General features: G+C 71.6%; 30 protein-coding genes, 1 tRNA gene and 1 pseudogene. 17 read left to right on the forward strand and 15 right to left on the reverse strand.

What is annotated here, in order from left to right:
• The 3 genes from ACWDX9_RS19155 to ACWDX9_RS19165 all read right to left on the reverse strand — a co-directional run.
• A partial coding sequence (locus tag ACWDX9_RS19155; protein ID WP_449955492.1) for a beta-ketoacyl synthase N-terminal-like domain-containing protein occupies nucleotides 1-617 on the reverse strand: 617 nt, incomplete at its 3' end.
• A gap of 31 nt (nucleotides 618-648) precedes the next feature.
• A complete protein-coding gene (locus ACWDX9_RS19160) occupies nucleotides 649-26103 on the reverse strand; it encodes an SDR family NAD(P)-dependent oxidoreductase (protein WP_449955495.1) in 25455 nt (8484 codons plus the stop codon).
• A 37-nt stretch (nucleotides 26104-26140) separates the two neighbouring features.
• Nucleotides 26141-26890: a thioesterase II family protein gene (locus ACWDX9_RS19165; protein WP_449955498.1), complete on the reverse strand. Its 750-nt coding sequence runs from the start codon at nucleotides 26888-26890 to the stop codon at nucleotides 26141-26143.
• Nucleotides 26891-27226: 336 nt separating this feature from the next.
• Between ACWDX9_RS19165 and ACWDX9_RS19170 the strand changes: the two genes are divergently transcribed.
• Together ACWDX9_RS19170 and ACWDX9_RS19175 are read left to right on the forward strand one after the other, a co-directional pair.
• Entirely contained in the window at nucleotides 27227-28267 is a 1041-nt protein-coding gene (locus ACWDX9_RS19170; protein ID WP_355199603.1) for a MupA/Atu3671 family FMN-dependent luciferase-like monooxygenase, read from the forward strand.
• Entirely contained in the window at nucleotides 28264-28782 is a 519-nt protein-coding gene (locus ACWDX9_RS19175) for a flavin reductase family protein (protein WP_364266269.1), read from the forward strand. The genes ACWDX9_RS19170 and ACWDX9_RS19175 overlap by 4 nt, the downstream gene beginning before the upstream one ends.
• A gap of 43 nt (nucleotides 28783-28825) precedes the next feature.
• On the opposite strand, the gene ACWDX9_RS19180 is transcribed toward ACWDX9_RS19175, so the two are convergent.
• The 3 genes from ACWDX9_RS19180 to ACWDX9_RS19190 all read right to left on the reverse strand — a co-directional run bounded on the left by ACWDX9_RS19180 (nucleotide 28826) and on the right by ACWDX9_RS19190 (nucleotide 30494).
• A tRNA-Lys gene (locus ACWDX9_RS19180) sits at nucleotides 28826-28899 on the reverse strand.
• Nucleotides 28900-28940: 41 nt separating this feature from the next.
• The gene (locus tag ACWDX9_RS19185) at nucleotides 28941-29864 is read right to left on the reverse strand and encodes a nucleoside hydrolase (protein ID WP_449955503.1); all 924 of its coding nucleotides are present in this window, start codon (nucleotides 29862-29864) and stop codon (nucleotides 28941-28943) included.
• 237 nt (nucleotides 29865-30101) lie between these two features.
• Nucleotides 30102-30494: an OsmC family protein gene (locus ACWDX9_RS19190; protein WP_185068009.1), complete on the reverse strand. Its 393-nt coding sequence runs from the start codon at nucleotides 30492-30494 to the stop codon at nucleotides 30102-30104.
• 52 nt (nucleotides 30495-30546) lie between these two features.
• Between ACWDX9_RS19190 and ACWDX9_RS19195 the strand changes: the two genes are divergently transcribed.
• Nucleotides 30547-31248, forward strand: a complete 702-nt coding sequence (locus ACWDX9_RS19195) for a hypothetical protein (protein WP_449955506.1) — start codon at nucleotides 30547-30549, stop codon at nucleotides 31246-31248.
• A gap of 50 nt (nucleotides 31249-31298) precedes the next feature.
• Nucleotides 31299-32072 carry an FAD:protein FMN transferase gene (locus ACWDX9_RS19200; protein WP_449955509.1) on the forward strand — a complete coding sequence of 258 codons (774 nt, stop codon included), beginning with the start codon at nucleotides 31299-31301 and terminating at the stop codon, nucleotides 32070-32072.
• 73 nt (nucleotides 32073-32145) lie between these two features.
• On the opposite strand, the gene ACWDX9_RS19205 is transcribed toward ACWDX9_RS19200, so the two are convergent.
• Nucleotides 32146-32421: a hypothetical protein gene (locus tag ACWDX9_RS19205; protein ID WP_185068012.1), complete on the reverse strand. Its 276-nt coding sequence runs from the start codon at nucleotides 32419-32421 to the stop codon at nucleotides 32146-32148.
• A 133-nt stretch (nucleotides 32422-32554) separates the two neighbouring features.
• Between ACWDX9_RS19205 and ACWDX9_RS19210 the strand changes: the two genes are divergently transcribed.
• Nucleotides 32555-32935, forward strand: coding sequence for a phage holin family protein (locus tag ACWDX9_RS19210; protein WP_185068013.1), 381 nt, complete (start codon nucleotides 32555-32557; stop codon nucleotides 32933-32935).
• A gap of 7 nt (nucleotides 32936-32942) precedes the next feature.
• Entirely contained in the window at nucleotides 32943-34301 is a 1359-nt protein-coding gene (locus tag ACWDX9_RS19215; protein WP_449955512.1) for an aromatic amino acid lyase, read from the forward strand.
• 56 nt (nucleotides 34302-34357) lie between these two features.
• On the opposite strand, the gene ACWDX9_RS19220 is transcribed toward ACWDX9_RS19215, so the two are convergent.
• On the reverse strand, nucleotides 34358-35317 hold the full coding sequence (locus ACWDX9_RS19220) for a LacI family DNA-binding transcriptional regulator (protein WP_449955515.1): 960 nt from the start codon (nucleotides 35315-35317) through the stop codon (nucleotides 34358-34360).
• Between the two features lie 273 nt (nucleotides 35318-35590).
• On the opposite strand from ACWDX9_RS19220, the gene ACWDX9_RS19225 reads away from it, so the two are divergent.
• Nucleotides 35591-36451, forward strand: a complete 861-nt coding sequence (locus ACWDX9_RS19225) for an amidohydrolase family protein (RefSeq protein ID WP_449955518.1) — start codon at nucleotides 35591-35593, stop codon at nucleotides 36449-36451.
• Nucleotides 36448-36981: a cysteine dioxygenase gene (locus ACWDX9_RS19230; protein WP_449955521.1), complete on the forward strand. Its 534-nt coding sequence runs from the start codon at nucleotides 36448-36450 to the stop codon at nucleotides 36979-36981. The genes ACWDX9_RS19225 and ACWDX9_RS19230 overlap by 4 nt, the downstream gene beginning before the upstream one ends.
• On the opposite strand, the gene ACWDX9_RS19235 is transcribed toward ACWDX9_RS19230, so the two are convergent.
• Both ACWDX9_RS19235 and ACWDX9_RS19240 read right to left on the reverse strand, forming a co-directional pair.
• Entirely contained in the window at nucleotides 36950-37618 is a 669-nt protein-coding gene (locus ACWDX9_RS19235) for a hypothetical protein (RefSeq protein ID WP_449955523.1), read from the reverse strand. The two genes, ACWDX9_RS19230 and ACWDX9_RS19235, sit on opposite strands and share 32 nt — an antisense overlap.
• 10 nt (nucleotides 37619-37628) lie before the next feature.
• Nucleotides 37629-38801, reverse strand: a complete 1173-nt coding sequence (locus ACWDX9_RS19240) for a CynX/NimT family MFS transporter (protein ID WP_449955526.1) — start codon at nucleotides 38799-38801, stop codon at nucleotides 37629-37631.
• A gap of 67 nt (nucleotides 38802-38868) precedes the next feature.
• Here ACWDX9_RS19240 and ACWDX9_RS19245 point away from each other — a divergent pair, with 67 nt between their 5' ends.
• The gene (locus tag ACWDX9_RS19245; protein ID WP_449955529.1) at nucleotides 38869-39855 is read left to right on the forward strand and encodes a LacI family DNA-binding transcriptional regulator; all 987 of its coding nucleotides are present in this window, start codon (nucleotides 38869-38871) and stop codon (nucleotides 39853-39855) included.
• Between the two features lie 4 nt (nucleotides 39856-39859).
• Here ACWDX9_RS19245 and ACWDX9_RS19250 read toward each other — a convergent pair whose 3' ends face one another.
• Nucleotides 39860-40180 (reverse strand): hypothetical protein, encoded by a 321-nt coding sequence (locus tag ACWDX9_RS19250; protein WP_350741616.1) that lies wholly within the window; start codon nucleotides 40178-40180, stop codon nucleotides 39860-39862.
• A 185-nt stretch (nucleotides 40181-40365) separates the two neighbouring features.
• On the opposite strand from ACWDX9_RS19250, the gene ACWDX9_RS19255 reads away from it, so the two are divergent.
• The 8 genes from ACWDX9_RS19255 (at nucleotide 40366) to ACWDX9_RS19290 (ending at nucleotide 49175) form a co-directional block, all read left to right on the forward strand.
• Nucleotides 40366-41331 carry a sugar-binding transcriptional regulator gene (locus ACWDX9_RS19255; RefSeq protein WP_350741618.1) on the forward strand — a complete coding sequence of 322 codons (966 nt, stop codon included), beginning with the start codon at nucleotides 40366-40368 and terminating at the stop codon, nucleotides 41329-41331.
• 137 nt (nucleotides 41332-41468) lie between these two features.
• Nucleotides 41469-42563, forward strand: coding sequence for an ABC transporter substrate-binding protein (locus ACWDX9_RS19260; RefSeq protein WP_449955532.1), 1095 nt, complete (start codon nucleotides 41469-41471; stop codon nucleotides 42561-42563).
• Nucleotides 42563-43435, forward strand: a complete 873-nt coding sequence (locus ACWDX9_RS19265; protein ID WP_449955535.1) for an ATP-binding cassette domain-containing protein — start codon at nucleotides 42563-42565, stop codon at nucleotides 43433-43435. The genes ACWDX9_RS19260 and ACWDX9_RS19265 overlap by 1 nt, the downstream gene beginning before the upstream one ends.
• Complete coding sequence (locus ACWDX9_RS19270; RefSeq protein WP_449955537.1) at nucleotides 43432-44664, forward strand: sugar ABC transporter permease; 1233 nt, start codon at nucleotides 43432-43434, stop codon at nucleotides 44662-44664. Before ACWDX9_RS19265 ends, ACWDX9_RS19270 begins: the two co-directional genes overlap by 4 nt.
• Entirely contained in the window at nucleotides 44664-46139 is a 1476-nt protein-coding gene (locus tag ACWDX9_RS19275) for an FGGY family carbohydrate kinase (protein ID WP_449955540.1), read from the forward strand. Before ACWDX9_RS19270 ends, ACWDX9_RS19275 begins: the two co-directional genes overlap by 1 nt.
• Nucleotides 46136-47560, forward strand: coding sequence for an FGGY-family carbohydrate kinase (locus ACWDX9_RS19280; RefSeq protein ID WP_449955543.1), 1425 nt, complete (start codon nucleotides 46136-46138; stop codon nucleotides 47558-47560). Before ACWDX9_RS19275 ends, ACWDX9_RS19280 begins: the two co-directional genes overlap by 4 nt.
• Nucleotides 47557-48174, forward strand: coding sequence for a histidine phosphatase family protein (locus ACWDX9_RS19285; protein ID WP_449955546.1), 618 nt, complete (start codon nucleotides 47557-47559; stop codon nucleotides 48172-48174). Before ACWDX9_RS19280 ends, ACWDX9_RS19285 begins: the two co-directional genes overlap by 4 nt.
• Nucleotides 48171-49175: a 2-hydroxyacid dehydrogenase gene (locus ACWDX9_RS19290; protein ID WP_350741632.1), complete on the forward strand. Its 1005-nt coding sequence runs from the start codon at nucleotides 48171-48173 to the stop codon at nucleotides 49173-49175. Before ACWDX9_RS19285 ends, ACWDX9_RS19290 begins: the two co-directional genes overlap by 4 nt.
• Here ACWDX9_RS19290 and ACWDX9_RS19295 read toward each other — a convergent pair.
• The 4 genes and pseudogenes from ACWDX9_RS19295 to ACWDX9_RS19310 all read right to left on the reverse strand — a co-directional run.
• The gene (locus tag ACWDX9_RS19295) at nucleotides 49165-50022 is read right to left on the reverse strand and encodes a carbohydrate ABC transporter permease (RefSeq protein ID WP_449955550.1); all 858 of its coding nucleotides are present in this window, start codon (nucleotides 50020-50022) and stop codon (nucleotides 49165-49167) included. The two genes, ACWDX9_RS19290 and ACWDX9_RS19295, sit on opposite strands and share 11 nt — an antisense overlap.
• Complete coding sequence (locus tag ACWDX9_RS19300) at nucleotides 50019-50906, reverse strand: carbohydrate ABC transporter permease (protein WP_449955553.1); 888 nt, start codon at nucleotides 50904-50906, stop codon at nucleotides 50019-50021. Before ACWDX9_RS19300 ends, ACWDX9_RS19295 begins: the two co-directional genes overlap by 4 nt.
• 48 nt (nucleotides 50907-50954) lie before the next feature.
• Nucleotides 50955-52256: an ABC transporter substrate-binding protein gene (locus ACWDX9_RS19305; protein ID WP_364266323.1), complete on the reverse strand. Its 1302-nt coding sequence runs from the start codon at nucleotides 52254-52256 to the stop codon at nucleotides 50955-50957.
• Nucleotides 52257-52376: 120 nt separating this feature from the next.
• Nucleotides 52377-52881, reverse strand: a pseudogene (locus ACWDX9_RS19310) (hypothetical protein); the annotation flags it as partial.

Consider the following 52881-nt stretch of genomic DNA (forward strand, 5'->3'; position numbering starts at 1 on the left):
CGCAGCGCCTGCGCCGCCAGGTGCAGCGCCACCAGCGACGACGAGCAGGCCGTGTCGACCGAGATCGCCGGGCCCTCGAGGCCGAGCGCGTACGCCACGCGGCCGGAGACCACGCTGCCGAGCGCCTCGGCGCGGAAGTAGTCGTGGTACATGACGCCGGCGTAGACGCCGGTCCGGCTTCCGCGCACGGAGTTCGCGTCGATGCCGGCGCGCTCGAACGCCTCCCAGCACGACTCCAGGAACATCCGCTGCTGCGGGTCGGTCCCGAACGCCTCACGTGGCGAGATCGCGAAGAAGCCGGCGTCGAAGTCGGCCGCGTCGTAGACGAAGCCGCCCGTCCGGGCCGTGGTCGTGCCCGGGTTGTCCGGGTCGGGGTGGTAGAGGTTCTCGTCCCAGCCGCGGTCGGTGGGGAACTCGGAGATCGCGTCGACGCCGTCGGCGACGAGCCGCCACAGCTCCTCGGGCGAGGTGACCCCGCCCGGGTAGCGGCAGGCCATGCCGACGATCGCGATCGGCTCGTGCTCCCGGCCCTGGATCTCCCGCAGTTGCTGCCTGGTTTGGTGCAGGTCGGCCGTGACCCGCTTCAGGTAGCCCCGGAGCTTGTCTTCGTTTGCCATCGAACGTAGCCCTTCTGAGCCGCTGCAACTGTCAAGAGATCTCGAGCTCGTTGTCGATGAAGGCGAACATCTCGTCGTCGCTGGCGGACTCGAGCTGGTCCGCGACGTCCGACTCGCCCGTGCCGTTCAGGCCCGACAGGAGCTCTTTGAGGCGTGCGGTGAGCCTGGCGCGCACCGTGCTGTCCTCGGCGAGTGTGGTCAGTGAATCCTGGATCTGGTCCAGCTCCGCGAAGATCCGCAGGATGCCGGCCTCCTCGTTCTCCGCCCCGGCTTCGCCGAAGTACCCCATGAGGTGGTCGGTCAGGGCCACCGGGGTGGGGTAGTCGAAGACGAGGGTGGCGGGCAGCCGCAGGCCCGTGGCCCGGCCGAGCTGGTTGCGGAACTCGACCGCGGTCAGGGAGTCGAACCCGAGGTCCTGGAACGGGCGCTGCGGGTCGATGGCGGATCCGTCGGAGAACCCGAGGACGGCCGCCACCTGGCCGCGGACGGTGTCCGACAGCGCCGACCGGCGCTCGGCCGGCTCCATCGCGGACAGCCGCTCGGCGAGCCCGTCGGTGGCGCCGGCCCGCCGCATGGAGGTCCGCGCGCTGGCGCGGGCCTGGACGAATCGGGCCGGGATGAGCAGCGACCGGCCGGACGTGACCGCGGTGTCGAACAGCTCCAGCCCGTCGGCCGCGGACAGCGGCGCCACGCCCATGCGAGCCAGGCGGCGCAGGTCGGCCTCGGTCAGCTCGCCGGACATGCCGCCCTGCTCCCACAGCCCCCAAGCCAGGGACGTGCCCGCCAGCCCTTCGGCGGCCCGCAGCTGGGCCAGCGCGTCGAGGAACGCGTTCGCCGCGGCGTAGTTGCCCTGGCCCGCTCCTCCCAGCGCTCCCGACATCGAGGAGAACAGCACGAACGCCCGCAGGTCGAGCCCTCGCGTCAGCTCGTGCAGGTGCCAGGCGGCATCGGCCTTGGGCCGCAGGACCGTGTCAAGACGCTCGGACGTCAGGGACGTGATCACCCCGTCGTCCAGCACGCCGGCCGTGTGCACGACAGCGGTGAGCGAGTCCGCCACCCAGGCGACCGTCGCCGCCAGCGACTCACGGTCGGCCACGTCGCAGGCCGCCACCTCCACCTCGGCGCCCAGCTCCGAGAGCTCGGCCACCAGCTCGGCCGCGCCCGGCGCCCCCAGGCCGCGACGGCTCACCAGCACCAACCGCCTGACCTCGTGCTCGGTGACCAGATGGCGGGCCACCAATGCGCCCAGCCCACCCGTGCCACCGGTGACCAGCACCGTGCCCTCCGGCCCGAACACCGGACCCTGATCCTCCAGATCCGTGGCCCGGCCCAGGCGCGGCACCCACAGCTCGCCCGCCCGCACCGCGAGCTGCGACTCGCCCGACGCCAGCGCCCGGCCGATCACGTCCTCGGACGTGTCGCCGTCCAGGTCAAGCAGCACGAACCTGCCGGGCTGCTCGGCCTGCGCGGCCCGCACGAGGCCGCCGACCGCCGCCTGGGCGAGGTCCGGGCTCTCGCCGTCGGTGGTGGCGAGGGCGCCGCGCGTGAGGATGACGAGCCGGGACGACGCGAGGTGCTCCTCCGCCAGCCAGCTCTGCAGCAGTTCGAGGACGCCGTGCGTCGCCGCGTGATGGTCCTGCCCGGCGGAGGGGCCGGTCAGGACCGCCTCCGGGAGATCGGCCGGGTCGTGCAGCGAGACCAGAGTGGCCAGGTCCGGATAGGTGACGCGGCCGGTGCCGAGGTCGTCGGCACCGAGCAGCGCCCAGCGCGGCGTCTCGGACGCGGGCGCGTCTGCGAGCCGGGTCCACTCGATCTGGTGCAGGGTGCCCTGGTTCCCGCCGCCTTGCCGGCCGCCGGCCATCGGGCGCAGGGTGAGGGTCTCGACGGCGGCGACCGGCGCGCCGAGCTCGTCGGCGATGCTCAGCGTGATGGCCGCGCCACCGACGTTGGCGATCCTGACGCGCAGGCTGGTCGCTCCCGCCGCGAGCAGGGACACGCCCGACCACGCGAACGGCAGGTACGGCCGCCCCCGCTCGGGCCGCGGCAGCAGACCGCCCAGGGCGGTGGCGTGCAGCGCGGCGTCCAGCAGGGCGGGGTGCAGCACGAACCGGCCGGCGTCCGCGTGCGCCTCCTCGGGCAGGACGATCTCGGCGAACACCTCGCCGCCCCGCTCCCAGGCGCTTGTCAGCCCCTGGAACGTCGGCCCGTAGTCCAGTCCGATCGCGAGCATGTCGTCGTAGAGGTCCTGGACCGGGACCGGCTCCGCGCCTGCGGGCGGCCACTGCCGCAGGTCGATGTCCGGCTCGGGCACGGTCGCGGTGAGCGTGGCCTGGGCGTGCTGGGTCCACTCGGTCGCGTCCTGCGTACGGGAGTGGATCGCCAGCGACCTGCGGCCCGGCTCCTCGGTGGCGGTGGACACCAGCTGGAGCTGGACGCCGCCGCCCTCGGGCAGGACCAGGGGGGCCTGCAGGGTGAGCTCCTGCAGGTGCGGGCAGCCGCTCTCGTCCCCGGCCCGGACGGCCAGCTCGACGAGCGCGGTGCCCGGCACGATCACGCTGCCGCCCACGACGTGGTCGGCCAGCCAGGGGTGCGTGGCGACCGACAGCCGCCCGCTGAAGATCACCGTCTCGCCGCCGGCCACCTCGGTCGCCGCGCTGAGCAGCGGGTGCTCGACGGCGCCCAGGCCCGCGATGGTGACGTCGCCGGTGTCCGGGCCGGGCAGGAGCCAGTAGCGCTCGTGCTGGAAGGCGTACGTGGGCAGGTCCACCCGGGACGGGCGGGCCGGCGCGAAGAACGCCTCCCAGTCGACGGCGACGCCGTTCGCGTGCATCCGGCCCAGGGCCTCGACGAACGTACGGGTCTCGTCGCGGTCCTTGCGCGCGGCGGGTACGAAGGCGCCGTCCTCCAGGCTCTGCTGGGCCAGCGCGGTCAGAGTGGTGTCCGGACCGACCTCCACCCACACCTTCGCCCCGGCGGCACGAGCAGCCGCGACCCCGTCGGCGAACCGCACGGCCTGGCGCACGTGCTCCACCCAGTAACCGGGGTTGGTCAGCTGACCCGGCTCGGCCAGCCGGCCGGTGAGGTTGGAGACGATCGCGACCGTCGGCTCGTGGTAGGTCAGACCGGAGATGGCCTGCTCGAAGTCGGCCAGCATCGGCTCCATCAGCGGGGAATGGAAGGCGTGCGAGACCCGCAACCTGCGTGTCCGAACGCTGACCCGCTCCTCGATCTCCGCGATCTTTTGGGCGTCTCCGGAGATCACCACGGCTGCGGGGCCGTTGACCGCCGCAATCCCGACCTGGCCCTCCAGCAGGGGCAGGACCTCTGCCTCGGGCGCGGCGATCGCGAGCATCGCGCCGCCGGTCGGCAGAGCCTGCATCAGCCGGGCCCGGGCCGCGACCAGGGCGCACGCATCGGCCAGCGAGAAGACCCCGGCCACGTGCGCGGCGGCGATCTCTCCGATCGAGTGACCGACCAGCACATCCGCGCGGATGCCGAAGGACTCCAGCAGCCGGTACAAGGCGACCTCGAAGGCGAACAGCGCGGGCTGGGTCATCCCGGTCTCGTTCAACACCCCGTCGGGGTCGTCGAACATGACTTCACGGATCGGCAGGAGCTGGTTGATCTCCTCCAGCGCCTCGGCGAAGACCGGGAACGCCTCGGCCAACTGTCGGCCCATCCCGACCCGCTGGCTGCCTTGACCGGCGAACAGCAGTGCCAGTTTGGCCCGCGAGCGCACCAGCCCCGTCTGGATCCTCGGCTCGTCCGGGCTGCCGTCGGCCAGCGCCGCCAGCGCTTCGAGCAGTTCGGCGCGGTCCGCGCCGGTGATCACCGTGCGGTGCTCCAGCACCGACCGGCCCGCCGCCAGCGACCAGCCGACGTCGGCCACGTCCAGCTCCGGCCGCGACTCGATCCAGGAGCGGAGCCGTCCGGCCTGCGCCGACAGCGCCTGCTCGCTGCGTCCCGACAGCACCCACGGAACCATCGGCAGCTCGCCGGCGGGCTCCGGCTCGGGCGCGACCGGGGACTCCTCCAGGACGACGTGGGCGTTCGTGCCGCTGATGCCGAAGGAGGAGATGCCGGCGCGGCGCGCGTGCCCGTTCCGCTGCCACGGCTGCGCGTCGGTGAGCAGCCGCACCGCGCCCGCCGTCCAGTCCACGTGCGTGGACGGCTCGTCCGCGTGCAGGGTCTGCGGCAGCGTCTCGTTCCGCAGCGCCATCACCATCTTGATCACGCCCGCGACGCCCGCGGCGGCCTGGGAGTGGCCGATGTTCGACTTGATCGAGCCGAGCCACAGGGGCTGGTCCCGCTCCTGGCCGTAGGTCGCGATCAGCGCCTGGGCCTCGATCGGGTCGCCGAGCACCGTGCCCGTGCCGTGCGCCTCGACCGCGTCCACGTCCGCGGCCGACAGTCCGGCGTTGGCGAGGGCCTGGCGGATCACCCGCTGCTGCGAGGGGCCGTTCGGGGCGGTCAGGCCGTTGCTGGCGCCGTCCTGGTTGACCGCGGATCCGCGGACGACCGCCAGCACCTGGTGGCCGTTGCGCCGCGCGTCCGACAGCCGCTCCACCAGCAGCATGCCCGCGCCCTCCGACAGCCCGACGCCGCCCTCGGCCTCGCCGAACGCCCTGCACCGGCCGTCCACGGAGAGGTTGCGCTGCCGGGCGAACTCGATGAACGTCCACGGGGTGGCCATCACGGTCACGCCGCCGGCCAGCGCCAGGTCGCAGTCGCCCGACCGCAGCGCCTGCACCGCCAGGTGCAGCGCGACCAGGGACGACGAGCACGCGGTGTCCACGGTCATCGCGGGGCCCTCGAAGCCGAAGGTGTACGACACCCGGCCGGAGGCGACGCTGCCCGAGTTGCCGGTGCCGATCAGGCCTTCCAGCTCTTCCGGCACCGAGGACAGCTGGGACGCGTAGTCGTGGTACATCACACCGGCGAACACACCCGTCCGGCTGCCCCGCAGCCCGTGGGGGTCGATTCCGGCGCGTTCGAGCGCTTCCCACGAGGTTTCGAGCAGCAGCCGCTGCTGCGGGTCCATCGCCAGCGCCTCACGCGGCGAGATCCCGAAGAAGCCGGGGTCGAACTCGGCGGCGTCGTACAGGAAGCCGCCGTGCCGGGCGTACGAGGTGCCCCGGTTGCCGGGGTCCGGGTCGTACAGCCTGTCCAGATCCCAGCCGCGGTCCGCCGGGAACTCGCCCACGGCGTCCCCGGCCTGCGCCACCAGCCGCCACAGGTCCTCGGGCGAGGCGACCCCGCCGGGGAAGCGGCAGGCCATGCCGACGATCGCGATGGGCTCGTCGTCGGCCGCCGACGTCCGTGCCGTGACGGCGACCTCATGCGTACCCAGCAGCTCGCCGGACAGGAACCTGACGAGCGCCGCCTGGGTGGGATAGTCGAAGACCAGCGTCGCCGGCAGCCGGATGCCCGTGACCTCGCTGAGCCGGTTGCGGAACTCCACCGCCATCAGCGAGTCGAAGCCCAGCTCCTGGAACGACATGCCCTCGTCGAGGGCCGACCGGTCGGCGAAGCCGAGCACCACGGCCAGCTGATCGCGTACCAGGTCTTCCAGCACGGACTGCTGTCCGGCCGGCGGCAGGCTCGCCAGCTGCTGCTTCAGCGTGGCGGCGGCCTCCGACGCGGCCGTCACCACGCGCCTGGCGGGACCGGACACGAGCCCGCGCAGCAGCGGGGGCAGCATGTCCGCGTGGGCGCCGAGGACCTTGAGGTTCAGCTGGGCGGGGACCAGCGTGGCCCGGTCGGTGCCGAGCGCGGCATCGAGGAGGGCCAGCCCGTCCTCGGCCGACAACGGGTCGACGCCGGAGCGCGCGAGCCGCCGCAGGGCGGCGTCGTCGAGCTCCGCGAGGCCGCCTTCCCTCCACAGGCCCCAGGCCAGCGAGATCGCGGGCAGCCCGTGTGCTCTGCGGTGCTCCGCCAGGGCGTCCAGGTACGCGTTCGCCGCCGCGTAGTTGCCCTGGCCCGCGCCTCCCATGACGCCTGCCAGGGAGGAGAACAGGACGAACGCGGACAGGTTCAGATCGCGGGTGAGCTCGTGCAGGTGCCAGGCGGCGTCGGCCTTGGGCCGCATGACCGTGTGGAGCCGTTCGGACGTGAGGGAGGTGATCACGCCGTCGTCCAGGACGCCGGCCGCGTGCACGACGCCGGTCAGCGAGCCCGCCACCGAGGTCACCACCGCCGCCAAGGCCGCACGGTCGGCCACGTCGCAGGCGGCGACGCTCACCTCCGCGCCCAGCGCGGACAGCTCGGCCACCAGGTCCGCGGCCCCCGGAGCATCCGGCCCGCGCCTGCTGACCAGCACCAGACGACCCACCTGGTACGCCGTGACCAGGTGCCGGGCCACCAGCGCGCCCAGACCGCTCGTACCGCCGGTGACCAGCACCGTCGACTCCGGCCCGAACGCCGGCTCCCGGCCTTCCGGCACCGCCGCCCGCGCCAGGCGCGGGACCCGCGCCTCACCGGCCCGCACGGCCACCTGGGCCTCGTCGCCGGCCAGTGCCCGGCCGATCACGTCCTCGGGCGTGTCGTCGTCCAGGTCGAGCAGGACGAACCGGCCGGGCTGCTCGGCCTGCGCGGCCCGTACCAGACCCCAGATCGCCGCCTGTGCCGGATCCGGCACATCCGCCGGACCGGCCGCCACCGCGCCACGCGTGACGACCGCCAGCCGCGACGACGTGAACCGCTCGTCCGCCAGCCACTCCTGCAGCAGGTCCAGCGTCTCGTGCACACCGGCCGGAGCCGCCACCGGCACGCATTCCGGAACCGTCCCGGCCTCGGGGAGCCCTGCCAGGATCTCTCGCGCGTCGCCCGTCGGGCTCAACTCCACCGGCACCCAGTCGACCTGGAACAGCTTGTTCCTGCTCCTGGCCGCCGGGGTGGTCTCCAGTTGACCGGTGGACACCGGACGTACCGCCAGCGAGGCGACCGTGGCCACGGGCAGGCCACCCGTATCCGTCAATGTCACGGAAACCGCGCCCTGTGCCCGCAAGGAGATCCGTACGCGGAGCTTCGTGGCACCGGAGGCGTGCAGCGCCACGCCGCTCCAGGCGAACGGCAGGGACGGGCGGCCGGGCTCCGCGTCCGGCGCGAACCCGCCGAGCGCGGTGGCGTGCAGCGCCACGTCGAACAGCGCCGGGTGCAGCCCGAACCGGGCCGCGTCGCGCGCCATCTCCTCCGGCAACGCCAGCTCGGCGAAGACCTCGTCGCCCTTGCGCCATGCGGCCCGGAGCCCGCGGAAGGCGGGGCCGTAGCCGAGGCCCATGGCGGCGAACTGGTCGTACAGGCCGTCCAGCGCCACCGCCTCTGCTCGTTCCGGCGGCCAGACGCTCTCGGGCTCCGGCGCCGTCACGCCGGCTCGCGTCAGCGTTCCGGCGGCGTGCTGGGTCCAGGGCTCGTCCTGCGCGCCGTGGAGGCGGGAGTAGATCCCCAGCCGCCGTCGGCCGTCCTCGTCCGGGGCACTGACGGCCACCTGGAGCTGGACCGCGCCGCGCTCGGGCACGACGAGCGGCGCCTGCAGGGTCAGCTCTTCGAGCAGGTCGCAGCCGGCCTCGTCGCCGGCCCTGATGGCCAGCTCCACGAAGCCCGTCCCGGGGAGGAACACCTGCCCGTTGACGGCGTGGTCGGCCAGCCACGGGTGGGTGGCGATCGACACGCGGCCGGTGAGGACCACTGCTCCGCCGTCGGCGAGGCCCGTGACCGCGCCGAGCAGCGGGTGTCCCGTGGCCCACAGGCCGAGGCTCTCCGCGTCGCCGGCACCGGCCGACTCCAGCAGCCAGAAGCGCTGGTGCTGGAAGGCGTAGGTGGGCAGTTCGACCTGGTTCGGGCGGGCGGGCTCGTACACACCGGCCCAGTCGATCTCCGCGCCGCGTACCCACAGCTCGGCGGCGCTGGTCCACAACCTGCGTAGACCGCCGTCGTCGCGGCGCAGCGTACCCACGACGACCGCCTCGGCGCCGGCCTCCTCGACCGCCTCGCGCATCCCGATCTGCACCACCGGATGCGCGCTGACCTCGACGAAGAACCGGAAGCCCGAACCCGCCAGCTCACTCACCGCGGGGGTGAACCACACCGTCTGGCGCAGGTTCTCGTACCAGTACGCGGCGTCCACCTCGGTCCCGGTCAGCCAGCACTGCCGGACGGTCGAGTACCACGGCACCTCGCTCGTTTGCGGGGTGACCGGGGCCAGCAGCCTTGCCAACTCGTCCTCGATCGCCTCGACATGGGCCGAATGCGAGGCGTAGTCCACCTCGATCCGCCGCGCCCGCACCCCCTGGGCCTCATAGCCGGCGATCAATTCGTCAATGGCGTCCGCGTCTCCTGACACCACCGTCGAGGAAGGTCCGTTGACGGCCGCGATGGAGATCCGGTCGTCCGCGGTCACTTCTGCGGCCGGTAGCGGGATCGATGCCATGCCGCCTTGTCCGGCCAGTGCCACGATGGCCTGGCTCCGCAGCGCGACCACCCGGGCGCCGTCCTGAAGCGACAGCGCGCCCGCCACCACGGCGGCGGCGATCTCCCCTTGGGAGTGACCGACCACGGCGGATGGTGTCACTCCGAGCGAGCGCCAAACCTCGGCGAGGGACACCATCACGGCCCACAGGACCGGCTGCACCACATCGACCCGGTCCAGGCCTTCCCCGCTACGCAGCACATCGGTGAGGGACCAGTCCACGAACTCCGACAGCGCCGCCTCGCACTCCGCCATCCGCGCGGCGAACACCGGGGAGTCGTCCAGCAGCTCGACGCCCATGCCGAGCCACTGCGACCCCTGACCGGGGAAGACGAACGCCGTCTTGCCACCCGGCCCGGCCACGCCCCGCACCGCGCCTTCATCCAGCCTTTCGAGCCGGGCCAGCAGTTCCTCCTGGTCGGCGCCGATCACCACCGCGCGGTGGTCGAACGCCGAGCGGCCGAGCAACGACCAGCCCACATCTGCCGGTCGGATCCCGGACACCGCATCGGCCAGCCGGCCCGCCTGCGCCCGCAACGCCTCCGCGCTGCGGCCCGACAGCACCCACGGCACCACCGGCGGCTCGTCAACGGGCTCGGGCTCCACCGGGGCCTCGATCGGCGGCTCCTCCAGCACCACGTGCGCGTTCGTGCCGCTGACGCCGAAGGAGGAGACCGCTGCCCGGCGCGGGCGGTCCTGCCGGTCCCACGGCTGGCGCTCGTTCAGCAGTTCCAGCGCGCCCGCCGACCAGTCCACGTGCGGGCTGGGCTCGTCCGCGTGCAAGGTCCTGGGAAGTACGCCGTTCCGCATCGCCATGACCATCTTGATGACGCCCGCCGCGCCGGCGGCGGCCTGCGTGTGGCCGATGTTCGACTTGATCGAGCCGAGCCACACCGGCTGGTCCCGCTCCTGGCCATAGGTGGCGAGCAGCGCCTGGGCCTCGATCGGGTCACCCAGCGGGGTCCCCGTGCCGTGCGCCTCGACCACGTCCACGTCGTTGGCCGACAGCCCGGCGTTGGCCAGGGCCTGGCGGATCACGCGCTGCTGCGAGGGACCGTTCGGCGCCGTCAGGCCGTTGCTGGCGCCGTCCTGGTTGACCGCCGTACCGCGAACGACCGCCAGCACCTGGTGGCCGTTGCGCCGCGCGTCCGACAGGCGCTCCACCAGCAGCACCCCGATGCCTTCGCTCCAGCCGGCGCCGTCCGCCTCGGCCGAGAACGCCTTGCAGCGGCCGTCGGTGGACAGTCCGCGCTGCCGGCAGAACTCGATGAACGTGCCCGGCGTCGCCATCACGGTCACGCCGCCGGCGAGGGCCAGGTCGCACTCACCGGACCGCAGCGCCTGCACCGCCAGGTGCAGCGCCACCAGCGACGACGAGCACGCCGTGTCCACGGTCACCGCGGGGCCCTCGAAGCCGAAGGTGTACGAGACCCGGCCGGAGGCGACGCTGCCCGAGTTGCCGGTGCCGATCAGGCCTTCCAGCTCTTCCGGCACCGAAGTGAGCTGAGAGGCGTAGTCGTGGTACATGACGCCGGAGAACACGCCGGTCCTGCTGCCGCGCAGCCCGTGCGGGTCCATTCCGGCCCGCTCCAGGGCCTCCCACGAGGTTTCGAGGAGCAGCCGCTGCTGCGGGTCCATCGCCAGCGCCTCACGCGGCGAGATCCCGAAGAAGCCGGGGTCGAACTCCCCCGCGTCGTACAGGAACCCGCCGTGGCGTACGTAGGAGGTGCCCCTGGTGTCGGGGTCGGGATCGTATAGCTTGTCCAGGTCCCAGCCGCGGTCGGTGGGGAACTCCCCGATCGCGTCCGTGCCGGAGAGCACGAGCTCCCACAGACCCTCGGGAGACACCACGCCACCGGGATACCGGCAGGCCATCCCCACGATCGCGATCGGCTCGTCGTCGATCACCGTCCGGGCCACGGTGACGGACGCCGCGGACGCGGCTCCCGTCAGCTCCGAGTCCAGGTAATCGGCGACCGCGGCGGCGGTCGGGTAGTCGAAGACGAGGGTGGCGGGCAGGCGCAGCCCGGAAACGGCGTTCAGCCGGTTACGCAGCTCCACCGCGGTCAGCGAGTCGAAGCCCAGCTCCTGGAAGGCGCGATCGGGCTGCACCGCGTCCCCTGAGGCGTGGCCCAGGACGGTCGCCACTTCCTGGCGTACCAGCTCCAGCAGCACCTGCCGGCGCTCCGCCGGCTCCAGACCCGCCAGCCGCCGCCCCAGCGCCGACGCGTCCGAGCGCGCCACCCGCCGGGCCGAGCCGCGTACCAGCCCGCGCAGCAGGGCCGGAAGGCCGTCACCCCGCGAACGCAGCGCCTGCGCGTCGACCCGCAACGGCACCAGCACCGCCGCCTCCGCGGCCACGCCCGCGTCGAACGACGCCAGGCCCTCGTCCACCGACAGCGCCGGCAGCCCCTGACGCCGCATCCGCTCCAGGTCGGCCTCGCTCAGCCAGGCGCTCAGCCCGGTCTCGGCGTCCCAGAGCCCGTACGCCAGGGACGTCGCCGGCAGCCCCAGCGAGCGACGGTGCACCGCCAGCGCGTCCAGGAACACGTTGGCCGACGCGTACGCCCCCTGCCCCGCCGCCAGCACCAACCCGCCGGCCGACGAGAACAGCACGAACGCCGACAGGTCCAGTTCGCGGGTCAGCTCGTGCAGGTGCCAGGCTCCGTCGGCCTTCGCCCCCAACACTCCGTCGATCCGCTCGGCCGACAGCGAACCCACCAGCCCGTTGTCGGCCACGCCCGCCGCGTGCACCACGCCGACCAGCGGATGCTGCTGAGGGACGGAAGCGATCGTCTCGGCCAGCGCGTCCCGGTCGGCGACATCGCAGGCCGCCACCGACACCTCGGCCCCGAGCTCGCCCAGCTCGGCCACCAGATCGGCCGCGCCCGCGGCCGCCGGCCCGCTGCGGCTGGCCAGAAGCAGGTGCCGCACTCCGTGGGTGACCACCAGGTGCCGGGCGACCAGCGCGCCGAGCCCGCCGGTGCCACCGGTCACCAGCACGGTGCCGTCCGGCCCGAACGCCGGTGACCCGCCTTCCGCGCTCGCGGCCCGCGCGAGCCGCGGCACCCACACCTCGCCCTCGCGCACAGCGGCCTCGGGCTCCCCGGAGGCGACCACTGCGCCCAGAGCGCGCCAGGACTCCTCGCCGCCGTCCACGTCCACCAGGACGAACCGGCCCGGGTTCTCGGCCTCGGCCGCCCGCACCAGCCCCCATACCGGGGCCAACCCGACGTCCACGGACTCGTCGGGCCGCACCGCCGCCGCGCCACGCGTGACGATGACCAGCCGCGACGACGCGAACCGCTCGTCCGCCAGCCACTCCCGCACCGACTCCAGGACGGGACGGATGGCCTGCCGTACGGCGGTGGGGACGTCCGTCGCGGGGTCGGTGGCCGGGCACTCCAGGAACGCCCACTCCGGCACCGCGTCCCCCAGAGCCGCCAGGTCCGGGTATTCACCCACTTCGACGGGCGCTGCCGGAACCTCGGCCGGCTTCGTCCAGGTCACCTGGTAGAGGGGGTTCTGACCCGTTTGCAGCTGGCCGGTGGACAGCGGCCGGACGGTGAGCGCGTCGATGTCGGCCACCGGAGCGCCGGTGCCGTCCGCGATGGCCAGCGAGACGGAGGTGCTGCCGGCGGCGGTGTTCTTGGTGGCCTTTACGCGCAGGCCGGTCGCTCCGGTCGCGTGCAGCGACACTCCCGACCAGGCGAAGGGCAGGAACGGCTGACCCGGCTCGGGCGTCGGCAGCAGATCGCCCAGTGCGCTGGCGTGCAGCGCGGCGTCCAGCAGGGCCGGATGCATCCCGAACCGCGCCGCCTCGGCGTGCGCCTGGTCCGGCAGCGTGATCTCGGCGAACACCTCGCCCGGCCGGGTCCACGCGCTCGTCAGGCCCTGGAAGAGCGGGCCGTACTCCAGGCCGATCCCCGCCAGGTTCTCGTACAGGTCCTCGACATCGACCGGCACCGCGTCCGCCGGCGGCCACTGCGCCACGTCGAAGCCCGGCTCCGCGGCCGTGGCCGCCAGCACGCCGTCGGCGTGCCGGACCCACTCGTCCCCGTCACCGGACCGGGAATGAATGCTCACCGACCGCTGGCCGGACTCCTCCGCCGCGCCGACCACCACCTGCAGCTGTACGCCGCCCTCGGCGGAGACCACCAGCGGGGCCTGCAGGGTCAGCTCCTGCAGGCACGAGCAGCCCACCTCGTCACCGACACGAACCGCCAGCTCCACCAGGCCCGCGCCGGGAAGCAGAACCATGCCGTTGACCAGGTGATCGGCCAGCCAGGGCTGCGTGGCCAGCGACAACCGGCCGCTGAAGACCACCGACTCGCCACCGGCCACCTCGGTCACCGCGCTCAGCAACGGATGATCGACGGCGCCCAGCCCGGCCGCGTCCACATCGCCGGTGCCCTGAGCGGCGGGCACCCAGTACCGCTCCCGCTGGAAGGCGTAGGTGGGCAGGTCCGCCCGCTGCGTCCCCACGGGGGCGAAGAACGCCTCCCAATCGACGGTCAGACCACAGGCGTGCATCCGTCCCAGGGCTTCGACCAGGGTACGGACCTCGTCGCGGTCCTTGCGGGCAGCGGGGATGAACACGCCGTCGGCGATGCTCTGCTGAGCCAGCCCGGTCAGCACTCCGTCCGGGCCGACCTCCAGGAAGTGGCTCGCCCCGGCGGCCGTCACTCCGTCGGCGAACCGCACGGCCTGGCGCACGTGCTCCACCCAGTAGCTCGGGGTGGTCAGCTGGCCTGGCTCGGCCAGTTGGCCGGTGAGGTTGGAGACGATCGCGACCGTCGGCTCGTGGTAGGTCAGACCGGAGATGGCCTCCTCGAAGGACGCCAGCATCGGCTCCATCAATGGCGAGTGGAAAGCATGGGAGACTCGCAGCCTGCGTGTCCGAGCGCTGACCCGCTCCTCGATCTCCGCGATCTTTTGGGCGTCTCCGGAGATCACCACCGCAGTCGGGCCGTTGACCGCCGCAATCCCGACCTGGCCCTCCAGCAGCGGTACAACCTCCGCCTCGGGTGCCGCGATCGCGAGCATCGCGCCGCCGGTCGGGAGTGCCTGCATCAGCCGGGCTCGGGCCGCCACCAGGGCGCATGCGTCGGCCAGCGAGAACACCCCGGCCACGTGCGCGGCGGCGATCTCCCCGATCGAGTGACCGACCAGCACATCGGCGCGGACCCCGAAGGACTCCAGCAGCCGGTACAAGGCGACCTCGAAGGCGAACAGTGCGGGCTGGGTCATGCCGGTCTCGTTCAACACCCCGTCCGGGTCGTTGAACATGACCTCGCGGATCGGCAGGAGCTGGTTGATCTCCTCCAGCGTCTCGGCGAACACCGGGAACGCCTCGGCGAGTTGCCGGCCCATCCCGACCCGCTGGCTTCCCTGACCGGCGAACAGCAACGCCAGCCTGCCACCAGAGCCACTCTCGGAAACCACGTCCGAGGCCAGCGCCCGCAACCCGGCCAGCAGCTCCTCACGGTCGGCGCCCACCACGACCGCACGCTGCTCCAGCACCGCCCGGTTCAACGCCAGCGCCGCGCCCGTACCGGCGATCGAGGTCTCCTCCGAGACCCACGACTCCAGACGCCGGGCCTGGGCCTGCAGCGCTTCGGTGGTCCTGGCCGAGATCAGCCACGGCACCATGGGCAGAACCGCGTCATCACTCGCGACCTCGGCGTCAACCTGCTCGATGATCACGTGAGCGTTCGTGCCGCTGATGCCGAACGAGGAGACCGCCGCCCGCCGCGGCCGGTCCTGCCGCTCCCACGGGCGGGCCTCGGTCAGCAGCTCAACGGCACCCGCAGACCAGTCCACGTGCGGCGACGGCTCGTCCACGTGCAAGGTCCGGGGCATGAGGCCACGGCGCATGGCCATCACCATCTTGATGACCCCGGCGACACCGGCCGCGGCCTGCGTGTGGCCGAAGTTCGACTTCAGCGACCCCAGCCACAGCGGCTGCTCCCGGTCCTGGCCGTAGGTCGCGAGGAGCGCCTGGGCCTCGATCGGGTCGCCGAGCTTGGTGCCCGTGCCGTGCGCCTCGACCACATCCACGTCCCCGGCCGACAGACCAGCGTTGGCCAGCGCCTGCCGGATCACCCGCTGCTGGGAAGGACCGTTCGGAGCCGTGATCCCGTTGCTCGCACCGTCCTGGTTGATCGCCGAGCCCTTGACGACCGCCAGCACCTGGTGCCCGTTGCGGCGGGCGTCCGACAGCCGCTCCACCAGCAGCACGCCGGCGCCTTCGCCCCAACCGGTACCGTCCGCCGCGGCGGCGAAGGACTTGCACCTGCCGTCCGTGGCCAGGCCGCGCTGGCGGGAGAACTCGATGAACGTGCCCGGCGTCGACATCACCGTCACACCACCGGCCAGCGCGAGGTCGCACTCACCGGACCGCAGCGCCTGCGCCGCCAGGTGCAGCGCGACCAGGGACGACGAGCAGGCGGTGTCCACGGTCACGGCCGGGCCCTCGAACCCGAACGTGTACGACACCCGCCCGGACACCAGGCTGCCGCCGCTGGTCGACGCCGGAGTGCCCAGCCCGTAGTCGTGATACATCACACCGGCGAACACCCCGGTCCGGCTGCCGCGCAGCGCGACGGGGCTGACACCGGCGCGCTCAAGCGCCTCCCACGAGGTCTCCAGCAGCAGCCGCTGCTGCGGATCCATGGTCAACGCCTCGCGCGGCGAGATCCCGAAGAACCCGGGGTCGAACTCGGCGGCCTCGTACAAGAACCCGCCGTGGCGTACGTAGGAGGTGCCCTTGCTCTCCGGGTCGGGGTCGTACACCCTGCCGAGGTCCCAGCCACGGTCGGTGGGGAACTCCCCGATCGCGTCCGTGCCGGAGGAGACGAGCTCCCACAGACCTTCCGGAGACACCACGCCACCCGGGTAACGGCAGGCCATCCCCACGATCGCGATCGGCTCGTCGTCGATCGCCGTCCGGGCCACGGCGACGGACGCCGCGGACGCGTCCCCCGTCAGCTCCGAGTCCACGTAATCGGCGACCGCGGCGGCGGTCGGGTAGTCGAAGATCAGCGTGGCCGGCAGGCGCAGCCCGGTGACCGTGGCGAGCCGGTTGCGGAACTCGACCGCGGTGAGGGAGTCGAAGCCGAGATCCTGGAACGTCCGATCGGGCTGTACCGCGTCGGCCGAGGCGTGGCCCAGGACGGTCGCCACCTCCTGGCGCACCAGGTTCGACAGTGCCGACTGCCGTTCGGCCGGCTCCATGGCGGCCAGCCGGTCCGCGAGCCCGTTGACCGCGGCGGCCCGCCGCGGCTGGGTGCGAGCGCTCCTGGCCTGCGCGAACCGCGCCGCGACCAGCACCGGCCGGTCGGAGCACAGCGCGGCGTCGAAGAGCGTCAGGCCCTCTGCCTCCGACAGCGGCTTCAGCCCCACGCGCTCCATGCGGCGCAGGTCGGCCTCGGTCAGCTCCTCGGTCATGCCGCCCGTGTTCCACAGGCCCCAGGCCAGCGAGATCGCGGGCAGCCCCTGTGCTTTGCGGTGCTCCGCCAGGGCGTCCAGGTACGCGTTCGCCGCCGCGTAGTTGCCCTGGCCAGGGCCACCCAGCACCCCGGCGATCGAGGAGAACAGGACGAACGCCGACAGATCCAGATCCCGGGTCAGCTCGTGCAGGTGCCAGGCGGCGTCGGCCTTGGGCCGCATGACCGTGTCGAGCCGTTCGGACGTCAGGGAAGTGATCACGCCGTCGTCCAGGACACCGGCCGCGTGCACGACACCGGCCAGCGGGCGCTGCATGGAGGCGATCAGCTCGGCAACGGCGTCACGGTCGCTCACGTCGCAGGCGGCCACACTCACCTCGGCGCCCAGCGCGGACAGCTCCGCCACCAGCTCTGCGGCCCCCGGAGCGTCCGCGCCCCGCCTGCTGACCAGGACCAGATGCCCCACCTGGTACGCCGTGACCAGGTGCCGGGCCACCAGCGCGCCCAGGCCACTCGTACCACCGGTGACCAGCACGGTCGACTCCGGCTCGAACACCGGCCTCAGGCCCTCGGGCACCGCCGCCCGGGCCAGGCGCGGCGCCCGCACCTCACCGGCCCGCACCGCCACCTGGGCCTCGCCACAGGCCAGCGCCCGGCCGATCATGTCCTCAGGTGTGTCGTCATCCAGATCGAGCAGCACGAACCGGCCCGGCTGCTCGCCTTGCGCGGCCCGTACCAGACCCCACACCGCCGCCTGCGCCGGATCCGGCACATCCGCCGGACCCGCCGCCACCGCGCCGCGCGTGACGACGACCAGCCGCGACGACGTGAACCGCTCGTCCGCCAGCCACTCCTGCAGCAGGCCCAGCACCTCATGCACTGCTCCCCGTCCTACCGGGGCCGCCACCAGCACGCACTCCGGAACCGTCCCGGTTTCGGCGAGTCCCTCAAGCAATGCCCATGTGGGCGCCTGCGCCGCGGGATCGGCCGGAACCGTGCTCCAATCGAGGTGGTGCAGCGACTCGAGGCTGTTCCTCTTGGCCGCGGCGAGCTGGTCAGCCGAGATCGGGCGTACGGCGAGCGACTCCACCGACAGGACCGGAGCCCCGGTGGGATCGGCGATGGTCAGAGCGATGGCGTTGTCGCGCAAGGGGGAGATCCGCACCCGTACGCCGGTCGCGCCGGCCGCGTGCAGATCCACTCCGGCCCAGGAGAACGGGAGGACCGTCGGCCCGTCCCCGGCGACCAGTTGCGCGTGCAGCGTGGCGTCCAGCAGAGCCGGGTGGATCCCGAAGCGTCCCGCGTCGCCGAAGGCCTGCTCCGGCAGCGCGACCTCGGCGAACATCTCTTCGCCGCGCCGCCAGGCCGCCTGCAGCCCCTGGAAGACCGGCCCGTACTCGTAACCGCGGTCCAGCAGCATGTCGTAGGCGTCTGCCACGTCGATCCCGACGGCATCGGACGGCGGCCACTGCTCCAGCCTGGACGCCGACACCGACACCGGCGGAGCCGTGGTCAGCGCGCCTTCGGCATGCCCCGTCCACGCGCCCGCGGCGTCGGTCTCGACACGGGAGTGGATCGAGACCGGCCTCGTCCCGGACTCGTCGCTCGCGCCCACCACGACCTGCAGCTGACAGCTGGCGTCCGCAGGCAGCAGCAGCGGCGCCTGAAGAGTGAGCTCCTGCAGGCGCGAGCAGCCCACTTCGTTCCCGGCGTGCAGCGCCAGCTCCAGGAACGCCGTGCCGGGGAGCAGGATCGTGTCGCTGACCATGTGATCGGCCAGCCAGGGCTGCGTGTCCACCGACAACCGGCCGCTGAAGACCACGGACTCTCCGGCGGCCACTTCGGTCATGGCGCCCAGCAGCGGATGGTCCACGTCCGCCAGCCCGACAGAACTCATCTCACGGGCCTCGACCTGCGCATTGACCCAGTACCGCTCCCGCTGGAAGGCGTAGGTGGGCAGGTCTACGTGCCTGGCCGGGGTCAGCACCGCTGTCCAGTCCACGGTGATGCCGTGGGTGTGCAGCCGGCCGAGCGCCTCCACCAGCGCGCGGACCTCATCCCGGTCCTTGCGGGTGGCAGGGATGAACACCCCGTCGGCGATGCTCTGCTGGGCCAGCCCCGTCAGAACCCCGTCCGGGCCGACCTCCAGGAAGCAACCGGCCTCCGCAGCCGTCACCCCGTCGGCGAACCGCACGGCCTGGCGCACGTGCTCCACCCAATAGCTCGGGCTGGTCAGCTGCCCCGGCTCGGCCAACTGGCCGGTGAGGTTGGAAACGATCGCGACCGTCGGCTCGTGGTAGGTCAGACCGGAGATGGCCTCCTCGAAGTCGGCCAGCATCGGCTCCATCAACGGCGAATGGAAAGCATGCGAGACCCGCAACCTGCGCGTCCGAACACTCACCCGCCCCTCGATCTCCGCGATCGCCTCGGCATCTCCGGAGACCACCACCGCAGCCGGGCCGTTGACCGCCGCGATCCCGACCCGGTCCCCCAGCAGCGGCAGAACCTCCGCCTCGGGTGCCGCAATCGCGAGCATCGCGCCGCCGGTCGGCAGAGCCTGCATCAACCGCGCCCGAGCCGCCACCAAGGCGCACGCATCGGCCAGCGAGAAGACTCCGGCCACGTGCGCGGCGGCGATCTCCCCAATCGAATGCCCGACCAGCACATCCGCGCGGATGCCGAAGGATTCCAGCAGCCGATAAAGCGCGACCTCGAAGGCGAACAGCGCCGGCTGGGTCATCCCGGTCTCGTTCAACACCCCATCCGGGTCGTCGAACATCACCTCACGAATCGGCAGAAGCTGGTCGATCTCCTCCAGCGCCTCAGCGAACACCGGGAACGCCTCGGCCAACTGCCGGCCCATCCCGACCCGCTGACTCCCCTGACCGGCGAACAGCAACGCCAGCCGACCACCAGCCGCCACCTCCGGGGAACCCTCGGCCACCGCCCGCAACCCGGCCAGCAGCTCGTCACGGTCAGCGCCCACCACGACCGCACGCTGCTCCAACACGGCCCGCCCCGTGGCCAACGACCAAGCAGCATCGGCCGTCTTCAGCTCCGGCCGCTCCTCCAGCCACGACGCCAGTCGAGACGCCTGAGCCCTGAGCGCCTGCGGATCCTTGGCCGAGACCACCCACGGCACCACCGGCGGCTCGTCAACAGGCTCCGACTGCTCGTCTGCCCCCGGCCCCTGCTCGATGATCACATGCGCATTGGTGCCGCTGATCCCGAACGAGGAGACCGCCGCACGACGGGCGTGCCCGTTCTGCTCCCACGGCTGCGCCTCGGTCAGCAGCTCAACGGCACCGGCCGACCAGTCCACATGCGGCGACGGCTCGTCCACGTGCAAGGTCCGGGGCATGAAGCCGTTCTGCATCGCCATGACCATCTTGATCACGCCACCGACACCGGAGGCGGCCTGCGTGTGACCGAAGTTGGACTTCAGCGACCCCAGCCACAGCGGCTGGTCCCGCTCCTGGCCATACGTCGCGATCAAAGCCTGCGCCTCGATCGGGTCACCCAGCGTCGTACCAGTCCCGTGCGCCTCGACCACATCCACATCAGCGGCCGACAAACCAGCGTTCGCCAGGGCCTGGCGGATCACCCGCTGCTGGGAAGGACCGTTCGGAGCTGTGATCCCGTTGCTCGCGCCGTCCTGGTTGATCGCCGAGCCCTTGAGGACCGCCAGCACCTGGTGACCGTTGCGCTGAGCGTCCGACAGCCGCTCCACCAGCAGCACACCGACACCCTCACCCCAACCCGTCCCATCCGCCGAGGCCGAGAACGCCTTGCACCGCCCATCCGCCGCCAGCCCCCGCTGCCGCGAAAACTCGATGAACATCCCCGGCGTCGACATCACCGTCACACCACCGGCCAGCGCCAGATCGCACTCACCGGACCGCAACGCCTGAGCAGCCCAATGCAAAGCCACCAACGACGACGAACACGCCGTGTCCACGGTCACCGCCGGGCCCTCCAGCCCCAACGTGTAGGAGACCCGACCCGACACCAAACTCCCACCACTGGTGTTCGCCGGAGTCCCCAACCCGTAGTCGTGATACATCACACCGGCGAACACACCCGTCCGACTGCCACGCAACCCGTGAGGATCGATCCCCGCCCGCTCAACCGCCTCCCACGACGTTTCGAGCAGCAACCGCTGCTGCGGATCCATCGCCAACGCCTCACGCGGCGAAATCCCGAAAAACCCCGAATCAAACTCCGCCGCGTCATACAAGAACCCGCCATGCCGCGCATACGACGTCCCACGGCTGTCCGGGTCCGGGTCGTACAGCTTCTCGAGGTCCCAGCCGCGATCGGCGGGGAACTCCCCCACCGCATCCCGACCCGAGAACACCAACTCCCACAAACCCTCCGGCGAAACCACACCCCCCGGATACCGGCACGCCATCCCGACAATCGCGATCGGCTCGTCCGTCGCCATCGTGGTGGCCACCACGGCCTCCGACGACCGCCCACCGGCCAGCTCACCCGCCAGATACCCGGCCACCGCCTCAGCCGTCGGAAAATCGAACACCAACGTCGCCGGCAACCGCAGCCCGGTGGCGGCGATCAGCTGGTTGCGGAACTCCACGGCGGTCAGCGAGTCGAAGCCCAGCTCCTGGAAGGCGCGATCCGGCTGGACCGCGTCCATCGAAGCGTGTCCGAGCACCTTGGCGACCTGCTGCCGGACCAGCTCCAGCAGCATCCGGTCCCGCTGGTCGGCCTCCAACCCCGCCAGCCGCCGTGCCAGCCCCGTTCCCGCCGCACGCGCCACCTGCCGCGCGGGACCGCGTACGAGCCCGCGCAACAGCGCCGGAAGCCCTTCGCCGCGGCTCCGCAGGGCCGTCGCGTCCACCCGCAACGGCACCAGCACCGCCGTGTCACCGGCCGACCCGGCGTCGAACAGCGCCAGCCCCTCCTCCACCGACAGCGCCGGCAGGCCCTGACGCCGCATGCGCTCGAAGTCGGCCTCGCTCAGCGCGCCGCCCATGCCCGCGTCGGTGTCCCACAGGCCGAACGCCAGCGACGTCGCCACCAACCCCATCGACCGCCGGTACGACGCCAGGGCATCCAGGAACACGTTCGCCGCCGCGTAGTTGGCCTGCCCCGCCGCCAGCACCAGACCCCCGGCCGACGAGAACAGCACGAACGCCGACAGGTCCAGACCCGCCGTCAGATCATGCAGATGCCACGCAGCTGCCGCCTTGGCCCCCAGCACCCGCGCGAGCCGCTCCACCGACAGCGACCCCACCAGGCCGTTGTCACTCACCCCGGCCGCGTGCACCACCCCGGTCAACGAGTCCGCCACCGAAGCGACAACGCGGGCCAGCGCCTCCCGGTCGGCCACGTCGCAGGCCTCGACCGCGACCTCGGCTCCCAGCTCGGCCAGCTCCGCCACGAGGTCGGCGGCGCCGGGCGCCTCCAGGCCACGCCGGCTCACCAGCACCAGCCTGCGCACTCCATGCGCCGTCACCAGGTGCCGCGCCACCAGGGCACCCAGTCCACCCGTGCCACCGGTCACCAGCACCGTGCCGTCCGGGCCGAACACCGGCTCGCCCGCGGACACCGCTGCCTTCACCAGCCGGGGAACCCTCACCTGCCCGTCGCGAACAGCCGCCTCCGGCTCTCCCGAAGCGACCACCGAACCCAGGGCACGCCACGACTCCGCGCTGCCGTCCACGTCCACCAGTACGAACCGGCCCGGATTCTCCGCCTCGGCCGCCCGTACCAGGCCCCACACCGGGGCCGTGCCGACGTCCAGGCCCTCGGCGGCCTGTACGGCCACCGCACCACGCGTCACCACGACCAGCCGCGACGACGTGAACCGCTCGTCGGCGAGCCACTCCTGGATCACGCCCAGGGCCTCGGCGGTGATCTCGTGGACGGCGTCGAGGACCTCGCCCTCCGGCGCGGACACCACGTACGTCACGGCCTCGGGCACGGCGGCATCCTCGGCGACGGCCGTCAGCTCGGGCAGCTCCTCGACCCCGGCGGGGGCGAGCGAGAGCGGTGTCCAGTCCACGCGGAACAGCGCGTCGGCGTGGTCGCCGCGAGCGGCGGTGAGCTGACCGGCCGAGACGGGCCGCACGGCCAGCGACTCGACCGACAGCACCGGCGCGCCGTCGGCGTCGGCGATGGTCAGGGCGATGGAGGTGTCCCGGATGCGGGAGATCCGCACCCGGACGCTGCTCGCGCCTGCCGCGTGCAGCCGCGCTCCGCCCCAGGAGAACGGCAGGACGGTCTGCCCGTCCCCGGCGATCAGCTGCGCGTGCATGGCGGCGTCCAGCAGGGCGGGGTGCAGTCCCGACCTGGCCGCGTCGGCGTGCGCCTGCTCGGGCAGCGCGACCTCGGCGAACACGTCGCGATCTCGGGACCAGGCCGCCTGCAGACCCTGGAAGACGGGCCCGTACTCGTATCCCATGTCCAGGAGGAGGTCGTAGGCGTCGGACACGTCGATCACGGCGGCGCCGGACGGCGGCCACTGCTCCAGCCCTTCCACGGGCGCGGGCGCGGCATCGGCCAGCGTGCCATCGGCGTGCAGCACCCAGGGGGCGTCGCCGTCGGCGCGGGAGTGGATCGAGACCGGCCGCACTCCGGCGTCGTCACCGCTGCCGACCAGCACCTGCAGCTGGCGCCCGCCGTCGGCGGGCAGCAGCAGCGGTGCCTGAAGAGTGAGCTCCTGTACGACCGGGCAACCGACCTCGTCCCCGGCCTGCAACGCCAGCTCCAGGAACGCCGTTCCGGGCAGGAGAATCGTGCCGTTGACGGCGTGGTCGGCCAGCCACGGCTGCGCGGCCACGGAGAGCCGGCCGCTGAAGATCACGGACTCGCCGCCGGCGATCTCGGTCACCGCGCTCAGCAGCGGGTGATCGATTGCCGCGAGCCCGGCCCCGGCCATGTCCCCGGCGTCGGCCCGCGCCGACATCCAGTACCGCTGGTGCTGGAAGGCGTAGGTGGGCAGATCGACCTGCCCGGTCGGTGCCAGTACCGCGGTCCAGTCCACGGCGATGTTGTGGGTGTGCAGCCGGCCGAGCGCCTCGATCAGAGAGCGGACCTCGTCGCGGTCCTTGCGGCTGGCAGGGATGAACACACCGTCGGCGATGCTCTGCTGAGCCAGCCCGGTCAGCACCCCGTCCGGGCCGACCTCCAGGAAGTGGCTCGCCCCTGAAGCCGTCACCCCGTCGGCGAACCGCACAGCCTGGCGCACGTGCTCCACCCAGTAACCGGGACGGGTGAGCTGGCCTGGCTCGGCCAGCCGGCCGGTGAGGTTGGAAACGATCGCAAGAGTAGGCTCGTGGTAGGTCAACCCGGAGATGGCCTCCTCAAAGGACGCCAACATCGGCTCCATCAACGGCGAATGGAAAGCGTGCGAGACCCGCAACCTGCGCGTCCGAACGCTCACCCGCTCCTCGATCTCCGCGATCTTTTCAGCGTCGCCGGAGACCACCACCGCAGCCGGACCGTTGACCGCCGCAATCCCGACCCGGTCCCCCAGCATCGGGAGAACCTCCGCCTCGGGCGCGGCGATCGCCAGCATCGCGCCGCCCGCCGGCAGGGCCTGCATCAACCGCGCTCGGGCCGCCACCAGAGCACACGCATCCGCCAGCGAGAACACACCGGCCACGTGCGCGGCGGCAATCTCACCGATCGAATGCCCGACCAGCACACCCGCCCGGACCCCCAAGGACTCCAGCAGCCGATACAGCGAGACCTCGAAGGCGAACAACGCCGGCTGAGTCATCCCGGTCTCGTTCAACACCCCATCCGGGTCGTCGAACATCACCTCACGGATCGGCAGGAGTCGGTCGATCTCCTCCAGCGCCTCAGCGAACACCGGGAACGACTCGGCCAACTGCCGGCCCATACCGACCCGCTGGCTCCCCTGGCCGGCGAACAACAACGCCAGCTTTCCGCCAGAACCACTCCCGGAAACCCCATCCGAGACCAGCGCCCGCAACCCGGCCAGTAACTCGTCACGATCCGCACCGACCACGACCGCACGCTGCTCCAGCACGGTACGACCGGTCGCCAGCGTCCACGCGACCCCGGCGGTGTCCGGCTCCGGGCGTTCCTCCACCCATGACGCGAGCCGCTCGGCCTGCCCGGCCAGCGCCTCGGGCGTCTTCGCCGAGATCAGCCACGGCACCACCGGCAGCCCCGTGCCGTCGCCGGCGACCGCGTCGGTCTCCTCACCCTGCTCGATGATCACATGCGCGTTGGTGCCGCTCACCCCGAACGACGAGACGGCGGCACGGCGCGGATGATCCTGAACGTCCCACGACCGGGCCTCGGTCAGCAGCTCGACGGCCCCGGCTGACCAGTCCACATGTGGGGACGGCTCGTCCACGTGCAAGGTCTGCGGCAGCACCCCGTGCCGCATCGCCATGACCATCTTGATCACGCCACCCACCCCGGCCGCAGCCTGGGAGTGACCGATGTTCGACTTCAGCGACCCCAGCCACAACGGCCGGTCCCGCTCCTGGCCGTAGGTCGCGATCAAAGCCTGCGCCTCGATCGGGTCACCCAAGCTGGTCCCGGTCCCGTGCGCCTCGACCACGTCCACGTCCCCGGCCGCGAGCCCGGCGTTGGCCAGGGCCTGCCGGATCACCCGCTGCTGGGAAGGACCGTTCGGCGCGGTCAGGCCGTTACTGGCGCCGTCCTGGTTGATCGCCGAGCCCTTGACGACCGCCAGCACCCGGTGGCCATTACGCCGCGCGTCCGACAGTCGCTCCACCAGCAGCATGCCGACACCCTCGGCCCAGCCCGTGCCGTCCGCCGAAGCCGAGAACGCCTTGCACCGCCCATCAGGGGACAACCCGCGCTGCCGCGAGAACTCCACGAACGTGCCCGGCGTGGCCATCACCGTGACACCGCCGGCCAGCGCCAGATCGCACTCCCCCGATCGCAGCGCCTGAACCGCCAGGTGCAACGCCACCAGCGACGACGAGCACGCCGTGTCCACGGTCACCGCCGGGCCCTCGAACCCGAACGTGTACGCCACCCGGCCCGAGGCGATGCTGCCCGAGTTGCCGGTCCCGACCAGGCCCTCCAGTTCCTGGGGCACGGAGGACACCTGAGGGGCGTAGTCGTGGTACATCACCCCGGCGAACACGCCGGTACGGCTGCCGCGCAACCCCGCCGGGTCGACACCCGCCCGCTCGATCGCCTCCCACGACGCCTCCAGCAGCAACCGCTGCTGCGGATCCATCGCCAACGCCTCACGCGGCGAAATCCCGAAAAACCCCGAATCAAACTCCGCCGCGTCATACAAGAACCCGCCATGCCGCGCATACGACGTCCCACGGCTGTCCGGGTCCGGGTCGTACAGCTTCTCGAGGTCCCAGCCGCGATCGGCGGGGAACTCCCCGATCGCGTCCCCGCCCGTGGCCACCAGGTCCCACAGGTCCTCCGGTGACAGGACCTCGCCCGGGTAGCGGCAGGCCATTCCGACGATCGCGATCGGCTCGCGCGCCGCCTCGGCGAGAGAACGGTTCTGCGCACGCAGCCGTTCCGTCTCTTTCAATGAGGAACGCAGGGCCTCGATGAGCTTGGTGTCGTTCGCAGCCATTCTCGCCTCGTACTCTTCCTGCAACCGAAAGGGGGACCTACGCCTCGACGGCGGGGATGTTCTCGGTGATCTTCCGCATGACCGCTGCCGCGTGTGAGTTCAGGTAGAAGTGGCCGCCGCGGAAGACGTGCATGTCGAACGGGCCGCTGGTGTGCTCTTTCCAGCGCTTGGCCTCCTCCAGCGACACGTGCGGGTCGGAGTCGCCGACCAGGGTGATGATCGGCGCGTCGATCTTGATGCCGGGCGGGCAGCGGTAGGTCATGATCGCCGTGTAGTCGCCGCGCAGCGACGGAAGGATCATGTTCACGAGCTCGGGGTCGTCCAGCATCCGCGTGTCGGTGCCGCCGAGCCGCCGCACCTCGGCGATGAGCGCCCGGTCGCCCTCCTTGTGCACGGTCTCGACGCGTACGCTCGACGGCGCGCGCCGGCCGGACGCGAAGAGCACCAGCGGCGAGACGCCGTCGCCCATCAGCCTCTTGGCCACCTCGAACGCGACCACCGCGCCCATGCTGTGCCCGAAGAAGGCCATCGGCCGGTCCGCCAGGGGCAGGATCTCCCCGGTGAGGCGGTCGGCGAGGGTGCCGATGTCGTCGATGCACGGCTCCAGGCGGCGTTCCTGCCGGCCCGGATACTGGATCGCCAGGACGTCGAACCGCGGTGCGAGCTGTTTGGCGACCGGGTGGAAATAGGAAGCGGAGCCGCCCGCGTGCGGGAAGCAGATCAGACGGGTGGCGGATGCCGGCGCGGCGAAGAACCGCCGTACCCACGCTCCGGTTTCGGTGATCACTGGACATTCCTTCCTCGGCCGACAGGGAATTCGGCACCACGCCGCGGGATATCACCGTTCATTCCAGCCCATGCGGCCGCGGCGTAGCCACGGGATTCGCCCCCTAATGTCCGGAGGTATTCCCCTAACGAATCCGCCGACGGTCCGGCGCGTGGTGAAGCCGCGTCGGGATAAGGGGCGGTAAGGGTTGCCCGAGCGCGTCAGGCCGTGCTCAGCAGGGCGGACGCCCGACGGCCGGCACGCCTAGTGGGCGCTAGGGGTTACCCCGCTTTCTCCGCTCACAAATACTTGTGACACCCGGACCGGGCGCATCAACGCGGTACGCAAGGAGAAACGATGGACTTTGGTCTATTCTATTTCGCGGACGATGTCAGGGCGGGAACCGACCAGTACCGGCTGCTGCTGGAAGGGGCCAGGTTCGCCGACACCCATGGATTCTCCGCGGTGTGGACACCCGAGCGGCATTTTCATGAATTCGGCGGCCGATATCCCAATCCCGCCGTGAGCGCCGCGGCCGTCGCCGCCGTGACCGAGCGGGTCGCCATCCGCGCGGGCAGCGTCGTGGCGCCGCTGCACCACCCGGTTCGCATCGCCGAGGAATGGGCCATGGTGGACAACCTGTCCGGCGGCCGGGTCGGCGTGTCGTTCGCCCCGGGCTGGCACGTGGTCGACTTCGCGTTGCGGCCCGAGAACTACGCCGGCCGCCGGCAGGTGACGACGGACACCATCGACACGGTGCGGCGGCTGTGGCGGCAGGAGGAGGTGGAGCTGGTCGACGGGGCCGGCGAGTCGGTCAAGCTGCGCGCCTACCCGGCGCCGGTCCAGCCGGAGCTGCCCACGTGGCTCACCAGCTCGGGCAACCCGGAGACGTTCCGCCAGGCGGGCGATCTCGGCTACGGCATCCTGACGCACCTGCTCGGCCAGAGCCTGGACGACCTCGTACGCAAGGTCGCCGACTACCGCGAGCACTACGCCAGGGCGCACAACGGCACCGGCCACGTCGCGCTCATGCTGCACACCTTCATCGGCGAGGACCGCGCCCGCGTGCGCGAGATCGTCCACCAGCCCTTCACCGACTACCTGCGCAGCTCCCTCGGCCTGGTGCTGAAGGCGGCCGAGGACCTGATGCCCGGCATCGACCCGGACTCGATGGACCCGGAGGACATCGAGTTCCTCCTGGAGGTCTCGTTCGACCGCTATTTCGACACGGGCGGCCTGTTCGGCACGGTCGACGACGGCATGGCGGTGCTGAGCTCGCTCCAGGAGATCGGCGTGGACGAGGTCGCCTGTCTCATCGACTTCGTCCCGGACACGGACACCGTCCTCGACGGGCTGCGCCACCTCGACGAGCTCAAGCGGCGCTGGAGCACACGATGATCGACAGCCTGAGGCTGAGGCGCGTCCTCGGCCACTACCCGACGGGGGTCGTCGTGATCGCGGCGCTGGAGGACGGCGAACCGCACGGTTTCACGGTCAACTCCTTCACCTCCGTCTCCCTCGACCCGCCCATCGTGAGCTTCTGCGCCGCCCACACCTCGGCCACCTGGCCCCGCATCAAGGCCGCGGGCGCCTTCACGATCAGCGTGCTGGGGGCCGGGCAGGAGCAGGTGTGCCGGTCGTTCGCGGCCAAGGGGAGCGACAAGTTCTCGGGGGTCGGCTGGTCGGTGCGGGAGAGCGGGCACCCGGCGATCACGGACGCGGTCGCGTGGATCGACTGCGTCCTCGATCTGAGCCACGTGGTGGGCGACCACGAGCTGATCCTCGCCAAGGTGGTGTCGCTCACCGTGAACGACTCCGACGACGACCCGCTCGTCTTCCACCGCGGGCGCCTCGGCCGGGTGTGCGCCGAGACCTTCCCGATCCTGACGCGCCGATGCCCGGCGCCCGCCTGATCAAAAAAGCCCAGGCCACCTGAGTGACCTGGGCTTTTCGCTGTGCGCCGCCAGGGACTCGAACCCCGGACCCGCTGATTAAGAGTCAGCTGCTCTGACCAACTGAGCTAGCGGCGCAACAGGTGTAACTGTATCAGCCGCCGAGCCCTGCCCGCACATCATCCGAGCCGCCCCGCCAGCCTCTCGTACGCTCCCAGCACCAGCTCCCAGAATCCCCTGACGTCGATCGACGTGGCCACGAGCGCGTTCGAGTCCTGCTCGCTCACCTTGAAGTCCGTCACGGTCATCCCCCGCGTGTAGAGGCCCGCGGTCTCGACGTTCACCATCGCGGGGACGCAGGTGAAGAGGGAGGGGTCGAGCACGTACGCCACCGCGCACGCGTCATGGATGGCGGGCCCGCCGTCGGCCGTCACCACTCCGTAGAACTGCGCGGCGGGCACCAGCAGCTCGGCCAGCTTGCCGAGCGGCCGCATCCGGTCCAGGACGTCCGAGGTGACCGTGGCGGACAGGGTGACGTCCAGCCCCAGCATCCGCACCGTCCATCCGGCGCCGAAGACGATGGCGGCCGCCTCCGGGTCGGCCAGCATGTTGAACTCGGCCGCCGGATTGTGGTTGCCACGCGTGAACGAGCCGCCCATGATCACCAGTTCGCGGGCCCACTCCACGACGCGCGGCTCGCGGCGCACGGCGAGGGCGATGTTCGTCAGCGGGCCCACGGCCACCAGCGTGATCTCGCCCGGAGCGGCCTTCAGCGTGTCCACGATGAAGTCGACCGCGTGGCCGTCCGAGGGCCCCAGCTGCGGGGTGGGGAGCACCACACCGCCGAGACCCGTGGTGCCGTGCACGCGGGTGGCCCGCACGGTCTCGCGCAGGAGGGCGCCGGCACTGCCCGGCGTCACGGGGACGTTCCCCATTTCCAGGAACTCGCGCAGCGCCAGGGCGTTCGCGGTGGTCAGGGAGAGGTCAACGTTGCCCCCCACGGTGGTAATGCCCACCACGTCCAGGGAGGGGGAGCCGGCGGCCAGGGCCAGAGCGAGCGCGTCGTCGATGCCGGGGTCGCAGTCAATCAGCACTTTCTTCACGAAAGGGGAGGATACGCATAGATCGGGCCGGGCAGTTCCCCCAAAGCTGCCCGGCCCGATCGGCGGCGGTCCAGGCCGGCGATTCCCCCAAAACGCCGGCGGTCCCGCACTGGCGAACCGCGGTCCCCCTCCGCGTCCGCTTCGGTGAAGGTCTATTGGCCTCTTGACCTGCTACAACGCTACCGAGACGAATGCAACGGTCGCGTCATAACGGGGTCGAATATCTGTTTAATCCGACTACGGAAGCTCCAATCGAACCTCCGTACCTTCCTGAAGCGACCTGCTCACCGTGCAGTACTTCTCGTGCACCCGCTCCGCGACCGCCCTGAACACCTCGTCGGCCTCCTCCGAGGGCAGCTCGACGTCGTACGTGACGGTGACCGGGCCCAGCTTGCTGGGCTCGACCTTCTCCGCCTGCACCGTCATCGCCAGGCGGACCAGCCGGTGACCCCGCTTGGCGGTCAGCGGCTCGACCGTCACGATGTTGCATCCGCCCACGGCCGCCAGCAGCAACTCCACCGGGGTGAACACCCCGTCCTCGTCCCCGCCGCCCATCCGCACCTCGGCGCCGCGGGCGTTCGTGGCCCGGAATCCGCCGTCCTCAGTTCGCTCGACACGCACGTTAGCCATGTTTCAGACCCTACTCAGAAACCTTTAATGTTCATTCAGCATCGTGAGTGGCATGGCTAGCGAGGCGAATGCGAACCAAGGTCCCATCCTCTTCTGGTGCGGGGTCGCGGTGGCCGAGTTCGGTGCGATCCAGCCGGGATTCGGCTACCCGTGGCGACCCAGTGCCTACGCCGCCGCGGCGCTGCTCGTCGCGTTCGGCCTGATCACCGTCAAGGCCGCCGACTACCTCCGCACCGAGGAGGCCAGGCAGCGCCTGCGGCTCGGCAGCTATCTCGCCGGCGCGCTGCTGGTGGCCCACCAGTTCAGCTCCACGGCGTACGTGACCGACCTCAGCCGCGCCGGCTCGCTCATCCTGTACGCGATGGCGGCCGTCATGGCGGTCTGGAGTCACCAGCTCTCCCACGCGACCAGGCCGACCCTGCTGATCGCCACCGGCCTCGACGCGGCCGCCCTGCGCGAACGGCTGGCCGGCACGCCCGACACCGTGGCCGTCTACCGCACCGAGCGCGCCACCGACGAGCTGCGCGACCTGGAGGCCCGGTACGGGCTCATCCTCGTCGAGGGCGCCGAGCACGACCCGCGCGCCAAGGAGCGCCTGAGCGCCTCCGGCCTGAGCCGCCAGATTCCCGACATCGCCGAGCGCGACGTGGTGGTGGCCGGTCCACGGCAGTTCAAGAGGTATGTACGTGGCGCGTTGTCACGCCTTGCTGTCCCAAGATCACAGATTTATTTCAAATCACGGCAAAAGGTTTAGCTCCACATTACGCGCCATCTGCAACGGTGGGCTGCGGACAAGGAGGCAAGGTGACGACTTTCCCCGGAAGCGCCCGTGTCGAGATGGTCATGGGCATGCCGGTCAGTGTGGACATCCGCACCGCTCTCCCGGTGCGTGAGATGACGCCCCTGCTGGATGACGCGTTCTCCTGGCTGAGGTGGGTGGAAGACACCTTCAGCCCGGTAAGAGAGGACAGCCAGATCGGCCGCCTCAACCGCGGCCAGACGATCAAGCAGATCCCCGAGCTCATCGAGGTCCTCCACCGCTGCGACGAGATCAGCCAGGCCACCGACGGCTACTTCGAGGCCCGCATCAACGGCGTCACCGACCCGTCGGGCTACATCAAGGGCTGGGCGCTCGAACGCCTTTCGCGCGCCCTGGTCAACGCGGGCGCGGGCGACCACCGCATCAGCGCGGGCGAGGACATCAGGGTGCGCGGCTCGGCCGCCCCGGGCAAGCGCTGGCGGGTCGGCATCCGCGATCCGCGCAAGGACGTGATCCGCAAGGTCGTCTTCGCCCACGACCTCGGCATCGCCACCTCCGGCGGCGCGCCCATCGTCAACCCGCACACGGGGGCCATCGAGGAAGGGCTCGGCTCGGTCACCGTGATCGGTCCCGACCTGGGCCAGGCCGACGCGTACGCGACCGCCATCTACGCCATGGGGCCCATGCTGTCCAGGCGCTTCGCCGCCGACCTGGCGGCGGGGCCGTACCAGACGATGATCATCACCCGTGACGGGCAGGAGATCAGCACGCCCGGCTTCGCCCAATACAGCGGCGCCGAGGCCCGCCTGGCGGGCTGAGCGCACCCGCGTGATTACGGAGAGTGACCAGCATCGGCCCTGCGCGGTCACCCCCGGCGCCCTGGGAGCACGGTCAGGCGTCGGGATGTTTACGCAAATACTCTATGTAGATCGGGCGCAGCGCCTCACCCAACTGCCCCTCGCCGGAGGCGATGGCATCGCTGAGCAGCGCGGAGACCCTGCTGAGATCGTTGGCGGCCTCCGTCCCGTGACCGCTGGCGGCCTCGGCGGCCGGGATCACCTTCAACAGGTCCCAGAGAAACCCCAGGTCTCCGTGCCGTACGGCATACCGCACCGCACGGTCGTGCAACTCGTCGGCCGGCAACGACTCGAGCCCGTTCGCGTCCATCTCGCTCCCTCCCCTGGACGCCTCTTCCCGAGTTGGGCCAACCATAACCGACGACTACGCACAGTAGCCGCGGAGAATCGTAGTGGTCGCGCCACTATCGGAGTGCCGATCTCAAGTGGGAGGATCAAGCAGCGTGAGATTCATCATCAGAACCATCGCCGCGGCGGCGGCCCTCTGGGTGGCCATCCAACTGGTCCCCGGCATCGAGGTCAGCACCTCCCCCAACTCCGCCAAATACTGGGGCGTGCTGCTGATCGTGGCGTTGATCTTCGGCATCGTGAACGCGATCGTCAAGCCCATCGTCAAGGCCCTCGGATGCGCGATCATCGTTCTGACCCTGGGCCTGTTCCTCCTCGTGATCAACGCGGCCATGCTGCTGCTGACGAGCTGGATCTCGACCCAGCTCGACATCCCCTTCCATGTCGACAACTTCTATCCGGCCGCCTTCTGGGGCGCGATCATCATCAGCGTGGTGAGCTGGCTGCTGGGCCTGTTCATTCCCGACGGCGACTGAACCGCCGGTGGAGCTCGACGGCGCCGGCCTGACCTGCGCGCAGGTCCACGAGGTCGCGTACGACGGTGCCCGGGTCACGATCGTCTCCCTCGATCGGGCCCGGGCCGCGTGGGCCACCGCTCAGGAGCTCACGGGCCCCGTGTACGGGCGGAGCACCGGCGTGGGCGCCAACAGAGGCGTCATCCTCGACAAGCCCGGCCTCGACCTGCTCCGCAGCCACGTGTGCGGCGCCGGCCCGATGATCCCGCCGGCCCGCGCCCGGGCCATGCTCGTGGTCCGGCTCAACCAGCTCCTCACCGGCGGCTCCGGCATCGACCCGGCCGTCCTGCCGGCGCTGGCCGAGGCGATCAACGGCGGCTTCACCCCGCCGATCCAGACGTACGGCGCCATCGGCACCGGCGACCTCTCCGCCCTCGCCACCACGGCCCTGTGCCTGCTCGGCGAACTCCCCTGGCACCACGAACCCCCACTCCCCTCCTCCGACACCACACCCCCGCTAGACGTCGCCGCGCCGCGCTTCCCCTTCGCTCCGGAGGACGCGCTGCCGTTCATCAGCTCGGGGGCCGCCACGCTGGCCGACGCCGCCATCGCCTGCCACCGCCTCCGTCTCCTCCTGGAAGCCGTCATCGACGTGGCGGCGATGTCGTTCACCGCCGTGGGCGCCTCGGCCGAGCCGCTGGCGGCCGCCGTACAGGAGGCCCGCCCCCACCCCGGCCAGGCCGCCGTGGCCGCCCGCCTGCGCGGCCTGCTCACCCAGGAGCTGGCGACCCGCGTGCAGGACCCGTACGGCTACCGGGCCTTCGCCCAGGTGCACGGGGCCGCCGTGGACGCCCTCGACCGGGCCACGGCCGCCGTCGAGATCGACCTCAACGCCGCCGCCGAGAACCCCCTCATCGCCGGCTCCCTGGCCTGGCACAACGGCAACTTCCACTCGGCCCCGCTGGCGCTGGCGCTCGACGCGGCGCGTGCCGCGCTCGTACAGACGGCCCAGCTCAGCGCCGCTCGCCTGGCCACCCTCATGGACCCCGCCTACACCGGCCACCACCCCTTTCTCGCCGACCGCCCGGGGTCGTCCGGGGCGCTGATCCTGGAGTACGTGGCCCAGGACGCCCTGGCCGAGCTCCGCCTCCTCGCGACGCCGGTGACGACGGGCACGGCGGTGATCTCCCTGGGCACGGAGGACCACGCGGGCTTCGCCACCCAGGCGGCCCGCAACGCCCTGCGCTGCCTGGAGCCCCTGGAAATCGTCCTGGCCTGCGAACGCACCGCCGCCCTCCGCGCCCTCAACATCCCCACCGCGGACCGCCCCCTCACCGACGACCTCGCCACCTCCCGCCACGCCCTGACCCTCCACCCACCCCTCTGACCACCCGAGGGCACCCGCTTTCGGGGGCCCACGCTCGGACCGTGGCCGGGGAGGCGTTACGGCACGCGGGCGACCGATCCCCGTTCCCGAAGGGTGGGCTCCTGGACGACGCGCCGCCGCCGGGTCCCCCCGTCCGTCGCCGCCGAGATGAGGCGGACCGCCGCCTTGACGATCCCGTCGATGTCCCAATCGACGGTCGTGAGACCAGGCGTGAGCAGCCCGGACATCGGGTGATCGTCATACCCCATGACCGACACGTCGTCGGGGACGGCCAGCCCCAGCTCCTGAGCGGCGGCGTAAACTCCGTAGGCGATCGAGTCCGCGAAGCAGAACACCGCGCTCGGCCCCTGCCCCGCCAGCAGCTCCCGCGCCGCGGCGGTGGCCCCCGCGAGCCCGTGCGGGGCGGTGGCGACCACGATGTCCAGCCCCAGCCGGTCGGCCTCGGCGGTGACGTGCACGTCGGCGGGCCGGTCGGGGGTGCTGGCCCGGGTCGGGGTGAGGACGGCGATGCGGCGGTGGCCGAGCGCGCGCAGGTGCTCCAGCGCCAGCGTCACGCCGTGCCGGTTGTCGAAGACGACCTCCCCGGCCGTGCCCGCGATCGAGTCGCCGATCGCGACCACCGGCAGCGACTCGCACAGCTCGGGCCAGAACGCCGCCGCCGGATCGATCGGCTGGACGATCAGGCCATCGACGCGCTGGTCGCGCAGCCGCTGGGCGAAGGCCCGCTCGCGGGCGGGATCGCCCACCGCGTCAAGGATCAGGGCATAGCGGTCTTTCTCCCGCAGCCCTCTGCTGATGCCGACCGCCAGGGACTGCTGCCACAGGTCCTCCAGCGAGCCGCACAGCAGGCCGATCATGCCGGTGCGCCCGCTGGCCAGGGCCCTGGCGATGGGGTCGGCCTCGTAGCCCAACTCGGCGGCCGCCGCGCGTACGCGCTCCATGGTCTCCTCGGAAACCTGCAGGCCGCGCAGCGCGTACGAGACAGCTGCCGGTGACAGGCCTGTGGCCTGAGCCACCTCCCGGATCGTGGCTCTCTTGCGAGGCATTAAGCCAGCCTATTCGCTAGCGCCGACAGAACCGATTCCAGTCAGACGATTCGCGCTCCTCACCGCACGTGCGCCGTCCCGGAACGCCGGGCCCGCCGGTGTTCCCGGCGGCGTCGGGCCCGTTGACAACGGCCTTGTGAAGCGGTTCACTGAACCGTATCACTGAAACGCTTCACAGCTCAGTGTCGCAAGGTGGCGCGGGTTACATGTAATGTTAGTAGGGAATAGGGGAAGGAGGAGGCCGTGAGCATCGACGTCCATCAGCACGTCTGGACGCGCCCGCTCGTCGAAGCCCTGCGCGCCCGTTCCTCCCCTCCCCTCGTCGACGGCTGGACGTTGTTCCTCGACGACGAGCCCCCGTACGAGATCGACCCCCAGGACCTCGAGCACCGCGACACCACCGGCCTGGAGCTGGCGCTGGTGTCGCCGTCGAGCCCGCTCGGCATCGAGTTCCTGCCGCCCGAGGAGTCCTGGCCGGTCGTCGACGCCTACCACGACGGCGCGCTCGCGCTGGGCGAGCCGTTCGGGGCCTGGGCGTCCACGTGCCTCAGCCGGCCCGACCCCGAGCGCCTGGCCCGCGACCTCGGCCGCGGCTTCGCGGGGCTGCAGATCCCCGCGACGGCCGTGCCCGACGACGGCCTGCTCGAGGTGCTGACGGACCTGGACCTTCCGCTGTTCGTCCACCCCGGCCCGGCCGCGAAGACCCCGGGCACGCCGCCCTGGTGGCCAGCCGTGGTGCCGTACGTCCAGCAGATGCACGCCGCGTGGCACTACTTCCACGCCGTCGTCCGCCCCAGGCACCCGGAGCTGCGCGTCTGCTTCGCCCTCCTCGCGGGGCTGGCCCCGCTCCACTCCGAGCGCCTGATCGCCAGGGGCGGCGGCAGCCGCGGCCTGGTCGATCCGAACTTCTTCGTGGAGACCTCCTCCTACGGCCCGCGGGCGATCGACGCGATCGTCCGCGAGCTGGGCATCGACGTCGTCGTCAACGGCTCCGACGCCCCCTACGCCACCGCACCCGAGCCCGGACTCGGCGCGGCCGCCGGCCACGCCATCCGGGTCGTCAACCCCCGTCGTCTACTCGCCAGAAGGGAGACTCGTAAGTGAGCACTACGCAGATCCAGGACGGGGGCACCTGTGCCCGGTTGCCCGAGCGCACGCTCGACCGGCGCGAACTGCGCGACCTGGTGAACGAGCTGGCCGCCAACCCCGAGGAGTGGCGGGACCAGGTGCAGTTCCCCGAGGACGGCGGCAGGCACTACGCCTCGCTCTACCGCGACGCGTACGTGGACGTCTGGCTGCTCTGCTGGCGCCCCGAGGACGACACCGGCTGGCACGACCACGACATCTCCTCCGGCGCCGTCCACGTGGTGCAGGGCGCGCTCCTGGAGTGCAACCCGCGCATCGGCGGCGAGCACCTGGAGACCGTGGTCACGGAGGGGCAGTCGTTCTCGTTCGGGCCCGACCACATCCACCGGCTCAACGGCGCGGTGGACGAAAGCGTCTCCATCCACGCCTACTCGCCGCCGCTGTGGCGGCTCGGCCAGTACTCCATCGACGGCACCGGCGTCATGCGCCGCGTCTCGGTGAGCTACGCCGACGAGCTCAGGCCGCTGGACGACGTGGTGGTGGCCTGAGCACGCAGCAGCTTCCGCAGGGCTCGACATCGGGCAGTGTGATCCACAGGCAGCAGGTCCTGCGGAAGTAGCCGTCGCCGGCGGGCTCGATCAGCCCGTCGACCGGCGGGCCGATCTCCTTCAGCAGCCGCATGTAGTCGCCCGGCACGATCGAGGTCAGCGGATGGGCGAGCGCCTCCGCCGTGGATCCCCACAGCGTCCGCTCGCCCACCTTCGCGATCGCGCCGACGGCCCGCACCAGCGGCGCCTGCGACTCGGCCAGCGCCTCGCGGATCGCGGCGGCCCCCTCGGACCAGCTCACCCGCGTGGCCGCGATCGTCACCCCGGCGTCCGACACCTTGAAGTACGTGTCCGCCGGCCGCATGATCGGCACCCGCCCGTCCAGCGCCCACCCGAGCGCCATGGGCATGGTGTGCCAGTAGCCGTACGTCTTCCAGAACAGCGCCGCGCCGACGTGACGTGGCGCGTTCCAGCGCGCGGCCGTCTCGTCGATCAGCCCGAGCAGCGTCACGTACGGCTCCCGCAGCAGCTCGGTGACCGGCGTCCAGCTGCCGTCGGGCTCGATGACCAGGCGCGGCTCGACGCCCAGCACCCCGCCACGCGCGTCGGCGACCCGCTGGAGCGTCTCGGTCAGCACCCTGAACCCCCTAAAGGTTAGCCTTACCTAAGGTAGCAGGCCGCCCCGCGAACCACCCAGCCGCGATCTGCACCACGAGCACCCCAAGCCCCGCCAGCAGCGGCACCGTCCAGCCGCCGGAGACCTCCCTGAGGAACCCGAACAGCAACGGCCCCACCGCCGCGATCCCGTACCCCACGGACTGCGCCACGGCCGACAGCGCGGTCACGGTGGCCGGATCGGCGGGCCGCAGCGTGATGATCAGCAGTGCCAGCGCGAACGAGGCCCCCTGGCCGATCCCCAGCACGATCATCCACAGCCAGGGCGCGGCCGTGGGGGCCAGCAGCATGCCGAGGTAGCCGAGCACGGTCAGCACGCCGGCGCCGACCACGTACGGCACCTGCGAGGCCCGCCGGCCCGCAAGCACGGGGATCGCCAGCGAGGTGCCGACCTGGACCAGGTTCGTCAGGCTGAGCAGGTAGCCGGCCTGGTCGGCGGGGAGCCCGGCCTCCAGGAAGATCGTCGGCAGCCAGGCCAGCATGACGTAGAAGGTGAGCGACTGCAGGCCCATGAGGGCGGTCACGGACCAGGTCACGGGGCTCCTGAGCACCGCTCCGAACGGCCTGGGCCCGTTCTGCGCCCCGCTCTGCTTGCGCAGCGCCTGGGGCAGCCAGAGCAGCGCGGCCAGCAGGGCGGGCACGGCGAGCAGCGCGGAGACGCCGCGCCAGCCGTACCCGGTGGCGTGCTCGATGGGGACGACCAGCCCGGAGGCGAGGGTGGCGCCGGCCACCACGGCGGCGACGTAGACGCCGGTCAGCAGGTTGACCCGGGTGGGGAAGTGCTCCTTGACGACGGCGGGCATGGAGACGTTCATGACGGCGATCGCCGTGGCGGCCAGGGCGGAGCCGAGGTAGAGCACGGGCGCGCCGCCGAGGCCGCGCAGCGTCACGCCCGCCGCGATGACCAGCAGTCCGGCCAGCAGCGTGCGGTCGAGCCCGAAGCGCCGCGCGAGCAGCGGCGTGACCGGCCCGAACACGCCGAGGCAGACCACCATGACCGTGGTGACGGCGCCGCCGCCGGCGGGCGACAGGCCCACGTCCTTCATGATCTCGTCGAGGAGCGGGGAGATCCCCGCGATGGCGGGGCGCAGGTTCAGCGCGGCCAGTACGAACCCGGTGACCAGCACGGCAGATCTCAACGACATAGGGCACCACTCTCGCATAAGCCCTGACAACGTTGTCTGCCTGGTCCAGGTGAGGAATGATCCTGGCGTGAGACCGACGATGAAGGACGTCGCCTCGGCGGCGGGCGTGGCGCTCAAGACCGTCTCGCGCGTCGTGAACGGCGAGCCCGGCGTCCACCCGGCCACCGCCGAGCGGGTGCGCGCGGCCATCGGGCGGCTGGGCTACAGCCGCAACGAGAGCGCGGCGGTGCTGCGCAGGGGCAGGACCGCCACGGTCGGGCTGGTCATCGAGGACGTGGCGGACCCGTTCTACTCGGGGCTGAGCCGGGCCGTCGAGGACGTCGTCATCGAGCACGGCTGCCTGCTGCTGAGCGGGTCGTCGAGCGAGGAGCCGCTGAGGGAGCGCGAGCTGGTCGAGACGTTCTGCGCGCGCCGCGTGGACGGGCTGATCATGGTGCCCGCCGGCGAGGACCACACGTACCTGCGGCCCGAGCTGGAGGCCGGCACGCCAATGGTGTTCGCCGACCGGCCGCCGGGCTCGGGGATCGACGTGGACACGGTGCTCGCCGACAATCTGGGCGGCGCCGAGGAGGCGATCCGCCACCTCATGGGCCACGGCCACCGCAGGATCGCCTTCCTCGGGGACGCGCCGGGGATCTTCACCGCGGCCGAGCGCCTCAACGGCTACCGGCAGGCGCTCGGAGGGCTGTTCGACGAGCGGCTGGTGTCGATGCGGCCGCCCTCGCTGGAAGGCGTACGCGCCGACCTGGCCCGCATGTTCGCCCTGGACGATCCGCCCACCGCGCTGTTCACCGGCAACGGCCGCTACACCGTGACGGCGCTGCGCGCGCTGGCGGGGCGCCGGGTGGCGCTGGTGGGGTTCGACGACTTCGAGCTGGCCGACCTGCTGACCCCGGGGGTGAGCGTGGTGGCGCAGGACCCCGCGTGGATGGGGCGGGTGGCGGCCGAGCTGCTCTTCCGCCGCCTGCGCGGCGACGCGGGCCCGCCGGAGCACATCGAGCTGCCCGTACGGCTCATCGCCCGCGGCTCCGGCGAGCTCCCCCCACCGGGCTGACCGGTCAGGCGACCCGCTCGTCCACGCCCACGGCGCCCACGCCGCTGGTGAAGATGCCGCCGCAGTATCCCCGGGACTCCCCCGACGCGCCCGGCGCGAGCGTCACCCACTCGCCCACGACGTCCGGCGCCCGGCCGCAGACCACCACGGCCCGGAACCTCCAGGTCTGGCCCGTGGGGTTGGTGCAGGACGCGATGCCGAGGTCTCGGTCCTGCGCGTGCACGTAGGTGTCGCAGCGCAGGACCGTGGCCGCCGCCACGGCGGGCGGCGCCATGTTCCCGACCACCAGGCCGACGGCCACCGCGACGTACATCCCCTTGGACATTGCCTCTCCCCTGTCCCCCGTATTACTGTGCGCAGCCGATCGTAAGCGCAGAGTAGTAGCCCTGTCTGGAGAACGTCATGGCGGCTAGCCTTTCCAGCGGAGAACGCGGCAGTGGCCCCCGGGGACATCACCGCCTATAGTCGTTTGCGCATCGGTTCAGCAAAAATGTTCACAGGAGCGCGCGCATGAATGCCGCCGACGTCGCACCCGAGACGCAGGCCAGGTTCCCGCTTGAGCTGATGTACGCGGCGGCCCAGCAGTACTACATCGAGGAGGCCACGCAGGGCGACATCGCCCAGCGGCTCGGCGTCTCCAGGGCGACCGTGAGCAGGCTGCTCACCGAGGCCCGCAAGCAGGGCATCGTCGAGATCAAGGTGCACCGGCCGGCCGCGCTCGCGGACGGCCCACTGGCCGCCGAGGTGGCCGAGGCGCTCGACCTGGAGCGTGTCTACCTGGTCCCCAAGGTCAGCGGCCCCACCCTGGGCCCGTGGCTGGCCCCCGCCGTGACCCGGGCGCTGGCGGCGGTCGGGCTGGAGTCCGGCGACGTCGTGCTCGTCTCGTCCGGCACCACGGTCTACGAGTGCGCCCGCGAAGGGCTCGGCCAGTATCCGGGCGTCACGATCGCGCCCGCCGTTGGCGGCCAGGAGGAGCCGCAGCCCTGGTTCCAGACCAACGAGACCACCCGCATCCTGGCCGAACGCGCCGGCGGCGTGCCCGCCTACCTCTACGCGCCCGCGCTGCCCGGCCCCGAGCTGTTCTACTCGCTGCAGCACGAGCCGTCCGTGCGCCGGGTCATGGACCTGTGGGCACACGCCAAGTGCGCCATCGTCGGCGTCGGCTCGGCCCCGCTGATGCGGCAGATGACGCCGTCCCTCATGCCGCGCGACGCCGACAGCCTGCGCCAGGCCGTGGGCGACGTGTGCATGCGGGTCTACGACCGTGACGGCGAGCCCGTCACGTACCCGGGCAGCGAGCGCCTGGTCGCCACGAAGCCGGAGGAGCTGCGCCGCATCCCCGCCACGATCGCGGTCGCGGTGGGCGCCGAGAAGGTGCTGTCCATCGTCGCGGGCGCCAAGGGCGGCTACTTCAACCAGCTCGTCACGGATGTCCCGACGGCAGAGGGCCTGGTGGCCGCCGCTCGCCAGCTCTGAACATTTTTGCTGGACAAAGTTTCAGCACCCGCGCTACCGTGAGCCGCACCACAGGATGTGCCTGGTTGTGAGGGGCATTGTCCTGTTTCGGGGGGAAGTGCGTCATAGATCCCGGTAGCAAGTGAGGAACGAAACCCGTGAACAGAGCTAAGATGCGGACCTCCGCGTTCGCCGCAGCAGCAGTGCTCGCAGGCTCGGTGCTGGCCGCGTGCGGCTCCGGCTCCGGATCGACCGGCGGGGACACCAGCGGCGGCGGCAGCGGCGCCGTCCAGAACGCCAAGGTCGCCTTCCTCATGCCCGACCTCGCCTCCACCCGGTACGAGCTGGCGGACAAGCCGCTGTTCGAGGCCAAGATGAAGCAGCTCTGCCCGACCTGCCAGGTCATCTACCAGAACGCCGACTCCGACGCCGCCAAGCAGCAGCAACAGGCCAACTCCGCGCTCGCCCAGGGCGTCAAGGCCATCGTGATCGACCCGGTCGACTCCGCCGCCGCGGCCACCATCGTCAAGTCGGCCCAGGCGCAGCAGGTGCCGGTCATCGCCTACGACCGGCCGATCCCGGCCACGCCCGCCGACTACTACATCTCGTTCGACAACGAGAAGATCGGCTCCATGATCGCCCAGTCCCTGGTCGACCACCTGAAGAAGGAGAACGCCAAGGGCGGGATCCTCCAGGTCAACGGCTCGCCGACGGACGCGGCGGCCGGTCTGATCAAGAAGGGCATCCACAGCGCGGTCGACCCGAGCGGGTTCAAGCTGCTGGCCGAGTACGACACCCCCGACTGGCAGCCGGAGAAGGCCCAGACCTGGGTCAGCGGCCAGATCACCCAGTTCAAGGACCAGATCGTCGGCGTGGTCGCGGCCAACGACGGCACCGGTGGCGGCTCGATCGCCGCGTTCAAGGCCGCGGGCGTGAAGGTGCCGCCGATCACCGGCAACGACGCCGAGCTGGCCGCCGCCCAGCGCATCATCGCGGGCGACCAGTACAACACGATCTCCAAGCCGATCAAGATCGTGGCCGAGGCCTCCGCGAACGTGGCGTGGGAGTTCATGCAGGGCAAGAAGCCCGCGGGCAAGGCCACGCTCTACAACACCCCGTCGGAGCTGTTCGTGCCTACGGTGGTGACCAAGGAGAACATCAAGGAAGTGCTGTTCGACAGCGGCATCATGAAGGCCGCCGAGGCCTGCGCCGGTGAGTACGCCAAGGGCTGCGGCGAGCTCGGAATCAAGTGATGAGCGTCCTCTCTCTGCGCGGGATCAGCAAGACCTTCGGCGCGGTGGCGGCGCTGACCGACATCGAGCTCGACGTCGCCGCCGGCCAGGTCGTCGCGGTCGTGGGAGACAACGGCGCGGGCAAGTCGACCCTGGTCAAGATCCTCTCGGGCGTGCATCCGCCGGACGGCGGCACGATCACGTTCGAGGGGAACGAGGTCCACATCCCCACCCCGGCCGCCGCGCACAAGCTCGGCATCGCCACGGTCTTCCAGGACCTGGCGCTCTGCGAGAACCTCAACGTGATCCAGAACCTGTTCCTCGGCCAGGAGATCCGCCCGCTGCGCCTCAACGACGTGGCCATGGAGACCCGCTCGTGGGAGCTGCTCCGCCAGCTCTCCGCCAAGATCCCGAGCGTACGGGTGCCGGTCGCGGCGCTGTCGGGCGGCCAGCGGCAGACGGTGGCCATCGCCCGGTCGCTGCTCGGCGACCCGAAGGTCATCATCCTCGACGAGCCCACCGCCGCGCTGGGCGTGGCGCAGACGGCCGAGGTGCTCAACCTGGTCGAGCGGCTGCGCGAGAACGGCCTGGGCGTCATCATGATCAGCCACAACATGGCCGACGTGAAGGCCGTCGCCGACACCGTCGCCGTCCTGCGGCTCGGCCGCAACAACGGCGTGTTCGACGTGGACCAGGTCTCCACCGAGGACATCATCGCCGCCATCACCGGCGCCACCGACAACGTGGTGTCCCGGCGTGCGCAGCGCGAGGGAGCACCGGCGCCTGGAGGAGCGGCGGGAGCGAAGCGACCAGAGCGGGGGAAGGCGACGGCATCGGAGGCGACCGAGCCCGCCTCACGGAGTGAGGCCATGGACAAGGGGAACAGCTCATGAGCGCAGTGACGACCGACCGCCAGGACGAGCGGCTGCAGGATCGCGACGGCCTGCGCGGCGCGCTCGCCGACGTGGTCGAGCGGGCGCGCGGCGGCGACCTGGGCGTCATCCCCGTCGTGGTCGGGCTCGTGGTCATCTGGACGGTCCTTCAGGTCCTGAACCCGATCTTCCTGTCCAGCGCGAACCTGGTGAACCTCACCCTGGAGTCCGCCGCCGTCGGCATCATCTCGCTCGGCATCGTCTGTGTGCTGCTGGTGGGCCAGATCGACCTGTCCGTCGGCTCGGTCAGCGGGCTGTCGGGAGCGGTGCTCGCGGTGCTGTTCGTGGGCCAGGGGCTGCCGGTCTGGCTGGCCATCGCCGCGGCGGTGATCATGGGAGCGGTCGTCGGCTGGCTGTACGGGCAGCTGTTCAACCGGTTCGGGGTGCCGAGCTTCGTGATCACGCTGGCCGGCCTGCTCGCCTTCCTCGGGCTCCAGCTGTACGTGCTGGGCACCAAGGGGTCGATCAACCTGCCCTTCGACTCGGGCCTGGTGAACTTCGCGCAGCTCGACTTCGTGCCGGCCTGGCTGTCGTACACGTTCGCGGTCGTCGCGGCCGTCTGGCTGTTCGTCACCGGATACCTGCACGCGCAGGAGCGGCGCAAGGCCGGGCTGTCGGCCAGGAGCGTGTCCACGCTGGCCGTCAGGAGCGCGGCGCTGCTGGTCGTGCTGGCCTTCGTGGTCTGGTACCTGGGCCAGACGCGCGGCGTCGGCTGGATGTTCGTCTTCTTCGTGGCGCTCGTGCTGATCATGCACTACCTGCTGTCGCGGACGAAGTGGGGCCGGGCCGTCTACGCCGTCGGCGGCAACGTGGAGGCCGCCCGCCGGGCCGGCATCAACGTCAGGGCCGTCTACACCTCGGTGTTCGTGCTCTGCTCGACGTTCGCCGCGGTCGGCGGCATCCTGGCCGCGGCCCGGCTCGCGGCGGCCAACCAGTCCAGCGGCGGCGGCGACGTCAACCTCAACGCCATCGCGGCGGCCGTGATCGGCGGGACGAGCCTGTTCGGCGGGCGCGGCACCGCGTTCGGCGCGCTGCTCGGGATCATCGTCATCCAGTCCATCTCCAGCGGCCTGACCCTGCTCAACCTCGACTCGTCGATCAGGTTCGTGGTCACCGGGGCGGTGCTGCTGCTCGCCGTGATCGTCGACTCCGTGTCGCGCCGGTCGAGGACCTCCCACGGCAGGGCCTGATGGCGATCATCTGCGTTGACGCGGGCACCACGGTCATCAAGGCGGTCGGGTACGACGCCGAGGGCGCGGAGGCGTTCGTCGCCCGGCGGGAGACCGTGGTCTCCAGGCCCCTGCCCGGCCACGCCGAGCAGGACATGAACGCCGTCTGGGACGCGGTCGCCGCCACCGTGCGCGAGGTCGCCGCCCAGGTGGACGGGGTCGACTTCGTGGCCGTGACCGCCCAGGGCGACGGCTGCTGGCTGGTCGGCCCGGACGGCGAGCCGACCGGCCCCGCGATCCTCTGGAACGACGCCAGGGCGGCCTCGGCCGTGGACGGCTGGACCCGCTCCGGGACCGCCGCCCAGGCGTTCCGGCTCAACGGCTCGTCGGCCGCCTCGGGGCTGCCGCACGCGATCCTGACCTGGCTGCGCGCGAACGACCCCGGGCGGCTGGAGCGGTCGAGCGCCATGCTCACCTGCGGCGGCTGGATCTTCGCGCGGATGACCGGGGAGCTGGCGGCCGACGAGTCCGACGCCTCCGCGCCGTTCATGGACCTGCGGGCGCGGGCGTACTCCCCCGCGCTGCTGGCCCTGTTCGGCACGGAGTGGGCCGAGCGGCTGCTGCCCCCGATCCGCTCCGGCCACGTCGCCGAGCTGTCCAGGGACGCGGCCTCCGCGCTGGGGCTGCCCGCCGGTACGCCGGTCGTGATGGCCCCGTACGACATCGCCGCCACGGCGCTGGGCGCGGGCGCGGTGCGGGCCGGGCAGGCGTGCGGCATCCTCGGCACCACGCTCTGCACCGAGGTCATCGTCGACTCGGCCGACCTGGAAGGCGAGCCGATCGGGATCACGATCGCGCTGACCGGCGGCTACCTGCGGGCCTTCCCCACGTTCGCGGGCACCGAGGTGGTGCAGTGGACGTGCCGCATGATGGGGCTGAGCGGCCCGGCCGAGCTGGGCGACCTGGCCCTGCTGAGCGAGCCGGGCGCGCGCGGGCTGACATTCCTGCCGTACATGTCGCCCGCCGGTGAGCGGGCGCCGTTCTCGGACCCGCTGGCCAGGGGGTCGCTGCTGGGCATGTCGTTCGAGCACGGCCGCCCGGACGTGGCGCGGGCGGTGCTCGAAGGGCTGACGATGGTCATCCGCGACTGCCTTGCCGCCACCGGCGCCGCGCCCACGGAGCTGCGCGTGTGCGGGGGCGGTTCGAACAGCACCGCCTGGCTCCAGCTGATCGCCGATGTCACCGGCCTGCCCGTGCGCCGCCCGGCCGACACCGAGGTAGGCGCGCGGGGTGCGTACCTGGTGGGGCTGGCCGCCACCGCCGCGGCCCCGTCCATCGCGGCGGCCGCCTCGGAGCATGTACGGCTGCGCGACGCGCTCGAACCCAACCCCGCCCGCCAGGCGTTGTACGACCGGCTGTTCGACGACTTCCTGACCCTGCGCCAGGCGAACGCGGTCTCCTGGCCGCTGCTGGCCGAGATGAGGGGCCGTACATGAGTGTCTGGATCGGCATCGACCTCGGGACCCAGAGCGTGCGGGCGATGGCCGTCTCCGGGGACGGGCAGGTGGTCGGCACGGCCGGCCGGCCGCTGACCAGCCACCGCGACGGACCCCGCCACGAGCAGGACCCCGAGCAGTGGTGGCGCGAGCTGGCCGCCGCCACCCGAGAGGCGCTGCGCGACGTGCCTCCCGAGCAGGTCGCGGGCGTCGCCGTGGCCGCCACATCTGGAACGATCCTGCTCACCGGCCCTGACGGCCGGGCGCTGACGCCCGCCCTCATGTACGACGACCGGCGCGCCGACGCCGGTCGCGCCAACGAGGCGGGCGCCCGCGTGTGGGAGCGGCTCGGCTACCGGCGCATGCAGCCCAACTGGGCGCTGCCCAAGCTCCTGTGGCTGCTCCAGGACGCCCCCGCCGGGGCCCGGCTCGCGCACCAGAACGACTTCGTCAACCGGCGCCTCGTCGGCCACGAGGTGGCCACCGACCTCAGCAACGCGCTCAAGACCGGCGTGGACCTCATCGAGGAGCGCTGGCCGTCCGAGGTGCTGGACGCACTGGACGTGCCCGCGGAGCTGCTCCCCGAGGTCGTACGGCCCGGCACCCGCCTGGGCGTGGTCTGCGCGGCCGCCGCCGAGGAGACCGGCATCCCCGCGGGCACGCCTGTGATCGCCGGGACCACCGACGGGTGCGCGGCCCAGCTCGGCGCGGGCGCCACCCGGGTCGGGAGCTGGAACTCGGTGCTCGGCACCACGCTGGTGCTCAAGGGTGTGACGAAGGAGCTGATCCACGACCCGCTCGGCGTCGTCTACTCGCACCGCGCGCCGGACGGCTCGTGGCTGCCGGGCGGCGCGTCGAGCACCGGCGCCGGCGTGCTCTCCCGTGACCTGCCCGGCCGCGACCTCGACGCGCTGAGCGCCCAGGCTGCCGCCCGGCCGGGCCCGCCCGGGAGCGTCACGTACCCGCTGGTCTCGCGGGGCGAGCGCTTCCCGTTCGACGCGCCCGGCGCCGAGGGGTTCACGCTCGGCAGCCCGGCCGACGACGTCGAGCGCTACACGGCGATCCTGCTCGGCGCGGCCTTCGTCGAGCGCCTCTGCTTCGACTACCTCGACCTCCTCGGCGCGCCCGTGGACGGCGAGATCATCCTGACCGGCGGCGCCACCCGCAGCGCGTACTGGACCCGGCTCAGGGCGGACGTCCTGGGACGTCCGGTGACGCTGCGGGAGAACGCCGAGCCCGCCCTGGGCATGGCCGTCCTGGCGGGCGGCGACCCCGGCCGGATGATCAGGACCCGCGCGGTCGTCGACCCGTCGGGAGCCGATTTCACGGAGCCCTACCTGCGCTTCGTCACCGAGCTGGAAGGGCGCGGCTGGCTCGACCCGGCCGCCGCCCGGCACGCACGCGAGAGGACCGCCCGATGACCGACCTCGTCCTGGTCCGCCACGGCGAGACCGTCTGGCACGCCGAGAACCGCTACGCGGGGGTCAGCGACATCGAGCTGACCCCGCGCGGCCACGCCCAGGCCGCCCAGCTGGCCGAGTGGGCCGGTCAGGCGGGCCTGGCGGCCGTGTGGGCCTCCACGCTCAGCCGGGCCCGGATCACCGCCGCGGCCGCCGCCGACCAGGCGAAGGTGGAGCTCCGGACCGACCCGAGGCTGCGCGAGCTGGACTTCGGCGAGGGCGAGGGCCTGACCTCGGCCGAGATGGCGGCCCGCTTCCCCGAGGCCCGCGCCGCGTTCGAGTCCGACCCCGCCGCGCACCCGCTGCCCGGCGGCGAGGACCCCGGCCTGGCCGCCGACCGGTTCGTGGCCGCCCTCGACGACATCGCCGCCGCCCACCCGGACGGGCGCGTGCTGGTGGTCGCGCACACGACCGCCATCAGGCTCACCCTGTGCCGCCTGATCGGGGTGCCGCTCGGCGAGTACCGGCGGCTGTTCCCGCGCCTGGACAACTGTGCCCTGACCGAGCTTCGCCTGCGCAGCGGGCGGCGGACCGCGATGCTGCAGTACAACTCCCCGATTGGAGCCGTTCGTTGACCATCCGAGTGCTTGCCGCGGGTGACCACTTCGTCCAGAACCGCCTGCTCATCGACGCGCTCAGGCGTGAGGTCCCCGGCGAGCTGGACATCAGCGAGCTGACGCTGCCGTGGCCGGTCGAGCCGTTCGGCCGGGTGGGCGAGGTGGACGAGGCCTCGGACGTGGAGGACGAGCTGATCGAGGCGCTACGCGGCGTCGAGGTCTGCGTGACCCAGATGGCCCCTTTGACCAAGCGTGTCCTGGACGCCTCTCCCGACCTGCGGCTGTTCTGCGTGAGCCGGGGCGGGCCCGTCAACGCCAACCTGGAGGCGGCCACGGCGGCGGGCGTGGCGGTGACGTTCGCGCCGGGCCGCAACGCGGTGGCCACCGCCGAGCACACCCTGGCCATGCTGCTGGCCGCCACCCGCAGGATCCCCCAGACGCACGGCGACCTGGCGGGGGGCGTGTGGCGGGGCGACTACTACATGTACGACAACGTCGGCCCCGAGCTGGACGGCAACACGGTCGGCCTGGTCGGCTACGGCGCCATCGGCCGCCGCGTGGCCCGCATGCTCGAAGGCTTCGGCGCGGAGGTCCTGGTCTACGACCCGTACGTGGACGTGCCCGGCCGGGTCGAGCTGGACGAGCTGCTCCGGCGCTCCCACTTCGTCTCCCTGCACGCCCGCGCCACCCCCGAGACCAACGGCATGATCGGCGCGGCCGAGATCGCCGCCATGCCGCGCGGCTCGGTCCTGGTCAACTGCGCCAGGGGCGCGCTGGTCGACTACGACGCCGTGTGCGACGCTCTGGACTCGGGCCACCTGTTCGGGGCCGCCATGGACGTCTTCCCGGAGGAGCCCATCCCGGCCGGCTCGCGCCTGCTCACGACCCCGAACCTGATCATGACTCCGCACCTGGCCGGGGCCAGCAAGCAGACGGCCATGAAGGCGGCCTCGATCGTGGCCGCCGACGTGGCCCGCTACGTCCGCGGCGAGCCCCTGTCCCACGTGGCTACCCCTTGAGCGCCCCCGCCATCAGCCCGCGCATGAAGAACCTGCCCAGCAGGACGTAGATCAGCATCGTCGGGATCGACGACAGGATGGCCGCCGCCATCTGCTGGCTGTACGGGGTGGCCTGCGCACCGGCGATGTTGTTCAGCATCACGGTCGTGGGCCAGCTCGTCGGCCCGGTCAGGAAGACGGCGAACAGGAAGTCGTTCCAGAGCGAGGTGAACTGCCAGATGACGACCACCGCGATCGCGGGCGCCGACACCGGCAGCACCACCGACCAGTACGCCCTCAGCATGCCCGCCCCGTCCACCCGGGAGGCCTCGATCAGCTCGTCGGGGATCGTGACGTAGTAGTTGCGGAAGATCAGCGTGCAGATCGGGATGCCGTACACGACGTGTGCCAGCACCAGCCCGGGGATGCCGCCGTAGAAGACGCCCTGCAGCCCGGTCAGCTCGTTCAGCCCCACGAGCAGCTGCACCAGCGGGATCATGACCCCCTGGTACGGGATGAACATGCCGAACAGGAACAACGTGAACAGCACGTCCGCCCCGGGGAAGCGCCACTTGGACAGCACGTACCCGTTCATGGACCCGAGCGCGCACGACAGCAGCGAGCCCGGCACGGCCAGCAGCACGCTGTTCCACAGGCCGGGGGCCAGCTTCTCCCAGGCCACCTGCCACGCCTCGGTCGTCCACGTCCGCGGCAGGTTCCACGCCTGGCCGGGGTCGGCCTCCGTGAGCGGCTTGAAGCTGGTGACCAGCAGCACGTAGATGGGGATCAGGAAGATCACCACGAAGAGGATCAGCAGCCCGAGGCGCAGCCAGGGGAAGGCCGCCCGGCGCGTGGCCACCGCCGTCATGAGCGCCTCTCCTTACGCACGGACCAGATCAGGTACGGGATCACGAAGATCGCCACGCTCAGCACGATGTACGACGCGATCGTGGCGCCCTTGGCCGGGTCGTGCGAGTCGAACACCGCCACCCACATGAACACCGCGGGCACGTCCGTGATGATCTGCTTGCCCGACACCGCCACGATCAGGTCGAACACCTTGAGCGAGATGTGCCCCAGGATGATCAGCGCGGACAGGGTGACCGGCCGGAGCAGGGGCAGCACCACGTGCCGGTAGACGCCCCACTCGGTGCAGCCGTCCACCCGCGCGGCCTCCCGCAGCTCCTCGGGCACACCGCGGAAGCCCGCCAAAAACAATGCCATGACATATCCGGACATCTGCCAGATCGCGGGGATCGCCATCGCGGCCATCCCCCAGTCCGGATCCCTGAACCACTGCCACTGCGGCAGCCCGATCCAGTCGAACAGCCGGTTCAGGCCGACCGCCCGCTCCCCCGTCCCCGAGTTCATCAGCCACCGCCACACGATGCCGGTCGCGACGAACGAGATGGCCATCGGGAACAGGTAGATCGCCCGGAACGTCCCCTCGCCCCTGATCCCCTTCTCCATGAGGAACGCCAGCAGCCACCCGAGCACGAGCGCGCCCAGCACGAACGCGACCGTGAAGACGATCGCGTGGTTCACCGAGAGGTGCCATCGCGGCTGGTCCCAGATGTCGATGAAGTTCCGCAGCCCCACGAACTTCCCCTCGGACACCTCATCGTGCTTGTCCGTCATGGCCAGCCGGAAGTTCCAGCCGAGCATGCCGTACACGAAGACGCCGATCAGGATGATCGACGGCGTGACGAGGAGGAGTCCGGGCAGCCACGTGCGTGCCCGCCTCACAAGCATTCCCTCCCACGGACCCGGCGGGCGCCGGTCGGCGCCCGCCGGACCTCGCTACTGAGCGTTGGACTTGGCCGCGTCGGCGAGCCCCTGCTGCAGGGCCTTGACGTCCTTGCTGCCGATGAACAGGCCGACCGACTCGGTGATCGCCGCCAGCCACGGCTGGTTGACCGAGACGCCGTGCTGGATCGACCCGGCGAGCTTGTTGCTCGACCAGTCCTTCAGCGCGTCGGCCAGGTAGTCGGTGTAGAGGGCCTGGTCGGCGTCCTTGCGGGCGGGGATGGAGCCCTTCTTGGGGTTGAAGGCGTCCTGGCCCTCCTTGCTGGCCGCGACCTTCAGCCAGGCGATGGCGCCGTCACGGTTCTTCGCGCCCTTGGGGAGGGTGAAGCTGTCGGACAGCCACATGTACGTGCCCTCGGTCCCGGGAGCCGGCGCCCAGTCGAAGTCCGTCTTCGACTTCTTGCCCAGGCCACCCTCCGGCGGGTTGTGGAAGTAGCCGTACGCCCAGTCGCCCATGATGTTGAACGCGGCCTCGCCGTCGGCGACCTGCTTGGCGGCCGGCTGCCAGTCGTCCTGCGGGTCGCCCGCGTACGACATGATCTTGGCGAAGCTCTCCAGCGCCTTGGTCACCTGCGGGCTGTTCCAGTCGGCGCCCGGCTTGAACAGCGCGTTGTAGGCGTCGGTGCCCATCGAGCCGAGCAGGACGTTCTCCATCAGGTGGGTGACGGTCCACTCGGAGCCGATCGACAGCGGGATCTTGCCCTTGGCCTTGACCTTCTCCAGGTCCGCGATGAACTCGTCGATCGTCTTGGGCGCGGCGGCCACGCCGGCGTCCTTGAGCACCGCCGGGTTGAACCACAGCACGTTGGAGCGGTGGATGTTCACCGGCACCGAGTAGATCTTGCCGTCGACGCTGATCTGATCGACGAGCTGCGCGGGGAAGACGTCCTTCAGCTTCAGCTCGTCGTACAGGAAGGTCAGGTCCTCAAGGTTGCCGGCCTTGATGTAGCCCTGCAATTCGGCGCCCGCGTGCCCCTGGAAGGTGTCGGGCGGGGTGTTGGCCTGGAGCTTCGACTGGAGCAGCGCCTTGGCCTTGTCACCGGAGCCGCCCGCCACGGCGGCGTCGAAGAATGTGTAGTTCGGATTCTGCTGCTCGAAGATCTTCTTCATCGCCTGGAGGCCGTCGGCCTCGCCGGGGCCCGTCCACCAGGAGAAGACCTCAACCTGTTTCTTCTCTCCGCCGCCGCCACTGGCCGCCGGAGACTGGGACGCCTGCCCGCCTCCGCCGCCACCGCAGGCCACCAGGCTCAACGCGCTCACGATCGAGATCGAGACGGTCGCTAACCACCGTCGCATCGCACACCATCCCTTCGAAGCCCCCGAAGTTGGTGATTTGACAACGTTGTCAACCAACGGCCATCTACCCACTTCCCGCCGCGCGGCGTCAAGGGATGGGCGGATAACAGCTCCGCATACTCAGCGGACGCGCTCCAGCCCGCCGTCGGGGTTCGTCACCACCGTGACGCTGAAGTCGTAGCTCGTGCCGGGCGGATCGCCGCCGCCCGCGGCCACCACCAGCGCGCCCTTGGACACGCCCAGGCAGACCAGGACGACCAGGTCGCACCGGCTGTCGGGCGGCCACGTGGTCAGCACGACGTCGGACTCGGCCAGGCCCACGGGCAGGTCGAGCTCCGCCATCCTGGACAGCAGGTCGGCGTGGGACATCCGGCGGCCGTCCGCCGTCAGCAGCGCGTCCTGGCGCTTGGCGTCGAGCGCGGGCAGCGGGGTGGGCTCCAGCGTGAGCAGGCAGCGGAAGTCGATGGTGTCGAGCGCCGTGCCCAGCGAGACGACCTGGCGCACCCGGGACTCGTCGGCCGCCCGTACCGCCGTCTCCGCCAGGTCGGGGGTGGTGATCAAGGTACGCGCGTCGCACTCGCGCAGCCACGCGGCCATCTCCCCGGCGCCGAGCGCGGGGTCGATC

Source organism: Nonomuraea sp. NPDC003201 (genome assembly GCF_053590415.1).

Excerpts from the sequence above, each read along its gene's own strand:
- ACWDX9_RS19160 (WP_449955495.1), bottom strand. The coding sequence starts at position 26,103 with ATGGCTGCGAACGACACCAAGCTCATCGAGGCCCTGCGTTCCTCATTG.
- ACWDX9_RS19170 (WP_355199603.1), top strand. The coding sequence starts at position 27,227 with ATGGACTTTGGTCTATTCTATTTCGCGGACGATGTCAGGGCGGGAACC.
- ACWDX9_RS19175 (WP_364266269.1), top strand. The coding sequence starts at position 28,264 with ATGATCGACAGCCTGAGGCTGAGGCGCGTCCTCGGCCACTACCCGACG.
- ACWDX9_RS19190 (WP_185068009.1), bottom strand. The coding sequence starts at position 30,494 with ATGGCTAACGTGCGTGTCGAGCGAACTGAGGACGGCGGATTCCGGGCC.
- ACWDX9_RS19195 (WP_449955506.1), top strand. The coding sequence starts at position 30,547 with ATGGCTAGCGAGGCGAATGCGAACCAAGGTCCCATCCTCTTCTGGTGC.
- ACWDX9_RS19205 (WP_185068012.1), bottom strand. The coding sequence starts at position 32,421 with ATGGACGCGAACGGGCTCGAGTCGTTGCCGGCCGACGAGTTGCACGAC.
- ACWDX9_RS19240 (WP_449955526.1), bottom strand. The coding sequence starts at position 38,801 with ATGTCGTTGAGATCTGCCGTGCTGGTCACCGGGTTCGTACTGGCCGCG.
- ACWDX9_RS19250 (WP_350741616.1), bottom strand. The coding sequence starts at position 40,180 with ATGTCCAAGGGGATGTACGTCGCGGTGGCCGTCGGCCTGGTGGTCGGG.
- ACWDX9_RS19255 (WP_350741618.1), top strand. The coding sequence starts at position 40,366 with ATGAATGCCGCCGACGTCGCACCCGAGACGCAGGCCAGGTTCCCGCTT.
- ACWDX9_RS19265 (WP_449955535.1), top strand. The coding sequence starts at position 42,563 with ATGAGCGTCCTCTCTCTGCGCGGGATCAGCAAGACCTTCGGCGCGGTG.
- ACWDX9_RS19270 (WP_449955537.1), top strand. The coding sequence starts at position 43,432 with ATGAGCGCAGTGACGACCGACCGCCAGGACGAGCGGCTGCAGGATCGC.
- ACWDX9_RS19275 (WP_449955540.1), top strand. The coding sequence starts at position 44,664 with ATGGCGATCATCTGCGTTGACGCGGGCACCACGGTCATCAAGGCGGTC.
- ACWDX9_RS19280 (WP_449955543.1), top strand. The coding sequence starts at position 46,136 with ATGAGTGTCTGGATCGGCATCGACCTCGGGACCCAGAGCGTGCGGGCG.
- ACWDX9_RS19285 (WP_449955546.1), top strand. The coding sequence starts at position 47,557 with ATGACCGACCTCGTCCTGGTCCGCCACGGCGAGACCGTCTGGCACGCC.
- ACWDX9_RS19295 (WP_449955550.1), bottom strand. The coding sequence starts at position 50,022 with ATGACGGCGGTGGCCACGCGCCGGGCGGCCTTCCCCTGGCTGCGCCTC.
- ACWDX9_RS19300 (WP_449955553.1), bottom strand. The coding sequence starts at position 50,906 with ATGCTTGTGAGGCGGGCACGCACGTGGCTGCCCGGACTCCTCCTCGTC.
- ACWDX9_RS19305 (WP_364266323.1), bottom strand. The coding sequence starts at position 52,256 with ATGCGACGGTGGTTAGCGACCGTCTCGATCTCGATCGTGAGCGCGTTG.